The organism is Halosimplex rarum, from assembly GCF_047715405.1.
GTDB classification, from domain to species: domain Archaea; phylum Halobacteriota; class Halobacteria; order Halobacteriales; family Haloarculaceae; genus Halosimplex; species Halosimplex rarum.
Genome location: NZ_CP180412.1, coordinates 3,853,109 through 3,907,027 on the forward strand (window position 1 = coordinate 3,853,109; position 53,919 = coordinate 3,907,027).

The window sequence follows — 53,919 nt, forward strand, 5'->3', positions numbered from 1 at the left end:
TTCTGGTGGTCGAACTCGCGGCGGGCGGGTTCGCGCGGCAACTGGTCCGGCGCGTGGTCGGACTCGCCGTCGAGGTCGGGCGCGGCGAGTCCGATCCGGGGAAGGTCGACCACGTGCTCGGCGACGGAGCGGTCGAGGGTCCCGAGGGTGTCGCGCCCGCAGCCCCGTACCCGCTCGTCCTCTGGGACGTGACCTATCCCGGCGTGTCGATTTCGGTGGACGAGGACGCGGCCGAGAGCGCCCGCGAGGTCTGGCGCCGTCGCCACCGCGACCGGGTCGTCGATGCGCGAGTGGCCGGCGCGATCCGCGACGGCATCGAGTGACCGCGGTCGGTCGCCCGCCGCGATGGCCGGCCGGCGCGAGCGGTCACAGCACTCGCAACCGATAGCCTTCGACTGCGGTTTCGTCGGTCACTCGCCCCGTTTCCACGGCGGCGTCGAGCAGTTCGCCGACGAACGACTTCGGCACCTCGACGCTGATGAAGTCGGCCCCCTCGCGGTTCGTGGTCAGCCGTGCCATGGTCCGGTCCGTGCCGTCGTCGTTGTAGATGCTCCCGACGCGCTCGCCGTCGCGCACGAACCCGAGCGTCACGTCCGTCGGCTCGACGGAGTCGAAGGTCACTTCGAACACCCGGTCCTCGCCCTCGATTCGCGCCAGCATGCGCCCGTCGTGTTCGGTCACTGTCGTCTTCACGTTCGGTTTACGGCTCCCGAAGGCAAACATCCGGCGGTCGGGCCGGTCCGTACACTCTTCGGAACAACCCCGTCGAGCGGCCGTCTCGACACCTTTCGTCGTCGGACGGTAGGCCGTCACGAACGGGGACAAAACCTTTCGTAGCCGGCCGAAACAGACGGGATATGACGGAGAAAGTGAAGGAGTGGTGGGAGCTGACGGCGGGGTGGTTTCAGGACGAGATCGACCTGGACGTGGGAGTCAACTGGACGGGAACGACCGCCGACGACGACCTGACGCTCCTACCCGACGTCGCGGGAACAGACGTGCTGGAGTTGGGTTGTGGCGGCGGCCAGTGCTCGGTCGCGCTGGCCCAGCGCGGCGCGAACGTGACGGGGCTGGACCTCTCCGAGGAACAACTGTCGTTCGCCCGCGAGTTGGCTGCCGAACACGGCGCGGACGTGGCGTTCGTGCAGGGAGACGTGACGGATCTCGGTGCGTTCCCCGACGACAGCTTCGACGTGGCGTTCAACTGAAGGGGTAGCGCGGATTCTCCTTCCTCAAGGAGCGACCGAAACAGAGCGAAGGGAGCGAGTAGGGAGGGAGGAGCGTGTTCGTATACGTTACAAACACCGCTCTATAAGTAGCCACCATGTTACATTGAATCTGTGGCAGACGACTACGTGCATCGGACGGCAATCACTCGTCTCGAAGTCTCGGACGAGCAACGCGACCTGCTCGAAGAGACGATCGCCGAGTGGAAGCGGGGTTGCCAACTCGCCACCGACCTAGCGTGGGGCAAGTGCAACACTAAAAGCGACGTACAGCCCCTCGCCTACGACGACGTGCGCGAACAGACCGACCTCGGGAGTCAGCACGCGATCCTCGCCACACACCAGGCCGCCCAAGCCATTACCGGCTGTCTCGAACGCCGGTCCAGCGGCAAGCCAGTGAGCAAGCCGACGTTCACCGCACCGACGGTGACCTACGATACCCGGACCATGACGCTGTTCGACGACGATACAGTGTCGCTCTCCACTACGGACAGTCGCGTCCGATGTCCACTTGCTCTGCCCGACGCCGATGATGGCTACCAACGGCAGTACCTCGACGCCGACGAGTGGAGCGTCACGGAAAGTACACTCACCGCCCGTGGTGGCGACTACTTCTTGCACATCGGCTTCCGACGACCCAAGACCGATACCGAGCGGAACACCGCCGAGGACGGAACGGTCCTCGGGGTGGATCTCGGTATCGAAAACCTCGCCGTCACAAGCACCGCCTACTTCTTCAGTGGGCGGCAGTTGACCCACGACATCCGCGAGTTCGAGAAGGTACGTGCTGGACTCCAGCAGACCGGGACGCGAAGCGCCCACCGAACGCTGGAACAGGCGAGTGGCCGGGAACTTCGCTACGCCAGAGACGTACTCCACCGAGCGTCGAACGCCATTGTAGACGAAGCACTCCGGTACGAGTGCGACGTGATTGTGTTCGAGGATTTAACTCATATTCGAGAGCGTACGAGTGCATCGTGGGGGCACAAGTGGGCGTTCCGAACGCTGTACGAACAGGTGGAGTACAAAGCCGAATCCGAAGGTATCTCAGTGAAGCAAGTCGGCTCAGCGTACACCTCGAAGCGGTGCGCCGAGTGTGGGTTCACAGCAGACGGGAATCGTCCGACTCGCACCGACTTCCGGTGTCAGAAGTGCGATTCAGAAGCGAACGCGGATTATAACGCGGCGAAGAACATCGGTATGCGGTACGTCCGTCGGGGCCAACAGTCGTCTCGGCGGACGGGTAACAGTCAACTTGCCCTAAAGTCTGGAACGGTGACGCCGAATGGTGGATTTACCACCTACCCTGACGGGTTCGACGCCGAGTTCATGGACAAGCCCCGCCCTCAACGAGCGAACCCGTCAGGGTGAGCGAAGTAGGGTGGCGTAGTTGACCGCTTACGTGTTCCAGTGGGTCGGCGACCTGGCGGCCTGCTTCCATGAGACCCATCGCATCCTGCGGTCGGGCGGCCGGTTCGTCTTCGCGATGCCTCACCCGGTCTACGACCTCGCCGACCCGGAGACCCACCGGGTCGAGGAGAGCTACTTCGACACCGGGCGGCAGGTCACGACGTACGACGACCTCGACGCCGACATGGTGACGTACCGGCATCGGGTCAGCGACGTCCACAACGCGCTCGTGGACGCCGGATTCCGGGTGGAGCGCGTTCGGGAACCCGGCTCCGACGACCCGACCGACTACGAGGAAGGCCCCTGGGGCGAGGAGAAACCGGAGTTGCTGGCGAAACTGCCGTCGACCCTTGTTTTCGAGGCGCGGACGGACTGACCGCTATTCCCACCCGTCGGGCCAGATGTCGGCGGCGCGCATTCCCTCGTCGGCGCCGTACGCTTCCAGTTGCTCGCACACGACCGCGGTGTCGAGCCGCGGCAGGTCCGTCGCGGCGATCTCCCTGACGAGGAGCGCGGCGAGCATCGCGTGCTCGCGCAGGTTCCGCCGGTCGGCCTTGTCGCGGGTGTCCGCGCGGGTGTGGGTCCACCCGCGATCCCACGTCCCCTCGGCGTCGGGCGCCTTGCTGTGGAGTTGCAAGGTCGGCACTCCCTCCCGCAGGAACGGCCAGTGGTCGCTGTAGGGGTGGGGGCGTTCCTGCACGGAGACGGGGTGACCGACCGCGTCGGCGACGTCACTGGCGAGTTCGGCCATCGCATCGGAAGCGTGCACGAGGGCGTTCAGTTCGCGATACCGGCCGGCGCCGTCGACGTTGACGACGGCGTGGACGTCGCCGAGCGCGAGGTCGGCGGCCAGCGCTTCGCTCCCCACCAGTCCCAGTTCCTCACAGCTCACGCCAGCGATCCGGACGCGCCGGTCGAGATCCGTCGCGGCGAGGATCCGGGCCATCCCGACCGCGGTCGCGATGCCGCAGCCGTTGTCGAGGGCGCCCTCGCCCACGTCGTGGGCGTCGAAGTGCGCGAGGACGACGACTTCGCCGGCCTCTCCCTGTGAGCTCGGACCGACCACGCCGACCACGTTCCGGCTCGTCGCGGGCTCGGTCTCGGCGTCGACGCGGACGTGCGTCCGGGCGCCCTCCGCGGCGTACTCGCGCAGCCAGTCGCCCGTCTCTTTGCTCACGCCGAGACCCGGAATGGCGGCTTCCCGGTTGAACCGGAGGGACCCGGTCGGCGGGAGCTGGCCGGGGACGTGGTTGGTGAAGACGAACGCCTCCGCCCCGGCCGCTGCGGCGTGACCGACCTTCTCCGCGCGGTGATAGGGGCGACCGAAATCGGGCGGCGTCGCGGTCCGCGTCACGGCGACCGCGCCGGCCACGTCGGCCTCGTCGAGTTCCTGCGGCGTCCCGTAGCCCACGTCCACGAGCGGCGCTTCGCCCTCGTAAGCGGGCGAGTACGGGAGCGCGACCGCCTCGAACGACCGCTCGACGTCGCGCTCGGGGACGGAGACGGCGAGTTCCGTCCGCCCGCGCGTCCAGCGATTGACGTCGAAGGGCTCCTCGCGGACGTTCCGGACCCCCGCGTCTCCGAGGGCGCCGGCCACGAGTTCCGCGGCGCGGCGGTCGCCGGGGTGGCCGCCCAGTCGGTCGTCGAGTTCGGTCAGGCGCGTGAGCAGGTCCCACGAGTCGTCGGCGAGCCAGGCGCGACCCAGCGCCGCGGCGGCCGCGTCGTCGACGGCGTCGGGCGGGGCGGCGTCAGTGGCGCCGTTGCGACTGTCGTCCATGCCACCCCTCGCGCCGCCGGCGACAAAAACGTGGGCCGCCCTCGGCGCGGCGCGGTGCCGCCGGAGGCGCGAGCCGCACCGGTCGCGTCGCCGTCGCTTCCGGCATTGAAAGGCTTACGGCGAGACGGGTCTAACCCGAAGTCATGAGTTCCGTCCCGGAGCGCAGCGACATCGACGAGGAGTACAAGTGGGAACTGGAGTCCCTGTTCGCCGACGACGACGAGTGGGAGGAGGCCTTCAACGCCGTCGAGGAGCGTCTGGACGACCTGCGATCATTCGAGGGCCGTTCGACCGAGGACCCCGAAACGCTCCAGGCGACCCTGGAGACCTACGAGGAGATCATGCGCGACGTGGCGAACGTCGCCGCCTACGCCCGGATGCGCCGCGACGAGGACACCGCTGCCAGCCACTATCAGGCCCTGACCTCGCGCGCCCAGTCGCTCTCCTCCCGCGCGTCGAGCGCCGCGAGCTTCCTCGAACCCGAGATCCAGAGCCTCGACCGCGAGATCGTCGAGGCGTACGTCGACGAGAACTCCGATCTGGAGGTGTACGAGCACTACTTCGACGACGTGCTGCGGATGAAACCGCACACCCGCTCCGCCGAGATCGAGAATCTGCTCGCCGACCTCGGCGAGGTGCTCGGCTCGACCGGCGAAGTCTACAACATGCTTGCCAACGCCGACATCGAGTTCCCCGCCGTCGACGACCCCGATGGCGAGCCCCGGCGGATCACCCTCAACAACTTCACGACGCTCCAGGAGAACCCCGACCGGGAGTTCCGCCGTGACGTCTACGAGACGTTCTACGACGAGTGGGAGGAGTACAGAAATTCCATCGCTTCGGCCTACAAGAACAGCGTCAAGACCGACGTGAAACTGGCGCGGGCGCGCAACTACGACACCGCCCGCGAGGCCGCCCTCGACGGCCCGAACGTCCCCGTCGAGGTGTACGACACGCTCGTCGACACCGTCGACGAGAACCTCGACGTGCTCCAGCGCCACGCCGACCTCAAGCGCAGGTCCATCGACGCCGACGAACTGAAGATGTGGGACCTCTACGTCCCGATGGTCGAGGGCGAGAGCCCCGACGTCGAGTACGACCAGGCCCGCGAGTGGGTGACCGGCGCCGTCGAACCCCTGGGTGACGAGTACCAGTCGTGGCTCGCCGAGGGGCTGGACTCGCGCTGGGTCGACGTCTACGAGACCGAGAACAAGCAGTCCGGCGCCTACTCCGGCGGAACCTACGACTCCCAGCCGTTCATCCTGATGAACTACCAGGACGACGTGGCCTCGATGTACACGCTCGCCCACGAGCTGGGCCACTCGCTCCACTCGGAGTACACGAGCGAACACCAGCCCTACGTTTACAGCGGCTACGAGATCTTCGTCGCCGAGGTCGCCTCCACCGTCAACGAGACGCTCCTCACGCACCACCTGCTGGACGAGGTCGAGGACGAGACGCTGCGCCGGCACGTCCTCAACCAGTACCTCGAACGCTTTCGGTCGACGCTGTTCCGCCAGACGATGTTCGCGGAGTTCGAGCACCGCACCCACCGCCTCGAAGAGGAGGGGGAGGCGCTCACTGCCGACCGCCTCGACGAGGTGTACCGCGACCTCAAGAGCGACTACTACGCCAACGCGGACGTGGACGACCGCATCGGCCGCGAGTGGATGCGCATCCCGCACTTCTACCGCGCCTTCTACGTCTACCAGTACTCGACCGGCATCTCCGCGGCCGTTGCGCTCGCACAGGGCATCCTCGAAGAGGGCGAACCCGCCGCAGAGCGCTACCGGGAGTTCCTCGCCAGCGGCTCCCGCGAGTACCCGCTCGAACTCCTGGAGACCGCCGGCGTCGACATGACGACGTCCGATCCGATCCAGTCCGCCATCGACACGTACGACGAGTTCCTCGACGAGTTCGAGGACCTGATCTGAGACGCTGCCGCCCCAATCCGAGACGGCACACTCCGATCTGAGACGCCTTCGTTTCCACTCGAACGACTCTCGGCAGAATCCCTTTCCGCGTCACGCCCCAACTCGAACCGATGAACGCACAGAACCAGCACCCGACAGCCGACGCGGCGACGGCCGTCGTGATCTCCTACCCCGCAGACCTGAGCACGTGGGGTCGGGACATCGTCGAGGGTCGGCCGTATCGCGCGTACCTGCAGAAGACCCTCGGCGCGGTCGAGGTCGGGCAGGTCACCGAGGAGTTCACCGGCGTCGGCTGTTGCGGCGACACGCTGGACGTGCCCCTGGCGATCGAAGCCGTCGAGGGCGGCGATCGGGTCGACGAGTCGACCGAGATCGAGTACACGGTCCGCGACACCTGCGAGGTCGAAGGCGGCTGGCGCGTCCAGAGCGCCGGTGGGCCGACGGAGTAGCCGGGGCCCTCAGGGGAGGTAGCGCACGCTGACGACGCCCGGCTCCGACCGGATCTCGACGCGTTCGACGCCGATGCGGGCGGCCCGCTCGACGGTCGCCTCGTCGTCGCGCACGTCCGCGACGGCGCTCTCGGTGTTCTCCTCGGGGACGGTCAGCACGTGGACCTCGCCCGTTCCGGCGCGCTCGCGGGTCGTCACCTCGCCGACGGGCTGGTCGGCGGCCAGGTCGATAGCCTGCTGCGTGGGCGGTTCCGCGCTCTCCTCGACGGAGACAGTGAACCTTCGGGCGATGTCCTCGACGGCCCAGACGACTTCCATCGGCGGTTCGGCGGCGAGCGTCGCCTCGATAGCGTCACCGACCGAGAGGTCGGGATTCGAGCCCAGCGTGTGGATCTGCCCGTCGCTCACGTCGCGCAACACCGCCGACTCCGCGTCGGCCTCCGTCACGACGAACGTCCCGTCTTTCATGGGCGTGCGTAGTGAGTCGACCCATTTGGATGCCGCGGTCCCGGGCGAGTGTGGCCGATGCCCCACCGTTTCGGGTGGGTCCGACCGAGCGCCCGATCACAACCGCTTTGCGAGGACGCGCCGTACCGCCGGCAATCGAACGATGCACGGACACGCGCGGTCCGCCGCCGTCGCCGTCCTCGTCGCCGCGCTCCTCGCGGGCTGTGGCAGCGCGGTCACCCCCCCCGACGGCGTCGCGGTCGACAGCCCCGACGCCTACGCCGTCGAGGAGACGCACGTCTGGACGTCCGGGAGCACGACCGAGTACAAGTCCCAGGTCGTCGTGTCCGGGACGCTCCGGTCGACCGACGACGCGACGGGCAACATCTCTCTCCCCGAGATCACCGTTCGTTTCACACTCACCGGCGGCGAGACGCAGACCGTCGGAGCGATCTACGAACTCGACCGCCGCCAGACCGCGTTCGCGGACCTGGACAACGCGACGCTCGCTCCCGACGAGGGGATTCCGGTCCGAGCCGTCTTCGACCCCGCCGATGGCGCGACCGTGCGGGACGCGACGATCCGCGTCGCGGCGTGACGTCTTCGCCCGCCGACGCTCCGGCCGTCACCCGCTCGCCGCTGCGCCGATGGGCGAGTCGGTTCGGAACCGCCGGTGGACGGTGACCATGACACCGACGACGACCAGCGGCGGGACGACGGCCGCCACCGCCGGCAGGTCGTACAGCAGCGCGACGACGGGCCCGAGCGCCCCGGTCGGCGGGCTCTGTTGCTGCGCGGGCACGCTGATCACGAGCATCACGTACAGCGCGGCGAGGAAGCCGTACCCCGAGAGCGCGAGCGCCCGGTCGTACCGCGCGTCGGATCCCGTTCGCCGGTGGCGGCGGGCGACGAGCAACACCGGCGCGACCAGCGGGGCGACGACCAGCAGCATCAGGAAGAGGAAGAAGGCCCGCGAGAAGGTGAACGACCCACCGGGCGCGCCGGCCGACGCGCCGAGGAGCACCACGATCGCGAACGCGAACAGCAGGACGATGCCGGCCGTACACAGGCCGCTGACTGCCGCGTACGAGCGGAACACGCGCGAGTTACTCGCCCTGAAGGCGTAGGGAAAGGCGGTCAGGATCCCGCTGTAGGCGTCATCGTCTTCGGGCCCGTCGCTCATCTGCCGGGTGATTCGGTCGGGGCGGGAATAAACCACCCGTTCTCTCGCACGGCTCCGGTGTTCAAACCCGAACGAGTGCCGGGACAGCCGAAGACGGAATACCGGGCCCGATTCACCGGATTTCCCAGAACGTCTTGTCCCCGTCGACCCAGAGGGTGAACTCGAAGATCCAGTACAGCGGGCTCGCGCCCTTCGGACCCTCGTACGGAACCTTGCCCCGTCTCGATTCCCCTGATGCGAGCGGCTGGCTCTCGTCGTACGACTGGTCGAGAGCCGATAGGGCCGCCAGACTGAGTTCATACGGAGTTCCGGTCCCGTCCTTCATCTTCATCTGAAGCAGCGTCGAGATCGATAACTCCTCGCCGGTGTTGTTCGTCGTCGAGATGTCGACGATAGCGAACTCGTTGCCGTCGTCCGCCTCGGCGAAACTCCCGATCGACTGCTGATACTCAACGCCGTTCACCGCCACCGAGACGTCTTCGTACGAAACCTCGTCATCGACGCTGTGCGTGTCGACCCGCAACGACTGAGTGAGGTCGGCGATAGATGACGCGGTCTTGCCCAGATTCACGTTCACGCGCTCGAAATCGAGGAAGGAGAAGGTCTGAAAGTCGAACTGAAGTGCCAGCCCGCTCGCATCATCTGGAATCTCGTAAACGAGATCGCCACGAGATACTTCGCCTGGGGCGAGTTGGCCGCCCTCGAACGTTTCGCCCGTCGCAGCGACGGTCCGGTCGTAGGTGTAGTCTTCGGAATCTTTGATCTGTGTCCGTAGAAAACCGCTGAACCCGATGAATTTCGAATCCGTGGTGTTCTTCACCGCCAAGTTGACGATCGCGAACGTGTTGCCTGACCCGGCCTCCTGAAAGTCGCCGATCTCTGCCTGCTCGCTCATCCCTCGGACGACCATGCTCATCTGGTCGCCCTGAACGACCTCTCCGATGGGAACTGTCGTTGTCTGATTTCCCGCCCTCTCACTATCCGTCGGAGAGCCAGTCCCCGTGTCGGCCGACGTCGATTCGTCATCAGGCGTCGACGTTCCGCCGGCTGTCGTAGTGGACGGATCACTTCCGCCACCACTAGCATCGCTGTCACTTCCGCCGCCATCTCCGCCTGTGGCACTGCTGTTCCCGTTACCGGAAGAATTCGGCGTGTCGGAGCAACCGGCCGTTGACGTCGCCGCGAGCGCGCCGGTCGCCACGAGAAACTTCCGTCTATTCATATCTCACGTATCTCCTAGATGGGAAATAAGTATCCCCGCCATACTCGCGTTCTCACCGCTTACATCGGTGAGTAAGCCGCCTGCCTCGTCGAAACTGCTAGTCCCGTTCCGTGGCCCGGTAGGTAATATCCGAAGCTCGGGAGTCGTGACGAAGACTTCGGAAACTCTGTTCGTCCGTCCGTGTAGACAGGCATATCCCCCACCCGTTCGACCACTCGCTCATGCGAGTAGACATCGGGAACGCGCTTGCGAGCGAGGCCGACCCCGGTATCGACCGGGACGCCCTCGACGCCCTCGACGAGCGCGTCGCCGACGCCCACGACCGGATCGCGAGCGGGATGGCCGACGACGACTTCGGCTACGCGTCGCTGAACCTCCCCGAGCGCGTCGATGCGACCGAGATCGAAGACGCCGTCGCCGACTTCGACCCCGAGGCGATCCTCACGGTCGGTATCGGCGGGAGCGCCCTCGGAGCTGTCACCATCACCGAAGCGCTGGCCGGCGATTCCCCGATCGACCACCACGCGCTGGACAACGTGGACCCGGCGCACGTGAACAGACTCCTGGACGACCTGCCGCTGGACGAGACGGTCGTCCACGTCGTCTCCCGCTCTGGGACGACCGCGGAGACGCTGGCGAACTTCCTCGTCGTCCGCGAGGCGATGGAATCGGCGGGCGTCGACTGGGCGGAACAGACCGTCGTCACCACCGGGGAGTCCGGCCCGCTCCGCGACCTCGCCGAGACCGAGGACCTCCCGGCGCTCGACGTCCCCGAGGGCGTCCCCGGTCGGTTCTCCGCGCTCTCGACGGTCGGGCTCGTCCCCGCCGCGATCATGGGCGTCGACCTGGACGCGCTGCTCGACGGCGGTCGTGCGGGCGCCGACGCGCTCGCGGGGTCGCTGTACGACTGCCCGGCCTACGCGTACGGCGCCGTCGCCTACGCGCTCGACCAGCGCGGCGCGAGCGTCAACGCGATGATGCCCTACGCCGAGGGACTGGAGTCGTTCGCCGAGTGGTTCGCCCAGCTGTGGGCCGAGAGCCTCGGCAAGAACGGCGGCGGTCAGACGCCCGCCCGCGCGCTCGGCGCGACCGACCAGCACTCCCAGCTCCAGCTCTACCGCGCCGGCCCGCGGGACAAACTCGTCACAGTCGTCCGTCCCCGAGGACGGCCGGACTGTCCGATCCCCGAGACCGACGTCGAGGACCTGGAATACCTCGGCGGGCAGGATCTCGGGACGCTGCTGGACGCGGAGTTCGAGGCGACCGAGGCGAGCCTCGCGGCCGCCGAGCGCCCCTCGGTCCGGGTCGAGATAGAGGCGATGGACGCCGAGAGCGTCGGGCGGCTGCTGTTCGACATGGAAGCGGCGTGCATCCTCGCGGGCGAACTCTACGGCGTCGAGACGTTCACCCAGCCCGCGGTCGAATGGGGCAAGAAGGCCGCGCGTGGCCTGCTCGGCGGTGGGGAGTTCACGGAGGCCGACGCCGTCCGTGAGAAGACCGAACTGGTCGTCGAGTAGGAGGTGACGGTCGCCGGCGTTCGCTCCCGCTGGCGCCGTCGGACGCCCGGACCGGTGCAGTCAAACGGGTAGGGGACGAACCCGATGCCAATCAGATGGCTTCGGAGTACTACCGCGTCGCCGACCTGGAGACGCGCGTCGAGAGCCTGGTGCACTCGGTGGCGCTCGTCGTCGCCGCGTTCGTGTTCGGAACGCTCGTCTTTCTCAGCGCCGCCTCCGCCCTCCGCGCGGCCGGGTTCGAAGTCGAGACGATGGCTTCCCTGCCGCCCCTGCTGTACACCGCGCTGACGGCCACGCAGTTCGTCGGCTTCTTCGCCGTCATCGGCTTCTACGTCAGATTTCACCGCGGGGGCGACCTGTTCTCGATCGGGGTTCCCTCCCTGCGGAACCTCCTCTGGATCGCCGGCGGGTTCGTCGGGCTGTTCGTCGTCGCGGCCGTCCTCTCGGCGGTCTTCCAGTACGTCGGCGTCGACACAGCGGTCAACCAGGTGACGAGACAGGTCGAGCAGCACCCGGTGCTGGCCTTCTACCTGATCCCCGTCACGTTCCTGTTCGTCGCGCCCGCGGAGGAGCTGCTGTACCGGGGACTCATCCAGGGGTTGTTCCGACGCGCGTACGGCTCGGTCCCCGCCGTCCTGCTGGCGAGCCTGCTGTTCGGGGCGCCGCACTACTTCGCCCTGCTGGGTCCGGGCGACACGAAGCTCCCGTCGATCGTTCTCATCACCGTCCTCGGGCTCGTCCTCGGGGCCCTGTACGAACTGACGGAGAACCTCGCCGTCCCCATCGTCGTCCACGCCTGCTGGAACTCGTTCAGCTTCCTCAGCCAGTACGTCGAGGCGACGGCGGCGCTGTGAGTTCGACTCCTCGCGCGCCGTCGGGCTCTCACGTCTCCCCTGGCGTCGACCCAGAAACCTGTCGGACGGCTGTCTGACGGGTTATTAAGCCTGGTGCCGGGAAACTCGGAGACATGCCGACCCGCTACACGGTCGTCTGCGACGACGACCGCGCCCGGGAAATCAAGGCGATCGCCCGGCAGTACGACCTCACGGAAGAGGAAGTGCTCCGGCAGCTCGTCGAGACCGGGCTCGAACACTTAGAAGAGCACGCACCGTAGCGGGTGGGAGTGGGGACGACACCGGACCGAGAGGGGGTTCCGGTCCGAACTGGCGGAGCGACACCGCGGTTCGCGTCCGGCGGTCCGACAGACGATTCGCCGGACCGGCGCGGCGATGGCGCGGACCAGTCGGTCTCGGCGCTCGCGTGGAATCGGTCGCGAGAGACCCGGCTCTCACCCCGTAAATCAGGCGCTGGAGGGGTTCTTGCGCGAGAGCTCGCTCCCGCAGATCGGGCAGCGGTCGTGGTTCTCGTCGAACTCGCGGCCGCAGCCGGCGCACTGGAACTGCCAGTCGCGCTGTTCGCTGATGCCCTCGCGGGCGATGAGCTCGACGGCGACTTCGAGCTTCTCGGCGACGTTCTGCATCGCGTAGTCGTCGGTGACGAGGTGGCCGTCGAGTTCGAACGCGGCGGCGATCAGCCGGATGTCCGTCTCCGAGAGCGTCTCGAGGTCGCCGGTCTCTCCGGCGGCGCGCTGGATGCGCTCGACGGTCTCCTCCTCGGGAATGTGGATGTGCATGCCCGACCCCTCCATGGCGTCGTAGCGGTAGGCGCTCTCGTCTTCGAGCTCCTCCCGGACCATGGGCACCGTCGCTTGCTGCTCGTCGGTGTGATACTCGTTGATAAAAGCGGACGCGTCGAGGACGTACATTTAGCGCTGGACGATCATGTGGTCTTTGACTGCCTGGACGCGGTCGACGGGGACGAGGAGGTGACCCTGCTCGTCGACCTCGAACTGCGTGTTGTCGAGGTGCTCGTTGGGGTCGATGATCAGGTCCCGGAGCCGCCCCGTCTCGAGGTCCATCGTGATGTTGTACAGCATGCCCATCTCGGCGCCGTCGGTCCCGGTGACGGCCTTGCCGGAGAGGTTCTCGGCGAGTATCTCGGCCATGTACCCGACTACCGAGTCCTGCCCTATAAACGCCACGGGGCTGTCTGACACCCGCGTGACGGCGCCACGTCGGTCCCGGCCGCAGTCCGCGATGCGACCGTCTGGCACCCCCTACGACCCGCTCGGCCACTGTGCGGGCCGCTCCCCCGCGGGATCACCGGGACTATAGTCGTGCTCTCGTAACGGGTCTGTCATGGATCGCCGACGCTTCCTGCAGGTGGGTGCCGCGACGCTCGCGACAGCCGTCGCCGGCTGCGGGTTGAGGACGGGTTCGGAGACGCCGCCGGAGGAGGGCCACTCGTCGCCGACGCAGACGCCGCGGGACACCGCGACGCCGGGGCCGACGGAGTCGGCGACGCCGGAACCGACGCCGACGCCGACTGCGACGCCGGAACCGACGCCGACGCCGACCGCGACGGTGCCCCCGGAGGCCGCGCAGGTTATCGCCGTCGCCGAGGGGGAACGCACTTTCGACCCGCAGGTGTTCGAGATCGACGCGGGCGAGACTGTGGCCTGGGTGTGGCACAACAGCGGCCACAACGTCCGCGCGACGGCGCGGCCCCGCGGCTCCGACTTCACCGGAACTCCCGGCGAGGACGAAGACCTCTACGGCGAGGGCTACACGTTCTCGCACACCTTCGACGTCGCCGGCGAGTACGAGTACTACTGTTATCCGCACCGCAGCATCGACATGGCCGGCTCGTTCACGGTCGTCGAGTAGCGCCCGGCGGCCGGAGGCGTCGGAGCGTCCCCGAGAGTGCGACCGCCGTGGGTTTATCCGCGGTCCGTCCGAAACCGCTCCATGAACCGACGACAGCTCCTCCGGACCGGTGCCGCAGCGCTCGCGACGGCGCTCGCGGGCTGCGGGGAGGGCGACGGGACCGAGACCGACGAACCCCCCGACGGCGCTGACGGCGGGTCGACGCCGACCGCGACGGCCACGCCGACCGACGGCCCGGTGGCCACCGACTCGCCCGCCGAGACCTCCGCGCCGGAACCGATGCCGACCGAGGAGTCGACGACCGCGGGGACGACCACTACTGCCGGAACGCCGACCGCGACGGCCACGGCGACCGCATCGGCCACGCCGACGGCGACGCCCCGGCAGGCCGCGCAGGTCGTCGCCGTCGCCGACGGCGCGCTCGCGTTCGACCCCGACTCCTTCGAGATCGACGTCGGAGAGACCGTGACCTGGGTGTGGCACAGCAACAGCCACAACGTCCGACCGGAGTCGACGCCGAGCGGGTCGGACTTCTCGGGGACGGCCGGCGACGACGGGGACCTCTACGACGAGGGCCACACGCTCTCGCACACCTTCGAGGTCGCCGGCGAGTACGAGTACTACTGCGGTCCGCACCAGGGTGTCGGCATGACCGGATCGTTCACCGTCACCGAGTAGCCGGACCGCCTCTGAAGCGGTCCCGAGACGACCGAATCTCCGTTCCCTCGCGGCCACGCTCGTCGGGCGCGCGCGACGAGATGAATGCACTTATCCGGCACGCAGGGCTGATCCAACACAACCGACCTTTCTCAGGTGATAGGATGGCAGACTCAGAACAGACAGACTCCGACGACGCGTCCGGGGCGACCCTCCGGACGCCGATAGTCGCCGTACTCGGCCACGTCGACCACGGCAAGACCAGCCTGCTCGACGAGATCCGCGGCTCTGCGGTCACCGAGGGCGAGTCCGGCGCGATCACTCAACACATCGGCGCGACGGCCGTCCCGCTCGACGTCATCTCCGAGATCGCGGGCGAACTCGTCGATCCGACCGACTTCGACCTGCCCGGGCTCCTGTTCATCGACACGCCCGGCCATCACTCGTTCTCGACGCTGCGCTCCCGGGGGGGTGCGCTCGCCGACATCGCGATCCTCGTGGTCGACGTCAACGACGGCTTCCAGCCCCAGACGCTCGAAGCGGTGGACATCCTCTCTCGGACGCAGACGCCGTTCATCGTCGCCGCGAACAAGATCGACACCGTCCCCGGGTGGAATCCGAACGCCCACGCGCCCGCCAAGCAGACTATCGACGCCCAGACCGACCGCGTCGAGCGCGACCTCAACGAGAACCTCTACGAACTCATCGGCGACCTCTCGGACAACGGCTTCTCCGCGGACATGTACTGGCGCGTCCAGGACTTCCAGAACAACATCGGGGTCGTCCCCGTCTCCGCCGAGACCGGCGAGGGCATCCCCGACCTGCTCACCGTCATGATGGGCCTCTCCCAGCGCTACATGAAAGAGGAGATGGCCGTCGACGTGGGCGGTCCCGCCGCCGGCACGGTCCTCGAAGTGCAGGACACGCAGGGCTTCGGCAAGACCGTCGACGCCATCATCTACGACGGTACCATCCGTTCGGACGACCGGATCGTCGTCGGCGGCGTCGAGGGCCCGATCGTCACCGAAGTCCGCGCGCTGCTCCGCCCCCGCCCGCTCGAGGAGATCCGCACCGAGGGCCAGTTCGAACAGGTCGACTCGGTCGCGGCCGCGGACGGCATCAAGATCGCCGCGCCCGACCTGGACGACGCGATGGCCGGCGCGCCGATCCGCGTGGTCGGCGACCGCGACGTCGAGGAGGTCGTCGAGGAAGTGCAGTCCGAACTCGCCGACATCGCCGTCGAGACTCAGGAGGAAGGCGTCGTCGTCAAGGCCGACACCCTCGGCAGCCTGGAGGCGCTGGCCTCCACGCTCGAAGAAGAGGAGATCCCGATCGTCCGCGCCGAGGTCGGCGACATCGCGCCCCGCGACGTGCGCGTCGCCGAGACCGCCAACGAGGAGAAACACCGGACCATCCTCGGATTCGGCGTCGAGGTGCTGGACGACGCGGCCGACCTCGCCGAGCAGGAAGGCGTTCGCATCTTCGAGCACGACGTGATCTACCGGTTGGTCGAGGCCTACGAGGAGTTCGTCGAGGAGCGCGAGCGCGCCCAGCAGGACCAGGTGCTCGACAACATCACCCGGCCCTCGCGCTTCCACGTCCTCGACGACCACACGTTCCGCCAGTCCGACCCCGCCGTCGTCGGGGTCGAGATCCGCGGCGGGTCGTTGCGGCGTAACTCCAACATCGTCAAGTTCGAGGGTGACGAGCCCGAGCGCGTGGGGATGCTCAAGTCCATCCAGGACGAGGGCGAGGACGTCGACGAGGCCCGCACCGGCGAGCGCGTCGCTGTCTCCATCGACGGCCCGACGGTCGGCCGCCAGATCGAAGAGGGCGACGATCTCTGGACCGAGATACCCGAGAAACACGCGAAGATCCTCGAACAGGAACTCTCCGAGGACATCCCCGCCGACGAGGTCGAGACGCTGAACATGTACCTGGAGAAACGGCGCAACCGCGACCCCTTCTGGGGGAAGTAACTCTTTCCAGGACCCCCCTCGGCCGCCACGACTCGACGACCGCCACCCCTCGTAATAACATTTAATTACGTCGCGATCGACGGTTGACACGTGTTCCGACGAGAGGAGTCAGACGCGCGCGGGATGCTGTCGGTCCACGACGCGGTCCTGGCGCTGATCCCGGCGATCCTCGTCGCGGCGACGCTCGCTGGCGCGGCGCTGTCGTGGTCGTGGGTGACGACGCTGGCCGTCGGGAGCGTCCCGGCCAGCGGGACGATCGGCTACGCGCTCTTCTACAACCCGCCGGACGTCGCCAGCGGCAGCGGTCGGTGACTCGGCGAAAAAACGGGGACTGCGGGGTCGTTATCTGGCGGTCGGGTTGGTGCTGCCGGAGAGGGCCTGTTTGACCTGCAGCGCCGCGCTCGCCGCGAGGCCCTGGGCGAGGTCGGTGCGTTCGTCCTCGGTGATCGTCGCGTCGGCTTCCTCGGGCGTGTAGCCGGCAGAGACGACGGGGCCGACGGGCGGGCGGACGGCGACCGTCGCCTCGGGGCCGTCTGAGCCGGCGGTCAGGTCGGAACCGACGACGAATTCGGCGGGGAGAAGTTTTCGGGTGTGTTGGGCGACGAGCGAGAGGTCCCGTTCGAGCTGGCGGCGCTGGTCGGCCGTCAGCGTCTCCGGATCCAACCCCTCGTCTCCGAACGACGTGTTTCCGTACATTGAGCTCTTCCCCCCTCGTACTCGTCGGAGGGTCTTAACCCCTGTGTGTCGCGAACCCGGTCGCCGCGCCCGCGGTCGCCCGCGACGACGTACCGGTCAACCGAGTAACGGTTCGCTCTCGCCGTAGGCGGCCACGACGACGGCGGTGGCGTGTTCCTCGTCGGCCGCCGGAATCGACTCGACGACGATCTCCGGTTCCTCGCTGAAGGCCCACTCGCGCAGGTCCATCCCGCGCCGCAATCCCGACTCGACGGCGCGAGCGACGGCGTCGGCGTCGGTCCCGCTGGCCTCGTAGAACAGGCCGCGACCGGACTCGCTGCGGACCCATCCCAGCCCCGCGCAGGCCTCGCCGTCGGCGCCGGGGATCAGCGTCTCGCGGCCGACCACGGCGTAGAGGGCTTCCCCGGTGGGGCCGAGGTCGGGCGCCGTGCCGACGCGTTCGAGGCGGGCGTCGGCGGGGATGACCGAGGAGAGCGTCACGAGGTTGTAGTTGTGGACGCCCGCCTCGGCCAGCGCCGCGTCGAACGACGACATCGCGGTCGGGCCGGTGGCCGACCCCCGCGCGACCCGGATAGTGCTCATACCACCGTCTCGTCGACTCCGGCGCTAAGGGGTTTCGTTTCGGGTCGAACGCAGTCGTGAATGAATGTTCTCCGAGAAGACATTTACTGCAGCGGGTCGCCGTCGCTAGCGATGCCCTCGACGCGACGCTCGCTGCTCCGGGCGCTCGGCGCGGCGCTTCCGGTCACGGTCGCCGGCTGCGGGTCGGACGACGAGGACGGACGAGACGGTAGTTCAGCGCGTGTTCCCACGCCGACATCCACACCCTACGGCGCGACGGCGGTGTCCACACCGGCCCCAGGGACAACTGCCCAGACGACGACGGATCGCTCAGCGACGGCTGTGCTTCCGGACCCCGGCGACGGGTGGACACTCGCAGAGACGCGGAGGATGGCAGCGAGGATGCTCGGCGCCGAAACAGGCGTCGTCGGCGAGTACGAGGCGTCGGACGGCGTCCGCTTTCGCGCCGTCGTTCTGGAGCGGTTCCCCCGTCACGATCCCACGCGCAAGGCCGAACGGTGGGCCTGCATCGGCTGGGATGTCGCGCTCGCGTACGAGGACTTCGCCTTCGCCGCGGGGACCGGCACCGAACAGCGGGACTACACGCCGGAGACGCCGCCGCACATGGACCGCACCGCGATTCCCGGTAGCGTCGACCGCTCCCGGGAACTCCTCGCGCGCTCGCCGTTGCTCTCTGCCGAGCGGGTCGACGCGAACGAGGTCGACTGCGAGTCGTGACTCACAGCCCGTTCGCCATCGCGGCGAGGTGCAGCGGGTGCGAGCCGCCGTCGTCCTCGCCGCGACCGTCGACACCGGGCGTCGGCGGAACGGCGCGCTTGTGGAGCGAGTCGACGTACAGTTCGGCGACCGTCTCGGCGGTCTCGGGGTCGACGTCGAGCGCGTCGACGGCGTCCTCGACGCGTTCGCTCCGGTCGACGACGCGCCGCAGGACCGGGTCGATGTCGGCGTATCGCGCGCCCAGGTCCTCGGCGTCGGTCTGGCCGGCCCACAGGTCCGCGGTCGGCTCCTTGGCGATGATCCGCCGCGGGACGCCGACGTGCTGGGCGAGCGCCTGCACTTCCGTCTTGTAGAGGTCGCCCAGCGGGAACAGGTCGGCGCCGCCGTCACCGTACTTCGTGAAGTACCCCAGCAGGAGTTCCGAGCGGTTGGCCGTCCCGCAGACGAGATACGAGCGCGCGTTCGCCGCGTAGTACAGCGCGCACATCCGCAGCCGCGCGGTGACGTTGCCGATCTCTCGGCGGCCGCCCGACGGTGCGACCGCCGCCGCGACGTGGTCCTCGAACACGTCCAGCAGCGGCCGCAGGTCGACCTCCCGGAACTCGATCCCCAGCCCCTCGGCCATCGTCCGCGCTTCCCGCGCGTTGCTGCCGTCGGTGTGTGCGGGTAGCCCGAGTCCGAGGACGCGCTCGCTCCCGAGCGCTTGCACGGCCAGGTTCGCCGTCAGTGTCGAGTCGATCCCCCCGCTCAGCCCGACGACGACTCCCCGTGCCTCCGCTTTCGTTACGCTGTCTTTGATGAACGCGACGGCCTCCTCGCGTATCGCCTCCAGGTCGTCGCGGTCAGTCAGAAAGCCCGGCCCCTCTGTCCGGACCGACGGTACCCCCTCGCCGGGATCACTCTGTTTCATGTGTTCGGTCACCCTAGTACGATATCTCTGGTCGAACGTCTCGTATTTAGTTTTGATCCTTAAACAACTGCTAAGGTATTGCCTAAATAGTGATCGTCGGGTGCTGTCGAGGAACGGCCCCGGCGGCCGCTGGATATTTCGATCACGCGACACAGCAACGCATGTATGGCGGAGGATCGATGGAACGAGTTCTACGCCACCGGCGAATACGAGCGGTGCGCGTATCTCGCCGGGGAGGAGATGGACGAGTACGTCGATCGGTTCCTCGACGGGTCGGGGGCGGACCCCGAGTCGTTCGCCTCGGTCGGCTGCGGCCCGGCAGTCACCGAGTTCGCCCTCGCCGAGCGCCATCCCGACGTGGAGTTCTACTGCTGTGACCTCTCCGGAGACGTGATCCGGGACGACCGCGAGGTGGCCGACCGACGCGATCTGTCCAATATCTCCTTTCACGTTCGCTCATTGCCGGACCTCGATATGGGTCGGGAGCTCGATATCGTCTACTGCATGGCGACGCTGTACTTCGTCGAAGCGATCGAGGACGCTATCGAAGCGCTCTACGACCACGTGAAGCCCGGCGGATATCTGATCTTCAACTACCCGAACGAGGCGACCCGGGAGTGGCTCCGGGACGAACCCGAAGGGAAGCGGGAGTTTTTCGCGCCCGTCGCATCGGGAACGAATCTGCTCACTCGGGCGGAGATCGAACAGCTACTCGGCACTGATGTCGACGACTACTGGGAGTTCGTCGGTGCGACCGAGCTACAGTCCGGTGATAGTCCCGCCGTTTTTGTGGAACGGTAGCCCACTAGGTCGCACGAGCACCCGCGCCGCAGGCGCGGTTCCCCGGACGCGAGCGAACGGAGTGAGCGAGTCGTCCGGCTTTTTCACCCATGTTTTTGCCGTCCGGGTTCCCCGCAGCGCGCCGCTGGCGCGCGAAGAAACCCGGGCGGGAAAAAGATGGTCTCAGTAGAACGCGACCGGCTGCCCCTCGGTCTGGTCGCCCTCTTCGATCTTTTCGAGGGCCTCCTCGAAGTCCGCGGTACGGACGTCGGTGCGGCCGTCGCGGATGGCGAACATGCCGGCCTCGGTGGCCAGCGAGGCGAGTTCGGCGCCGGAGAAGCCGTCGGTCTCGGCGGCGAGGTGCTCGAAGTCGACCTCGTCGGCGAGGCTCATGTCCTGGGTGTGGATCTCGAGGATGCGGCGGCGGCCCTCGGCGTCGGGTTCGGGGACTTCGATGAGCCGATCGAAGCGGCCGGGGCGGAGGATGGCCCGATCGAGCATGTCGAAGCGGTTGGTGGCGGCGATGATGCGGATCTCGCCGCGGTCCTCGAAGCCGTCCATCTCCGAGAGCAGTTGCATCATCGTCCGCTGGACCTCGGCGTCGCCGGAGGTCTTGGATTCCGTTCGTTTGGCGGCGACGGCGTCGATCTCGTCGATGAAGATGATGGCCGGTTCGCGCTCACTGGCGAGTTCGAACAGGTCGCGGACGAGCCGGGAGCCCTCGCCGATGAACTTGCGGACGAGCTCGGAGCCGGCCATCTTGATGAACGTCGCGTCGGTCTCGTTGGCCACGGCGCGGGCGAGCATGGTCTTGCCGGTGCCGGGCGGGCCGTGGAGCAGGACGCCGCTCGGCGGGTCGATGCCGACCTCGTCGAACTGCTCGGCGTTGATCAGCGGTTCCTCGACGGCTTCGCGGACCTCCTGGATCTGCTCCTTGAGGCCGCCGATGTCGGCGTAGGTCACCTCGGGCGACTCGTCGACTTCCATCGCCTGCGCGCGGGCGTCGGTCTCGGTTTCGAGCTGAGACTGGATAGAGAACGAATCGTTGATAGCGACGCGGTCGCCGGCCTCGAGCGCCTCGCGGAGCTGGGTGGGCAACTCGGTGAGGACCTCCTGGTTGTTGCCGTGCTGCTTGACGACGACGCCGTCGTCGGTGATCTCCTCGGCGGTGGCAACGTACAGCGACGAGGTCTTGAGCGTCTCGTTCTCGCGTTCGAGCTCGTCGACCTCCTCGGTGAGGCCCTCGCGGCGCTCGCGGGCGTCGACCAGCTGGGCTTCGAGTTCGCTGTTCACCTGCACCAGCTGTTCGTAGTGCTCTTTCAGGGCCCCCAGCCGCTCCGACGGAGACATGTCGGGGTCGAGTTCCAGCCGGGGTCGCTCTGGGAGAGAGGGGCTGCGTGACATCGGGTTAGTGGGTGGTAACGAGCGAACGAAAAAGTCTCTTTGGGTGTCGACGGTCGGCCGACCCCGAGACATCCCGCGGTCAGGGGGCCGAGGGCGGTCTGACCGGAGCGGTCGGGGGTTCCCCGGGGTGACCGGGTCCGTTTCGTGGTGGCGCAGCACCGAAGCGGAATGGAGAAGGCTTATCGGCGGGCGTCGCACACCCACCGGCATGGTCGAGTTCGTGGTACCGGAACCGGAGTACGACCGGTACTCAAACCGCCAGCTCGCGGCCGTTCCGCTCGCGCTGCTGGCACTGGCGTTGCTGGTCCTCGCCGGGTGGTACCTGATGACCGGGGCGCCGGTCACACCGGGTATCGAGTTCACCGGGGGGACCGAGATTCAGATAGCGACCGACGCGTCGCAGACGGAGGTCCGACAGTCGCTGGACTTCCAGGACAGCGTCCAGCCGGTCGCGGGGTCGAACGAGTACGTCGTCGCCACGCAGTCGACCGACACGGACGCGATCCGCTCGCAGGCGGAGTCGGCCGGCTACGAGGTCGTCTCGATACAGACGCGGTCGGCGAGCTTCGGGGCCGACGCCCAGGGCCTCGCGCTCAGGGGCATCGCCGTCGCCTTCGTCGGGATGAGCATCCTCATCTTCGTCCTGTTCCGTTCGTTCGTGCCCTCCATCGCGGTCGTCCTCTCGGCGTTCTCCGACATCATCATCCCGCTCGCGCTGATGAACCTCTTCGGGATCAAGCTCTCGCTGGGGTCGGTCGCGGCGCTCCTGATGCTGATCGGGTACTCCGTCGACTCCGACATCCTCTTGAACAATCACATCCTCCGGCGGCGGGGGAGCTTCTACGAGAGCACGTATCGCGCGATGCAGACCGGTGTGACGATGACCGTCACCTCCATCTCGGCGATGACGGTGATGTACATCGTCTCGTCGCTGTTCAAGATCCCGCTGCTGCCGGATCTGGCGATCGTGCTCGTCTTCGGGCTGGTCGTCGACCTGATGAACACCTACATGATGAACCTGAGCCTGCTTCGCTGGTACAAGTTCGAGGGGGTGAACCGATGAACCTGCGCGAGAACTGGCGGATCATCATGCTCGTCGTGTTCATCCTCGCGTCGACCGCGGCGCTGTTCGCACCGGCCGCCGACCCGGCCGCGGGGGCGAACAACAGCTCCTCGGTCGGCGCGTCGACAGACCCGACGAATCTCAAGTACGGCCTCGAACTCGCCGGCGGGTCGCGTATTCGTGCGCCGCTCGTGGGGACGACGGCCGAGAACCTCGACATCGGCCAGGACAACCGCGCGAGCGTCCGCGGGACGGTCGCGACCGAGATGAACGTCACCGGCGGCGACGTGAACGTCCGGCTGAACACGGGCAACGGCGACGCCGTCGAAGTCCTCGAAGAGAACGTCAGCGAGCAGCGGTTCCGTGCAGCCCTGCAGACAGCGGGCCTCGACACCGAGGAGGCCACGTTCCGACAGGGTGTCACCGCCGAGACGCGCGAACAGACAGTCGACACCATCGAGGCGAAGATCAACCGCGGCGGGCTGAGCGGCGGGACCGTGACCGACCAGCGCTCGGCCACCGGCGAGCACTACGTCGTCGTCGACGTGCCCAACGCGAACACGACGGAGGTACTGAATCTCATCGGCGACCAGGGCGAGGTCAGCATCGTCGCCCACTACCCCGTTCAGAGCGACAACGGCACCGAGTACCGCAACGAGACGGTGCTCACGAACCGTCAACTCGAACGCTCGCAGATCGGCGTCGCCGACACCACCGAGAGCGGGAGCCCCCACGTTCCGGCGACGCTGACCGAGGCTGACGGCCAGAACTACTCGCAGTCGCTAGTCGACCTCGGGTTCACGTCGAGTGAGGCGATCAACAGTCAGCGCTGCCGCTATGACTCGCAGCCGTCCGACGCGGGCTACTGCCTCTACACCGTCGTCGACGACGAGGTCGTCTACGCCGCCTCCCTGACGCCGGGGCTCGCCGAGTCCATCGAGTCGGGCGAATTCGAGAAGGCGCCGACGTTCCTCATGCAGACCACGTCGATGGACGAGGCTCAGCGCCTGCAGGTCAACCTGCGCGCCGGCGCGCTGCCGACCGAACTCGCCGTTGACGAGGGGACCGTCCTCTTCCTCCAGCAGAGCCTCGGCGACCGGTTCAAGTCGGACGCGCTGCTGACCGGTCTCATCGCGTGGCTCGCCGTCAGCGGGATGGTGTTCCTGCGCTACAAGAACCCGCGCGTCGCGCTCCCGATGCTCGCGACGGCCGCCGCCGAGGTGTACCTGCTGCTCGGGTTCGCCGCGGCCATCGGCCTCCCGCTGAACCTCTCGTACATCGCCGGGTTCATCGCCGTCATCGGGACCGGTGTGGACGACCTGCTGATCATCGCCGACGAAATCCTCAACGAAGGTGAGATCGCGACCGGCAGGGTGTTCCAGAACCGCTTCCGCAAGGCGTTCTGGGTTATCGGCGCCGCCGCGGTGACGACTATCATCGCCATGAGCCCCCTGGCCTTCCTCTCGCTCGGGGACCTGCAGGGCTTCGCTATCGTCACCATCGTCGGCGTCCTCATCGGCGTGCTCGTCACCCGCCCGGCCTACGGTGACGTGCTGCGGAACCTGATGCTCAGCGAGCAACAGCGAGACTGACCACCCGGTTCCGTTTTCGCCGTCGGTTTCCTTTCTATCCGCACTCCGTCCGGCTCTCCTCGGATGCAGACGAAGTCGCTGTTCGAGTCGGTCGACGAACTGAGCCCGCCGCCATAGTCGATACGGTCGCGTCGAGGAGACGCGTGCCGTCAGGTATTTTCCCCGCAGAGGCGACTGCAGGCCTATGTCGTATCTCGCCGTTCGAATCGGCGTCCCGGACGAGTCGGCCGCGAATGAACTGTCTCGGGCGCTCGTCGAAGAACGGATCGCCGCGGGGACGCGTCTGTCCTCGGGGACGAGCCACTACTGGTGGGACGGCGAGGTGAACGAACGACGGTACTGGACGATCACTGCCTTCACGACGTCCGACCACCTGGAACTGCTGTACGAACTCATCGACGGGGACCACCCCGACGAGTTGCCCGGCGTCACGCACACCGAGATCGACGCGAGAGACGAGTTCCTGGCGTGGATCGACGACCAGACCGCGTGACGGCCGCCTCTGACTCCGGCCTGTCTGTTTGTTCCCCGGCTATTCGGCGGGGTCGAACTCGAAGACGCGCCGCAGTTCGAGTTCGATCCGGTCGACGAACTCCTGGAGAACCGCGTCGAACGTCTCGTCGTCGACGGGGAGGTCCCCTGCCCGCTCTCGCGGGTTCTCGGGGAGTTCGACCCGGAACTCCCCGTCACCCTCGTAGAACGGTTCGCTCCCGTCGAGCACCTGGCGGTCGATCGCCTTGAGCAGCGTCGAGTCGTACCGACCGTGGAAGTGCTGGTAGGCGTTCTTGTACGCCGCCTGGAGCTCGTCCATGTAGTGGACGTACTTGTCTTCGAACTTCTCCGGGTCGAAGGCCGTCATAATCCGAAACACGACTGCGCGCCGGTAAACGACTTCGTTGTCTTGAGTATCCGGGCCGAGCGAAGCGAGGCCCGGTTCTCCGCTCGCGCGAAGCGCGAGCGGCCTTTTTCACCCATGTTTTTGGTCGGGGGGTCGCCTGCGGCGACCTCCCGGCGAAAAAGATGGTCTAGAAATCGTCGAGCGTCGTCCGCTCGTGGCTGCCGCCGTCTGAGCGCACTTCCGTCTCGCCGCCCGCGTCGTCGCCGATGCGGCCACCGTCGGGCTGGAACTCGCCCAGCGAGGACTGCGAGGCGGCCGCGAGCACGTCCTTGCTGGTCTGCCAGGACTCGCGGGCACACGGCGGGAGGCCGTCGTGCTCGGCGACGTAGGATTCGAGGAACTCGCGGGTCGTCCCGTCGCCGGGGTAGCCGCTCCCCACGGCGCCGAACTCGTCGGCCAGGGCGTCGACGTGGGCGTCGCGGGCCACCTTCGCGACGATGCTCGCCGCGCCGACAACGGGGTAGGTCTCGTCGGCGCCGTGTTCGGCACGCAGGTCGACCGCGGCGTCGGCGCCGTCCTCGACTCGGCGCTCGAAGCGGACGGCGTTGGTGTCGCCGGCGTCGACGTAGCCCGAGTGGGGGTCGTCGGGATCGAGCGGCGCGTCGGCCGCGTCGACGAGCGCGTCGACCGCCTCGGCGTGGGCGGCGACGGTCAGTGAGTTCATGTCCGTCTCCTCGTCGTCGATGCGGTCGACGGAGATCTCCGCGACGCCGACGGCGCCGACTTCGCGGATGGTCGCGGCGAGTTCCTCGCGGCGCTGAGGGGCGATCCCCTTCGAGTCGCCGACGTCGTCGGGCAAGTCGGCGGGGTCGACGGTGACCGCCGCCGCGAACATCGAACCCAGCACCGGCCCCTTGCCGGCTTCGTCGACGCCGAACTCGTACATGGCGGCGCCTTGTGCCTGCTGGTATTTAAGCTGTCGCGGTCGAGACGCCGTTCGTCTGACGCGCGTCTGCCGTCTCCGGGCCGCTAGTGGCTGTTTTCGACGATCAGGGCGGCCACGTAGCCCCGGCTGCTGGGTCTTGGAAACGGAGAAACTGGCGACCGCGCCGCTCGCGCGGTCTGATCGGCGCCGCGGTCTGCCGGCGGCATCGTCAGTCGATCCGGTCGTCGAGTTCGCTGGCGAGATTGCGGCCGATCTCTTCCATCCCGGCGTCGCCCGGGTGTAGGATGTCCGCGGAGTACCCCGACACGTCCGTGAGGTCGGTGCCCTCGATCACGAATAGGTCCGGGTGGTCGGTCTCGGCGGCGATCTCCCGGACCGCCGCGCGGAACGCCTCGGCCCGCTCGGCGTCGCCGCCCTCGATCACGTCCGGATAGAACGGGAACAGCGTGATGCAGGCGATCGGTTTGTCCGGGTGGGCGTCGGCGATGGTCTGAACGAACGCCTCGGCGCGCTCCTCGAACTCGGACACGGAAAAGTCCTGGTTGGCCATGTTGATCGACAGCGCGAGCGTGGCCACGTCCCAGTCGTCGCGGCTCGCGATGTAGTCGGCCATCGGCAGGTCGGCGTACGCCGACCCGGAACAGCCGACGTTCAGCGCGTCCCACTCCAGCGCGCGGGCTGCCCGCGAGACGTAGTTCAGGTGCGTCGCCGACGACGCGGCGCCCTCCGTGATCGACGTGCCGTAGGCGAGGTACCGCGTGTCGGGCAGTTCGTCGGGCTCGGGCGGGCGGCAGTCGCCAGTCACGTCGTGGACGGCGACCGCCGGCGTGCGCTCGAAGAGGATGCGACAGACGCGGGGGTCGAACCGCTCGTCGAGGTCGGCGTCGAGTTTCCGGAGTCGCTCGGGGACCGAGAGGGTGAGCGTCGTCGGGTCCGGCCCGATGTCGGTCGGTTGCCACGGCTGGAACCCGCCCCAGAAGACGCGGACCTGTCCCGATTCCGCGGCCGAGAGCGTCACCTCGATCTCGGCGTCGTCGCGCTCGGGAACGAACCGGAGCTCGCTCCCGGTGGCGTGACGGACGCGGTCGTCGGCCATCTCGTTCAGCTGCGAGGCCACGTCGGCGGGGAGTCTGTGCAGTCGGTCGCCGTCGTCGGCCCACTTGGCGGGCACCGTCTCGGCGACGTTATGCAGCGAGACGGACGGGTACTCCTCTAGCTTCATTCGCCTTCACTCTCGGATCCGGTTCACTTGGCGTCGTCGGTGGCGGCATCCTCGTCCGCTTCGGCGCTCTCGCTCGCCTCGCCTTCGTTCTCGCCTGCGTCGCCCTCGCTCTCGCCCGCTTCGCCCCCGTCGCGGAAGAACTCCGGTTTGGCGAACGGTTCGTCCTCACCCTGGACGTCGAGCACGTCGAGTGCCGTCACCTCGGCGTCGACGCCGAGCAGACCGGCCAGACTCGGCTCCGTGCGCCCGTCGTCGCTGGAGACGAGTTCCTTGACGTAGAGGCCGCCCTCGCCGTGGAGTTCCACGGTCGCGTGGCGCTCGTCGGCCAGTTCGCCCTCGATCTCGTACACGTCGCGAGTCCGTTCGATGTCGGCGCGGCGGTGGTCGACGCGCTGAGGGGTGCGCTGTTCGACCGTGGTCCCCTCCAGTTCGTCCAGCGCCTCCCCGAAGGCCGCGGCGTCCACGTCGCCCTCGAACTCGACGTCCATCCGGTAGGTCTTGCTGGCGTCGAGTTCCTTGACGCGCTCGACCATCTCGTAGGTCGCCTGCCGGAGGTCGAGCACCTCGACCTTGCCGTCGGCGAAGTCGTTGATCTCCGGCTGGAGCGCCGCGGCGTCGACGGTCCGCTCGCGGGGCTCCTCGATCTCGATGACGAACGGGCGGCCACCTTCCAGCATCAGCGCGTCGACGTCCTCGCGGCCGGCGCCGTGGAAGGTCGCCGACTCGCCGTCCATCGCTTCCTCGACGACGGGCGCGGTTAGCTGCTCGACGCTCTCGTCGTAGCGGTAGCCCGACCCGTCGCAGCCCTCGCAGATCTCGCCTCGATTCAGGCCGGTGCCGTTGCAGTCGGAGCAGGGCCACTTCGTCTGCGGGATGTCCCGTTCGAGCTTGCGGTAGCGGCCGTAGACGAACGCGGAGTTGACCTGCGCGTCGACGGTGTCGTCGCCGAGGTTCAGCGTGACCTGCACGTCGGGGCGCTGGAACTCCACCTCGGTGTCGGTCTCGCGGCCGAACCGTTTCCCCACCTCGCGGTTGAGTTCGGTCTTGAGCGCCTCGCCGGCGTCGCCGTCCAGCCCGAGGTCCTCGCGCAACAGTGCGTCGTTCTCCTCGAACAGCGGCGGGACGCGCGTCCCGACCTGAAAGGTCTCGAAGCCGTAGTCGCGGACGGCGTAGGCGGCGCGCTCGGCCCACTCCTGGGCGCGCTGTTCGGTCGACTCGCCCTCACAGACCCAGCACGGCTCGTCGGGTTCGAGGTCGGCGACTGGGCGGTCGTCGGCGAGCGCGACGGCGACCCGGAGGCTCCGGCCGCGCTCGCGATTCGTGAGGCCGAAGCTCCGCTCGGCGACGAGCCGGCCGAGACAGGGGTCACAGAGCGGCCCCGTCTCGACGGCGCGGCGGGCCAGATCGAGGACGTCGTCAGTCATTGGCAGTCAGTGGGTGACGGGGTCGTAATTCCCTTTCGAAGCGTCGGCCGTGGTCAGACTTCCCGAAGCCCGAGGCTGTATTCGAGCGCGGTGTCGACCTCGTCGACCTGCTCGTCCGGTATTGAACCGATCACCTCGGCGATCCGCTCTTCGATGGAGACAGTTCGAAGTTGGCTGCAAAGAACGACCGAGTCTTCGCGGAGTGCGCACTCGTCTGCGGACACGAGTACTTCGAACGGGTAGCGCTGGTTACCATATGACGTGGTGAACGGAGCGACGATCGTCGTCGGCGCGTTCTCGTTCCCCACGTCGTTCTGAACCACGAGGCACGGACGGGTCCCCCGCTGTTCGGATCCTCGCGTCGGGTCGAGTTCGACAATTACGATGTCACCACGACGAACGTGTAGTCCCGACATTTACCAGTCGGGTGCGTCACCGAGGTAGTCGTCGGCCTCCCGGGAGATGTCTGCCATCTCATTGGCAACCTCGCGGGCGCGTTCTGCACTCGCCCGATATCCCTCCGCGAATTCTTCACGGGTAACCGGCTTCTCGATGACAACGCGGCCGTCATCTTCTTCCACGATCACTTTGTCGCCGCCCTCGATGCCTAGCCGTTCCCTGATATCCTTCGGAAGGGTGACCTGACCGCGCTCACCGACTGTCCGGTGTTCATCACTCGACATGCGTATTCATATCGTATTCATACTCATAGGGATTCCGGTCCGTTTTAACCGAGTTTACGCGATTCACGTCCGCCGTGAACGGCGGGACTCTCTCACTGTTGAAGGGTAGCTCCCGACGAGGACGACCGTGACGTACACCGCGGGGTGGACGCTGCGGAAGATCACGGCGTCGACGTCGCCGGGGATCCGGCGGGTGATCCGCTTGATCGCGACGTCACCGCCGACCCGGATGAGCCACGCCGAGAGCAGGGAGGTACTGACCACGACGACCACGCCCTGCCAGCGCGGGAGGGCGAGCATCGTGGCCCAGAGCTCGGCGGGGAGGTCCGTTTGCATCACGAGTAGTAGGCGGGTAGCAGCGATAAACGTGCCGTCTACTGGCGAAGCGCTGTCGGAGTACCGGCTCGCACGGAGCCGTGACGCCGCTCGCTCCGATCCGAATATCCTTTACCCCACAACACCGCCCTCACTTCCATGGATACGCAGGCGACGCTGCTGGCGCTGCTTGTCGGTCTCGTGCAGGGCGTGCTGGAGTGGTTGCCGGTGTCGAGCGAGGGCGGCGTCGCGCTTGTCGTCGCACTCACGACCGGCGAGTCGGCGTTCGACGCCACGCAGTTCGCGCTCTTCCTCCACGTCGGAACGTCCGTCGCCGCGCTCGCGTTCTACCGCGACGACGTGTTCGGACTCGTCGGCGATGTCCCCGCCTGGCGACCCCGCGACGCGTTCGGCGCCGACCGGGCCGATCTGACGTTCTACGGCATCGCGACGCTCGTCTCGGGCGTCGTCGGCCTCTCTATCTACGCCGCGCTCTCGGAGGTCGGGTCGGAACTCGCCGGCGGCGCGTTCGTCGCCGCCATCGGCGTGCTCCTGGTCGGGACGGGACTCGTCCAGCGGGCGGCCGACCGCTGGGGCCTCGGCGAGCGCGACACGCCAGACGCCGTCGACGCCGTCGTCGTCGGTCTCTGTCAGGGCCTCGCCCTGCTCCCCGGCGTCTCCCGGTCGGGAACGACGGTCAGCGCGCTCCTGCTGCGCGGCCACGAGGGCGAGCGGGCGTTGCAACTCTCCTTCCTCCTCTCCATCCCCGCCTCGCTGGGCGCGGGCCTGCTCGTCGTCCTCGACGACGGCGTGCCGACCATCCCCGTCCCGCAGGCGGTGCTCGCGCTCTGCATCAGCGCGGTCGTGGGCTACGTCACCGTGGGCGCGCTCGTCGCGCTCGTCCGCCGCGTCGCCTTCTGGGGCGTCTGCGTCGGGTTCGGCGCGCTCGCGATATTCGGTGGCGGACTGCTCGTCGCCGTCGAAAACGGATGGCTCGCGTTCGCGTAGGTCGGGCGACGCCGTCCGCGTCGGGCGCCGCCGTCGGGGGCGTGTGGAGGGCCGAAAGGGAAGTCAGAGGGCCGTCAGTTCGTCCGCGTCAGTTTGTGGGCGTTGGTTCGTTCGCTCGATTCGCTCGCGTCACTTCGCCGACGGTCGGTGCTCGACGGCCAGTCGCTCGTGGGCCCGCCGCGAGAGCGGGACCGTGACGACCCGTCGCGCTCGGACGACGAGTGCGACCACCGCAAGGCCGACGACGAGTGCGGGCTGTGCGACGAGCGCGACCAGCGCGACCGTCGCCAGCACCGCGACCAGACTCGTCGCGAGCACCCGACCGAGGCCGTGGGACGCGAGGGGAGCCGATACCGCAGCCGAACCGCGTGATAGCTGTCTCATCTCTATCTAGTCGTAGGGCCCGTCTCCCCATAAGCATAATCTGAAATACATTTCTGTAGGCAGAGATACTGAAACGCAGTCCGGTAAGCGAGGTGATATAATGTGTACGGTGGACCGTCGACAGTCGGTCTCGAACCGCTCACCGCGCGTCGTCCCCGGGCTCGCCCAGACGAATTTATATGCATCGCGCCGTCAACTTCCGATAGTCACGGAATGAGCGGGGACGAGACCAAACTCGTGGACACGTCGGGGGACTACGCGTTCGTGGTCCGGGACGGCCAGCCGGTCGACGAGCCGCGCTGGCGCTCCTCGCGGCTGGTTCTCACCAGCAAGCGCCTCGTCCTCGCGGGCACCGACGGCAACAAGTCGTTCCCGCACAGCGCGCTCGCACTCGTCGACGATATCGACGGCGTCGTCCCCGAGGGCTTCCCGGCCGAGGGTGCGACCGCCATCCGCGCCGGCGAGCACGTCCTCCTGGTCGACGCCCCGGACGTAGAAGCGTTCGACCGCGAGTACTGCCGCGCCGCATTGGACGCCGAGGTCATCCTCGTCAAACACCCCGCCATTGTGGGCGGCGTCGTCCAGGACACCGAGTGGTCGAAGGCCCGCTTCCGATTCGCCGACGACCGGGTCAAACTCGCGCTCCCCGGCGGGCAGACGACCTCGTTCGCGGTCGACGACGTCGGGACCGTGGAGACGGGGAGTCAGGGAGTCATGGGGGCCCAGCGTCAGGTCGTCCAACTCGAACACACCGACGAGGAAGGTCGCAGCGTCGAGACGCATTTCTCCGGCACCGAGGCTCACTGCCGCGCGCTCGTCCACCTCTTCGAGGCCGTCGTCTCCGACCGCCAGAGCGAGGAGTACGAACTCACCGACGTCGAGAACCAGGTCCTGATGGCGCTGTACTCGGGCGTCTCCCCGTTCGAGATGGCCGACTTCGTCGGCATCAGCGTCGACGAAGTCGAGGAGATTTACCAGAAGCTCCTGGAGATGGACGCCGTCGACGAGGTCCGCGTCCGGACCGAGGTGTCGCTGAACGCCCACGGCCGCAACCTGGCGAGCGAAGCGATGAGCGAGCAGTGACATCCTCCCCGCCCTAAAGGACGGGGCTTCCCACAAGGACAGTCCCTGCTGAGTTGGGACTCTCGGGTTTACATCCCGTCGTGATACAGGGAGTGCCACGCCCCCGTTATCCCTATCCTCGGGGGATTCGGGAGTACCTTGCTTGTTTTCTGACGGTATCCACAGCGGTCACCTCGACGGGATACCGTCGAACGACCGAATGGACCTCCCGATACTGTCTCATTCCATCGGGTGGGTAGACCGCCTCGGTTGGTATCACAGACGGTCTGTGCCCGTGTAAATCTAGCGATGACGGCGCTGTATCCCCGCCCTGAAGGGCGAGGTTGTAGCGACTGTTCCGCAACATAAGACAGCCGGTAGTCCACGTTACACTTCTACGATATCGACATCCAATAGTTCGCGAATCGGCTGTTTGTCGAAATCGTTTTTATTCGCTGTCACCAGCGTCGCGCCATATTCTCTCGCAGTCGCAGCGATGAGCAAGTCGGCGAGATCCAAACTGGTGTCTGCCATTGCGAGCCTCGCTTGGAGGTTCGCCGCTTCCATCGCAACGTCAGTGTTCAGATCTGCAATACCGTCCACTGATTGTTCTGCGTTGAGCCGATGTGTTTGGATCGTACTGTGGGAGTCATATCGTTTGAGATATTCGAATAGAACCATCGCTGGGAGAATCCACGCGTCGCCAGCGTGGTCTGCGAGGTATTGATCGACGGAGGGGTACGACCTTTCGGATGCATAGCGGCTAAAAATATCGTTATCCAGGCAGATCATTGCTGCCGATCCGAACGGTCCTTCAGCGATTCGTTCAGATCTTCACGAGCGTGGGCCATGTCCTCGACGACGCTGTCGTCAGCGAATCCACCCCGTTCGTCGATGTCTTTCTCTGTCGTTGCCAGCCGGGCGAGCAACTCGTCATATGTCTCGTCTTCTCGTTTCACCAGTTCGAGCTTCCGTTTCGTCTCGTTGGAGATTCGAATTGACGAACTCATGGTGTATTCGGTGTATTCGAGATGGGAACTCGTATGTGTTTCGCCGCGTTCAACGCTACAGCACACTCACTCATCGTCGACGCTAACACACGTTCCCGCCTCGGCCGATCGGTAGATCCCGTCCATGACGCGCTGGACGGTCAGCGCGCGCTCGACCGTGTTTCCTTCGGGCGGCTCGCCGCTGGCGACCGCGTCGAAGAAGCGCTCGTCGCTGCCTTTCCACCCGGTGTTGTCGAGCGATCCGTGGGTCAGTTCGGACTCCACGACGTGGTCGGTGCCCTGGCGGCCGGCCTCGATCAGCGACAGCTCCTCGCCGCCCAGGTCGAGGCGCGCGCCGGCGTCGGTCCCGCGGACGACGAACTCCTGGGTCTCGGTCTGGTTGGCCGCCCAGGCGACTTCCAGGGAGATCGTCCGGTCGCCCGCACAGCGGATCATCGCCGTCGCGGAGTCCTCGACGTCGAAGACGGCCTCCTCGGTGGCGTCGTACCAGTCGCCGGGGTCGGCGTAGTCGTCGCGCTCGCCGAACTCGGTCCGGGTGACGGCGAACACTTCCTCGACGGGTGGGAAGTCCATCAAATAGAGCGCGAAGTCGATGGCGTGGACGCCGATGTCGACGACCGCGCCGCCGCCCGACAGCTCCTCGTTCGTGAACCACGACCCCACGCCGGGGATGCCCCGCGAGCGGACGTAGTTAGCCTGGACGTGCGTGATGTCGCCGAAGCGACCCTCCTCGCGGTACCCACGGAACACCTCCGCGGCGGTCGCGATCCGGTTGTGGAAGTTCACGGCGCAGAACCCGTCTGACTCGCGGGCGGCCGCGGCGATGCGTTCGGCGGCCGCCAGGTCGTCGGCGAGCGGTTTCTCGCAGAGCACGTCGTAGCCGCGTTCGAGCGCGCCGACGACGGCCTCCTCGTGGAACGCGTTCGGCGTCGAGACGACGACCGCGTCGAGGGACTCCGAATCGTACATCTCCGCGGCGTCCGCGTAGGTCGTCGCGTCGTACGACCGGGCGAACTCGTCGCGGCTGTCGGCGACGACGTCGGTGCCGGCGACCACCTCGTGGCCGAGATCCACCGCGTTTGTCGCGTGGGTCTGCCCCATGAAGCCGAGTCCGACGACGCCGAGACGCACCGGGTCGAGTCCGTCGCTCATACGCGTTCACTCGCCCTCGCGGGAAATGAGTGCTTTGGAGCCGGAAGTGGTCGATCGGGTCGCGCGGCGGTCCGGTCGCGAGCGCGCGGCCGATTTCGGCGACCGATAATCGGCCCGCAACTCCTATTGCGGGCGCCGGGGTAGCTCCGACAGCGCGATCGATCCCGAGAATGAGCAACTCAGAGAAGAAGGTGACCGACGTGCAGGGCCGGTACATGCGGGCCGTCGCGAGCGGTCACCAGCGCGACGACGCGACCTGGGAGTCGTGTCGGATCGTCCTGACGACGGAGCGGCTGGTCCTCGTCTCCGAGGGCAAACTCACGATCCCGCTCGCCGACGTCGACGAGATCGGCGTCCGCGCCGACGTCAACCAGCGCGCCGCCGGCGTCGCCAGCTACCTCGGCCTCTCCGTCGGCGACGACGTCGTCCTCGTCTCCGCGGCCGAACACGACGAGTTCGAGACCGACTTCTACCACGCCTGTCTCGACGGCGAGATCCTCTACGTCGACCACCCGGCCGTCGAGGGCGGGGTCGTTCAGGGCACCGACTGGACGAAAGCCCGCATCCGAATCACCGACGAGGACGTCCGGCTGGCGCTCGCGAACGGCGACCGGGTCGTCATCGAGCGAAACGACATCGGCGAGGTCGAGCACGACGAGCGACAGGCGGCCGGCGAGGAGCGCCCCGTCATCGAGGTCGAACACAGCGAGGGCGAGATCAGCGTCGAGACCCACGTCACCGGCGACGAATACGACCTCTCGGTCCTCCGGCAGGTGCTCGAAGAGGGCGTCGAGCGCAACCGCGCGGACATCGACCTGGGACCGGTCGAGGAGCAGGTCGTCATGGCACTCCACTCCGGCGTTTCGCCGTTCGAGATCCCCGAGTTCGTCGGGAGCGAGGTCGAAGACATCGAGGAGATATTCGACCGACTCATCGAACTCGACGTCATCGAGGTCGTCCGCGATCGCACCGAGGTCGAGATGACCGCTCGGGGGCGGTCCGTGGCCGGCGACACGATGGGCGAGCAGTGACCGCGGGGTCAACCGGGCAGTAGCGTTTTTGTGTGTGCGTTCCCGACGTACGTGTGTATGTCGAAAACGGGTTCGGACGATAGTGACCCCGAGATCGACCGGATCAACCTCCGGATCGCTCGGTCGTTTCTCGACGTGGTCGACGAGACGTGGCGCGAACGCGGATTCAATAGCCGGAGCGAGTTCATCCGCTACGCGCTTCGCGATTCCGTGAACCATCCCGAAGGCGCCGGCGTGTGGAAGGACCTCGCAATCAGTGAGGCGCAGTTCGACGAGGGGGAGGGAGTTTCGAGCGACGAGATGCGGGAAAAGTATGGGACAGACGCCGAGTGACGACACGTGGGACTGGAAGTTCTCCCCGCGCGGAGAGTCGCAGTTCGCACAGCTAGACGCGGGCACCCAGGAGCGGATTATGGACAAACTCGACGAGGTGGTCGCGTCCGAGTGGCGCCAGCCGGGTGAGTTTCTCGAACCGTTGACGGGCTCACCGTATCAGAAACTTCGTGTCGGCGGCTATCGGCTGGGCTGTCGCCTGCACCACGAGACAATGACGCTTCGCGTCGAGAGCGTCCGAAAGCGAGAGGGTGCGTACAAAGGCGACGACTAACAGTGCAGACCTGACTGATCGAGTTCTCACGCTGCGGCGGGACCGGGTGGTTCGTCGACGAGTGTGCTTGCGATTCACCCGCGACGGGAATTCCCCGCGGGACTATCCTCGTCGCACACCAAGAGACGTGCATGGAGACACCACTCCGCGGTCACCGGGCGGAAAGCACCGCTACCGAGGTCCCGCGAGCGCTCGCGCTGTACGTGTTCGGGTGCGTCGCGCTGGGCGTCAGCGCCGTCGTGGGCGGCATCGCGCTGCTGCGGCGTCCCCGGAGCGACCCGCTCGGCCTTCCGAACGAGTGGCTCGACGGGACGCCGTTCCCGGACTACTTCGTGCCGGGGCTCACCCTGTTCGGCGTCTTCGGGCTCGGTTCGGTGGCCGTCCTCTACGGGATCGTCCGCCGGCGCACCTGGGCGTGGGTCGCCGCTGTGGGACTCGGGGTCGCGCAGGTGGGCTGGATACTTGCCGAAGTGGCGTTCCTGCGCCGGCTCCATCCGCTCCACGCGATCTACGGCGGCCTCGGTGCCGCGCTGGTCGCGCTCGCCACGCGACCGTCGGTCCGCGAGTACCTGCGCCCGGTCGGGGAGCGCGATGCTTAGACTGGCCGCCGCGGTGTTCCTCGTCCTCCACGGCGTGGTCCACGGCTGGTACGTCGTGCTGAGCCAGGGGTGGGTCGAGGTCGAGGAACAGATGGGCTGGACCGGCCACTCGTGGCTGCTATCGTCGGTCCTGCCCCGAGAGACGGTCCTGGCACTCGGGAGCGTCTCGTACGTGCTCGTCGCGCTGGGCTTCGTCGCGGCCGGCGTCGGCGTCGCGCTCGACCGACCGTGGTGGCGACCGGTTCTCGTCGGGTCGGCGTTGGTCTCGACGGCGGTCATCGTCGCGCTCTGGGACGGGGAGTTCGACCTGCTCGTCGAGAAGGGCGCCGTCGGCGTGCTCATCAACCTCGCCCTCGTCGCGTACGTACTCGCGGTCGGGTGAACGACCAGAGGCGGCGGTGCCGCCGATCGAACTGCGGACGCGGACGGTGCCACGAGCCGGTTCCGACCGCTATCGGCGCTCGCACGGCGGCTGTGGTCGTCGAAGCACTCAACCGCCGCTCGACCGTTCCTCCGTCGGCGGCCCATCGCTCTTGGGGGAATGGTCGACCGTTCGAGACCGCTCGATGGACAGGAGCAGTCGCGCCATCAGGCCGACGCTCAGGAGCGTTAGCAATCCGAATATCACGACCTGCGGGAGTACCACCGGCTGCCCGTCGGCGGCCATGAACCAGATCATCGAGAGCACCGCGCCGCCGAGCGTCGCCGCTTTCACGAGGAGCACGGCCGTGAACGCGTACCCCCACGGTCGTCGTTGCCGGAGCAGATAGGCTGAGAGCGCGAAGGCGGGGAGGACGACCCCCAGATCGAGCGAGTAGATGACCGAGGTGGGCAGTCCGGCGTCGGCGACGCTCTCGGGAACGGTCCCGGCGACGCTGGCGGGGACGATCTCGGACAACCAGAGGACCCCGACGAGGGCGACGAGCAGCGCTTGGAACGCGACGTACGACCGGACCGGTCCGTCCCCGACGGCGCGTTTCAGTGCCACGGCGTCGAGGCGGACCATCCCGCCGACGAAGGTGAACAGCGTCAGCCACAGCAGGGCGACGTAGACCAGGTAGAGCTCGTTGAACGCGGTCATGAACGCGTACGACGCGTAGGTGTACAGCAGGTAGCCGGTGACGCCGAGCCACATCACGTACCCGCGGAGCGACCCGCGGGTCGCGTAGAACAGCGAGACGACGAACGCGGGCACCGCGACGGCGAGGGTCAGCAGGTCTTGCCCGTAGACCTGTGGGAGCAACACCGGTGCGTCGCGGTAGAACCCGGGGACGAACAGCCCGACGGCCGTCGCGATGACCGTCAGCACTCCGGTAGCGACCGACGTGGCGACGTAGGGCCGCGGGACCGGTCGGTCCTCGGCGTTCATCGACGCTCCGTCTCGTCGCTCGCCGGTGCGGGGACGCCGAGGCGCCCCTCGACGAACGCGGCGACGTCGTTGGCGAAGTTCTCGACCGCGTCCCAGTCGGTGAACTCGGTGTCCCGCGACGTATCGACATCCGACATCGTCCGTTTGACGATCTGTTTCATCATGAACCGCATGAGGAAGCCGTACTCCGAGAACCGCAGCGCGCCGCCGAACTGCGCGATCCGGTCGGGGTTCCACTCCGTCTCCGAGAGAAACGACTCGACGTAGTCCGCGGCCTGATCCACACCCTCCTCGGTCGCCGAGGACAGCGAGACTTGGAAGAACGCCGTCGGTCGCGCCGAGAGCGCCTCGCGGTTGTCGCTCACGAAGTCCACGACCGCCTCCTGGTGTTTCCCGGCGTGGACTGAGGCCCCGACGAGCACGGCGTCGTAGTCCTCGACGGCGACGTCGCTTCCGTCCTCGGAGACGTTCACCGACGTCGCGTCGTGACCGCGGTCCGCGAGCGCGGCGACGATCCGGTCCGCCACCTTGGCTGTCTGGCCCTCACCGGTTCCGTATGCGACGATGAACGAACTCATCGGGATCAATTGGCCCGCCAACAGGATAAATGCCGGCGGCGCGACTCCCCGGCGTCAGTGCCGAATCCCACCGTCAGCCCCGCGTTCCGGCGTCGGTCCGTTTCGAGCGCCGGCGCTCGGTCGTCCCTCTGGAGCGTGGCCGGCCCATTCGGATACCGCACAGCGGGGACCGCGGACACCGCGGGCGTCGCTCGGGTCACGCCTGGTACCACAGCAGGTTCCAGTACGCGAGCACGAGGGTCGTGACTGCGGCGGCGAGCGCGACGAGCGAGTAGTGGACCCGGTGCCAGCGGCTCCAGTACCCGTCGCGCCACGCCAGCGTGGTGAACGCGGCGGTCGCGAGCGTGGCGAGGGCGCCGACGGCCGCCACGGCCAGGAGCGCTCGCGGCAGGAGCGGGTCGCCGCCGAAGAGCGCCAACGGGTTCGACACCAGGAGCGTCAGGAAGACGGCGAGGAACGCCGTGAAGCCGCCGGCTGCCAGCCCGGCGACCAAGCGGGCGGCCCGCGAGCCGCGCGGATGCGCGGTGACGGGACCAGCGCGGCCGCGTATCTGACGCCAGACTGCCGCGGCCGGCCAGCCGAAAAGCGCCGTCAGGAAGACGAGAATCGAGACGGCGAGCGCGGCCACGTGAGCCAGCGTCCGTTCCCGCGGCGGGATGCGACCGTACGCGGTCGGCGGCCTGCTGTCGAAGAACAGGTGGCTAATCTCGCCGTCGGTCTCGCCGAAGGCGATCGCGTCGGGACCACCGACTTCCTCGAAGTACAGGGGGTCTCGTTCCACCCAGCGCGTCGTTTCGCCGCCGAGCGGGGACGTGACGAGTCGCCCCTCGTCGTCGACGGAGACGTCTACGGTGTCAGTGGCGCCGACGATCTTCTCGGAGGTCGTGTACGGCATCCTGAGCGAGCGGTAGGTCCCGGTCACGTCAGCCGCTCGGGTCGGCCGGCCGTCCGATCTCATCGAGGTCGTCTCCGCAGCCGACTCGGTCGTGGTCGTTTCGTCGGCCGATTCGGTAGGGGGCGTCTCGTCGACAGGCTCGGTGGGGGCCGTCCCGTCGGCGGGGTAGAACTGGTCGAAGAACGCGTCGAGGAACTCGCGCCGCGCCGTCAGCCCACCGGGGCTGTTGTACGAGACGAAGGCGCCCACGTCGCGCTCGGGGAGCAAGAAGAGGAGGCTGTGGAACAGCGCCGTGTCGCCGCCGTGACCGACCGCGCGGACGCCATTTCGGCTCACCTCGTAGAACCCGAAGCACATCCCGTTCAGCCGGTCGTCGTGCGTGAACCGCTGGCGGTGCATCGCCGACGTCGACGCCGGTTCCAGGATCCGCCCGTCGCTCGTCGCGCCGTCCCCGAGGTGCGCGCGCACGAACGTCGCCATGTCCGTGGCGGTCGCGCTCATCGCACCGGTCGGCGGGATGCCCACGTACTCGAACTCGCGGCTTTCGAACCCGCCGCCGGCGGGAGCGTACCCCTTCGAGAGGTCGTCTCGGAGGCCCTCGGGAACGGGCTGGGCGAACGTGCTCCGGTCCATCCCCAGCGGGTCGAAGATCGACTCCCGAACGTGCGTCTCGAACGGCTCGCCGGCCGTCTCGGCCGCGAGGTGGCCCGCGATCGCCGTCCCGTAGTTCGAGTACGCGGCGTGCTCCCCGGGCGGACGCACACGAGCAGGTTGTTCCTCCCGGAGGACGGTCTCGAGCGGTCGCACGTCGTCGCGGCCGGGGACGAACGTCCCGCGGAAGCGGTCTTCGAACCCCGGCGTGTGCGTCGCGAGGTGACCGAGCGTGATCGGCTCCGGGTACGTGTCGGGGATCTCGACGGCGTCGAGGTACTGATTCACGTCGGTGTCGACCGCGAGGTCCCCGCGCTCGACGGCTTGCATCGCGGCCGTCCACGCGAACAGCTTCGAGACTGAGCCGACGCGAAAGAGGGTTTCGTCGGCGCGAACCGCCTCCCGGTTCTCCACGTCGGCGTAACCGTATCCCTTCGCGAACGTCTCGTCGCCGTCGACGACGGACACGGTCGCCCCGGCGATGGAGTGGGCCTCCAGCTGCGACTCCATCACGCCGTCGAGAAACGACTCGAACGCGCCGGTGTCCGCGAGTGGGCCGTCGGCCTCTTGCGGGCTCTCTCGCCGCTCTGCGTTGGGTTCCCCTCGTCCCCTCGGCGTCGCGGCCGTGGCGCCGGCAGCCGCGAGGCCGCCGAGGACCGCTCGACGGCTCCAGGTGGACGCGCTCGACACGGGCGCGCGTCCGTTGGGACGCAAGGACGGAGTCGTCACGTCCAACGGACACGCCCGTTGCAGCCAAATATCTATCACGTGCGCACGAAAGCCCGGACCGCCTGTCCAGTGCGAGGACGGTGATCGAGGGCGCGCCTCAATTCAGCGAACTCCGCTAGTGGGCCCGTTGAACTCGTCGCAGGCTCCGTCGTTCGCTCGCCGGCTGTCCCGCGTCAGAAGCGCTGGACCGACTCGTCTTTGCTATTTTCACAGCGTCCCGGACAGCGTTCAACGCGTGTCAGAACTCGCCCCCAGAAAGTTGAAAGTGGCTGGCGACGACGAACACGTATGAGCATCGACACTGCGGTGGTCCTCGCGGCCGGTGAGGGCACGCGCTTGCGTCCGCTGACCCGCAACCGGCCCAAGCCGATGTTGCCGGCGGCTAACCGGCCCATCCTGGAGTACGTCTTCGACGCGCTGGTCGCGGCCGACGTGCGCCAGATCGTCGTCGTCGTGGGGTACAAACGCGACCGCGTCCGCGACCACTTCGGCCCGACGTACAAGGGCGTCGACCTGACGTACGTCACCCAGCACAAGCAACTCGGTAGCGGGCACGCCCTCCTGCAGGCCCGCGAGGCCGTCGACGGCCCGACCCTCGCGGTCAACGGCGACCGCGTCATCGACGCCAACATCGTCCGCGACGTGGCCCGCGAGTTCGAACGGAGCGGCGAGCCGTCGATGGCCGTCCTCGAACGGCCGGAGACGAGCCAGTACGGCGCGGTCGTCCTCCACGAGGGCGACGTGGCCGAACTCGTCGAGAAACCGGACACCGACGAGTACCGGCTCATCAACGCCGGCGTCTACGCCTTCGAGCAGTCGGTGTTCGAGGCCATCGACGAGACCGACCGCTCGGACGGCGAACTCGCCCTGACCGACACCATCGGGCGGCTGATGGACGACGGCCGAGTCCGCGGTGTGCGCACCGAGGGGATGTGGGTCGACGCGACCTACCCCTGGGACCTCCTCACCGTGGCCGACGAGGTGCTCGCGCGCGGCCACGTCGACGAGCCCGCCCGCGGTGACGGCGTCTGGGTCGACCCCGCCGCGAACGTCCACGACGCGGCGATTATCGAGGGGCCCGTCGTCATCGGTCCCGACTGTGAGATCGGGCCCGGCACCGTTGTCGGACCGAACGCGGCGCTCGGGCAGAACGTCACCGTCGGCTCGAACGCGACGGTCCGCAACTCGGTCCTGGACACCGACACTCGCGTCGAGTCCGGATCGACGCTCATCGACGCGGTGACCGGACAGGACGTGACGCTCGGCGCCGGGACGGTCGTTCCCGGTGGACCGGCCGACGTGCGCGTCGACCGCACGGTGTTCGAGGACCAGCGCCTGGGCGCCGTCATCGCCGACCGCGTGACCGCCGAGGGCGACGCGAGCTTCGCCCCGGGCACGCTGGTCGGTCCGCGCGCCCACATCGGGACGAGCGTCCGCGCGAGCGGCACCGTTGTCGAGGGCGCGGAGGTGGTGCGATGAGCGGATCGCGAACCGACTGTCTCAGGGAGGAGCTACGATAATGTGTGGAATCATCGGCTGCGTAGGCCGTGAAGACGAGACGCTCGACGTGCTCGTCCACGGCCTCTCGAAACTGGAGTATCGGGGCTACGACTCGGCGGGCGTCGCTCTCTCGGGCGAACGCGTCGACGTCTGCAAGAAATCCGGGAAGATCGAGGACCTGCGCGCGGCCCTCGAATCCCGGACCTTGGGCGGCGCGGCCGGCATCGGCCATACCCGATGGAGCACTCACGGGCCGCCGACTGACGAGAACGCCCATCCGCACCTGGACTGCTCGGGCGACGTCGCGGTCGTCCACAACGGCATCATCGAGAACTACCAGGAACTGCGCGACGAACTCGCCACCGCGGGCCACACCTTCAAGAGCGACACCGACACCGAGGTCGTCCCCCACCTGGTCGAGGACGCGCTCGCCGACGGGCTGGACAACGAGGCCGCCGTCCGCCGAGCCATCGCACGGCTGGAGGGGAGCTACGCGGTCGCCGTCGTCGTCTCGGGCGACGACACCATCTACGCGGCGCGCAACGACTCGCCGCTCGTGCTTGGAATCGACGACGACGCGTACTATCTGGCCAGCGACGTGCCCGCGTTCCGCGATTTCACCGACCGGGTGATCTACCTCGCGGACGGCGAGTTCGCGACGCTCAGCGCGGACGGCTGGCGCGTCTCCGACGTCGACGGCAACGAAGTCGACAAGGACGTCGACACCGTCGACTGGGACCCCGAGGAGACCGGCAAGAGCGGCTACGACCACTTCATGCTCAAGGAGATCCACGAGCAGCCGCGCGCCATCCGGCAGTGTCTCCGCGGCCGCGTCGACGAGCTCTCCGGCGAGGTCGATATCAGCGACCTGGGCGACCTCTCACCGACGGGCGTCCAGTTCGTCGCCTGCGGGACGAGCTATCACGCGGCGCTGTACGGCGCGCAACTGCTGCGCGACGCCGGCATCCCCGCCCAGACGTTCCTCGCCAGCGAGTACGCGACCGCGCCGCCGCCCATCGGCGACGCGCTCGTCGTCGGTGTCACCCAGAGCGGGGAGACCGCCGACACGCTCTCAGCGCTCCGCGAGGCTCGCAAGCGCGGCGCCCGGACGATGGCGGTGACCAACACGGTCGGCTCGACGGCCGCCCGCGAGTGCGACCACGCGCTGTATATTCGAGCGGGCCCGGAGATCGGCGTGGCCGCCTCCAAGACCTTCGCCTCCCAGCTGGCCGCGCTGAACCTCTTCTCGCTCGGCACCACCCGCATAGACGGTGCCCGCGAGATCATCGGCGCGCTCCGGGACCTGCCCAGCAACATCCAGGCGATCCTCGACGACTCGAACGCCGAGTCCGTCGCCGAGACCTACGTCGACAGTGGTGCGTACTTCTTCATCGGTCGTGGCCACCAGTACCCAGTCGCGCTGGAAGGCGCGCTGAAGATGAAGGAGATCACCTACAAGCACGCCGAAGGGTTCGCCGCCGGTGAGTTGAAGCACGGACCGCTCGCGCTCGTGACCGAGGATACGCCAGTGTTCGCGGTTGTGACGGGCGACGGCGAGATGGCGCGCAAGACCATCGGGAACGTCAAGGAAGTCGAGGCCCGCGACGCGCCCGTCGTCGCGGTGACCGACGGGCAGTCGGACGTGGAGCGCTACGCGGACGAGGTGCTGGAGGTGCCCGAGACGCACCCGCAGGCCGCGGCGGTGCTCGCGAACGTCCAGTTACAGCTGGTGTCGTACTACGTCGCCGATAAACTGGGTCGGTCGATCGACAAACCGCGGAATCTGGCGAAGAGCGTCACGGTGGAGTAGACGGCCTACGCGGAACGGCCCAGTCGGTCTCCTTCTCTCCTCGATACGCGTTCGACCGTTTGACTACCGGTCTTCGGGTGGTTCCGGTGGCTCTGGCGGTTCTAACAGCGCCACGAGCAGTTCGTACGTGTGCGAGTCGGTCACCTCGTCCCACGATACCCGTATTCGCGTCCCGGCGAGCGCGGCGGCCGCCGGGAGGAGCATGAATCCGACGGTCTGTCCGGTCGCCGATCCGATTGCGACGATCACAGCGAGACTGACGGCAACCACCGCGAGCGCGGCGCCACTGACGACTTGGATCGGCCGGTCGACGAATTCCTGCTGGAGGCCTTCGAGTAACTGGCCCGACCGGGCCCGTCCCCAACCACGTGAGAGGACATCGAACATGTAGTCGAGTATTCGGATGACTGGGCCGACGACGTACGTCTCCCGCAGGTCGATCACGACGACGTCAGGGTTCGGCTCGGCCGTCAGCCAATTGTATAGCCAGGACGTGCGGGCCGCGTGTGCGCTCCACGCGACGCCGTCGGCGAGTCGGCTGCTCGCAGCGACTGTTCGCAAGCGGTCGAGCGTGTCCCGGGCCTCTCGAGTTGTCGTCGCGGCGTCGAAGGCGGTGTGGAGTCGCAACAGTACCGTTGTGAGGGCCTGGACGACGTGGGAGTTCCGGACGTTCATTCGGCGTCGAGGTCGACGACCTCGGCGCGGACGGTCGTCGTCCCGAGGTCGAGGACGAGCGTATTCCCTTCCTGTACGGTCTGGCCCTTGAAGCGGACGCCGTCGTCGAGTTCGCGGACTTGCAATTGGCCGGTCAGCGTGACGTCCTTGTTGACGGGATGCTCGCGCTCGTAGATGTCGCCGCTCTCACTCTCGAGGACGACGACCGCGGGTTCCACGGTGACGTCGGTCACCCGGGCGACGGTCCGTCCAGCGGCCGTCTCAGTCATGCCTGCCGAGAGACTGTTCGCCCGCTCCGGGGGAACGTTCTGCAGTTCGAACTCGACGGTCCGCTCGGCCGACTCCCCGGGCTGGGTCGCAGTTCCGGTTCGGACGATCCGACCGCCGAACTCGTAGTTGTCCGTCCGGAACGGGAGCCAGGTGTCTTCCCGGAGCGTCCGGTTTGCACCGAACTGCGGCCGGTCGCCGATCGTGAGCGCTTGGACCGAGAGTCCGACGTACACCCGATTGCGATCGGGGTCGTTCGTCCCGTATGCGGCGACGTTTTCGACGGTGGCTACCGACTCGCCGGCCACGCGGTACTCGTCGCCTGCCTCTATCTGACGTGCCACGCTCTCGTCGACGACGTTAGTGACGAGCACCTCCTCGTTCGACCGAGTGAGGTTCCCGCCGGTCCGCTCTATCTCGCCGGTGAACTGGTACCCGGCGACGGGGAGGACGAGTTTCTGGCCGGATTCGATGCGGGTGTCGGCGAACTCGGCTGAGTCACCAGTGCCGTATGTCCGGAGGTCGACGGCCATGAAGAGAGTTCGGTGTCCGGACCGGTTGCTGTCGTACACCGCCACATCGGAGATCGAAGCGACCGTCTGGTTCGCGATCCGCGTTTCAGTTCCGGCTTCGGCGTCACGGGCGACGTCGTTCGGCACCGTGCCGCGGAGAGTGACCGTCCGCTCTTGGGTCGGGAGGTCGGTCCCGTTCCCGACGTTTTGTATCGTCCCGTTGACGACGTACTCGTCGGTCTCGAATCGGAGCGTGCGGCCGAGTCGCAAGGTCCGACCGCCGTACGTGAACGTATCCTCGGTCTCGGTCCCGGTGACCTCGATTCGGGCGAGTGCCTGCGGATCGGTCTCCCCGGGGGTGAAGTGAGTGTCAGTGATCGTCATGTTCCCCGGCTCGTTTTCCAGGCTCGCCGTGTCTCCGGCGTCTATCTGTTCGAGCACGTACTCCGGCTGTGGCCCGAGATCCATGGTGACGTGTCGGGTCTCTTCTTCGCCGGGTTCGCTCCCGGTGACCAGTGCGATTCCGGCGGCGGCGACCGCGAGGACCAGGAGGACGGCGAGGGCGTCGACGACGTTGATCGTCCCGAATATCCGACCGTCCTCGTCGATGATCGCCATTGCTTGCTACAGGCCAGCGTCAGTACGGATAAAGTGGTTTCGTTTGTGCCTCCGCCCGTGCTTTGTATCTCCGTTTGACTCCGAGGTCTCGGTTGGCCGGCAGACGACAAGATATTTAAGCGAGCATAGTTACTCACTATTTGAGTAACTCATGACGATCCTCGTCACCGGCGCCGATGGGTACATCGGCTGGCCGACCGCTCTGCGAATCGCGAACCGAACGGACGACCGCGTGCTGCTCGTCGACAACTTCGCCCGCCGCGAGTGGGTCGAAGAGGTCGGCTCCAAGAGCGCGACGCCCGTCGCGGGCATCGACCAGCGCATCGAGGCCGCCGAGGACGTGTTCGGCCTCGGCAACCTCTCGTTCGTCGAGGGCGACCTCGTGGAGAAGTCGTTCGTCGACGAACTGTTGGCCGTCCACGAGCCCGACGTAGTGGTCCACGCGGCCGCTCAGCCCTCCGCGCCGTACTCGCAGATCAACGGCGAGCGGGCCAACTACACCCAGCACAACAACATGCAGGCGACGCGGAACCTGCTGTGGGGTCTGGACGAACACGACCTGAACGACACGCACTTCATCGAGACCACCACCACCGGCGTCTACGGTGCCCCCGAGTTCCCTATCCCCGAGGGCGGCGCGGTCATGGAGAACCAGGGCGAGCGCGACGAAGTCCCCTTCCCGGCGATGGCGGGCTCGTGGTACCACCTCACCAAGAGCCACGACGCCGCGAACATGCGCCTGGCTCACCAGCAGTTCGACATCCCCATCTCGGACGTGCGCACGGCCATCACGTACGGTACCGAAACCGCGGAGACCCGTGAGGACGACCGTCTGAAGACTCGCTTCGACTTCGACTACTACTTCGGGACGGTCGCCCACCGCTTCGCCGCGCAGGCTGTCGCGGGCTACCCCGTCACCGTCTACGGCAAGGGCGAACAGCGCAAGCCGTTCATCTCCCTCGAAGACGCCGTCGAGGGGCTCGCCAACCTCGCGCTGCAGGACCACGAGGAGCGCCCGGACGACCTCACCGTCTACAATCAGGTCACCCGCGCAATCTCCATCGTCGAGATCGCGGAGACCATCGCCGACGTGGGGAGCGACTTCGACCTCGACGTGGCCGTCGAGCACTTCGAGAACCCGCGAGACGAGGACGAGACCCACAAGATGGAGATCGAGAACGACAACTACGCCGCGCTCATCGGGGAGCAGGCTCAGGACTTCGAAGACGGCGTCGCCGACATCTACGAGACGCTGACGCGCCACGCCGACACCATTGAGGCCCACGAGGACCGGTTCCTCCCGGGCGTCCTCGACGACTGGGACGACGAGGAGTAAGCCGTGGACGTCCTCGTTACGGGTGGATGTGGCTACATCGGCAGCCACCTCGTCCCGCAACTGCAGGCCGACGACGACGTCGACCGCGTTGTCGTCCTCGACAGCCTCGTCTCCGGGTCACCGCGCGCACTGTTCGGTTGTTTCGACGACGAACTCGACTTCCGCCGTGGTGACGTCCGCGAGTACGGTGATGTCGAGAGCGCGATGCGCGGGGTCGACCGCGTCGTCCACCTCGCCGCGATCACGGGCGCCGCAAGCACCCACGACCGCCGCGACGAGACCTTCGACGTCAACTACGACGGCACGGAGAACGTTCTCACGGCCGCGGGCAAGCTCGACGTTGACCACGTCGTCTTCGCTTCCTCGTGTAACATCTACGGCCGGGCGACGAGCACGGACATCGACGAGTCGACCGACCCGGACCCGATCAACCCCTACGCCGAGACGAAGTACCAGTCCGAGGGGATGCTCGCGGACTATTGCGAGGAGTACGACATGACCGGGACGGCCCTGCGAATGGCCACCAACTTCGGCTACTCGCCGGCGGTCCGGTTCAACCTCGTCGTCAATCACTTCGTCTTCCGCGCGGTGACGGGACGGCCGCTGACGGTGTACGGCGACGGGTCGAACTGGCGTCCGTTCGTCCACGTCGACGACGCCGCCCGCGCTTACAAGCAGGCCGTCTGCGAGCCCGACGCGTGGGACGAACTCGTCTACAACGTCGGCTCGAACGACGGCAACTACCGCATCGAGGAGATCGCCGAGGTCGTCCGCGATGAAGTGGGCCCCGTCGACATCACCTACCTCGAGGACGAACACCCCGGCCCGTCGTATCACGTCAACTTCGATCGCCTCTCGGAGACGGGCTTCGAGACAGAACACACGCTCCGCGAGGGCGTTCGCGACCTCGCACAGAAATTCACCAATGAGTGAGACTGCCTCCGACTTCGACCCCGACTCGCCCACCGTCGCCGTCACCGGCGCGGCGGGCTTCATCGGTAGCCGCGTCGTCTACGAACTGCAGGAAGCGTATCCCGACTGGGAGATCACCGCACTCGACAACTTCTACCTCGGTGACGTCCGCGAGATCGGCGACGTCACCGTCGAGCATGTCGATATCCGCAACCGGGACAGGCTGGAAGACGCTCTCTCTGGAGCGGACATCGTGATGCACCTTGCGGCGATCTCCGGCGTCGACGACTGTGAGGAGAATCAGGATCTCGCCTACGAGGTGAACGTCCAGGGGACGAACAACGTTGCATGGTTCTGCCGGAAGACCGGGGCTGCGCTCATCTTCCCGTTCAGCATGGCGACACTCGGTGACCCCGTTGAGTTCCCGATAACTGTCGATCACCCACGCGATCCGATGAACTGGTATGGTCGGACGAAATTGATCAGCGAACGAGCGATCGAAGACTTCGCTGACGGCGCATTCCCGGCTCACCTGTTCATGATCTCGAATCTCTACGGGGAACACGAGGTCGACGGCCAGACCGTCTCGAAGGGAACAGTGATAAACTTCTTCGTCGGCCGAGCGCTCGCCGGCGAGAACTTGACGGTGTACGAACCGGGCGACCAAGCACGTAACTACATACACGTGAAGGACGTCGCTCGGGCATACACCGGGAGCGCAGAGCGACTGGTCAACCAGCTTAGAATGGGTGAAACTGGCGTCGAGAAGTACGAAATCGCCAGCGACGAGGATCCCGAAATCACGACAGTCGCCGAGCTGGTTCGGGATATCGCAGCCGAGGAGATTGACTTCGAGCCCGGTATCGAACTGCTGGAGAACCCGCGCGACGAGACACTCGTCAGCGAGTTCGAAGTCGACATGACGCATGCCCGCGAAGAGTTAGGTTGGTCCGTCGAGTGTTCGGTTGAAGATAGCATCCGCGAGTTGCTACAGACGTGAATTGCCTTAGGGCTTGACTCGAGACACTCGGCCCATGCGCCTTCAGACTCACTTGGCGAATGTGCTACTTTCTTACATGCACTACAATCCGTGTCAATGAGAAGATCAATACCCGGTTGGTTGTGGTATCCATATTGATGTAGTGAGGGCAACTGACTCGACTGGCGACGACTTGGACGGCGTGGGTCAGGGGGCGAAGTGTGTCTGTGGGGTTGCTGTCTGCGTCTTCTGTGTGTGGGTAGATTTGTAGCAAACGCATGTTGGTGGGAACACGAAGTTCATTACGCCTCGGCGGACCCCACCACCCAGATACTCGCCGATGACACGATAATTCGCACGAGGAACATATCCGGCTAGCCCGGCTAGACATCGTCTCTTCGGTGAGGCCATGATCAACACTCCGACTCAGACGCCCACCAGACACCGAGGGACTGAGCCGATTCCACGTCCTGTTTCCCTTTGTGTTGCGTGATCGATATTATGTTGCGGCGATCGTAGCTACGGTTGTATACGGCTGCTCACAGATGAAAGCGAGACGACGTTATCGGATGGGTAGTCTCATTTATAGCCTCGTCTAGATTTCGCCCCCAGCGCTTTCCATCTCACTTGATGATGCCCTCAGTCTGTGCTGGAAAATGACCACGGAGTGCGGAGTCTGATATTGACGCCGAACACACGACATTTCTGGATGTCTCTGCCCCTGTTCCAGGGCCACGGCGTTGCAGAATAACTCTGGCAGCTATCGGATCTGTTTTGTTGCCCCGGCGGCGATTTCAGGGCACCTGATTGAATGACTGACTCCGACATCTCATCGCGCGAGCGGGTCGATGCCCTCCTCCGCGCCGCGAAATACCGGCCGAAACTCGTGGCCGGCGCGATCCTTCTGAGTGTTGTCGCGGCTTTCCTCGAGGGGATTGGACTCAGTTTCATCTGGCCGATCGTTGAACTCGCCCGCGGCGAAGTCGATCCACAGGCTGCCGGCGGTATCCTCGGCACGTTTGCCGATATTTACCTGTTCCTTGGTATCCCATTCTCGCTAGGGTTTCTCGTTGTCGGTGTCTCGATCGTGCTGACCGTCCGATTCACTCTCAGCTTCGTCGTGGGATGGTTCCGGGGTGCTATCGAGACGTACTACCTGCGTCACCTGCAAAAGCGGGCGTTCGAAAACGCAGTCGTCGCCGAAGTGGCATACTTCGATACCGAAGGATCCGACGACATCCTGAACGCGATCGTCACGCAGGCGGAGTACGCCGCACGCGTCCTCCGGCACATAATCAGAACTGCCGAACTCGTCTTTCTCACGCTCATTTATCTGGGACTGGCCCTGTATCTCGCTCCGGTGTTGACACTCTTCGCTGGAGCCGCCTTTGGCGTCCTCTCGTACCTGTTCACGTCAGTCCTTGGTTCGGGGTACGATCTTGGGGATCTAGTAGCAGATGCCAACGAACGCATCCAACAACACGCCCAGGCGGGTACACAGGGGATCCGCGACATCAAGTTGTTCGGTCTCCAAGACGAAATCGTTGCCGGGTTCGGCGAAGCGGTTGACGATTTCGCGAACACCCGGGTGAGGTACTACCGCAACCAGATGGCGATTCAAAACTTCTACCAGCTCCTCACTGCGGTCATGATGTTCGTTCTGATCTACGTCGCGCTGTCGTTTTCGGCACTAGGGCTCGGCGAACTCGGTGTGTTCCTCTTCGCCATGTTCCGGCTCGGACCCCGCGTGAGCAATCTGAACGGGCTCATCTATAATTTGAATGCCGATCTTCCCCACCTCGTCCGGACACAGGAGTTCATCGACCGACTCGAGGCCCGTGCCGAACCTACCGATGGATCGCAATCTCCCCCGGAGACGCTGGAAGAGGTCGCCTTCGACGGCGTGACGTTCACCTATGAGAGCGAGAGCGATACCGTCCTGCAGGATATCTCGTTCGCCGTTGAGCGTGGGGAGTTCATCGCGTTCGTGGGCCCGTCCGGCGCCGGCAAGTCGACCATCGTCTCATTGCTGGCCCGCATGTACGAGCCAGGCGACGGACACATCTTGGCCAACAACGAATCGATCGCGGACTTCGACATCGACGAGTGGCGCGAGGATCTCTCGGTCGTCCGCCAGAACCCCTTTATCTTCAACGACACCCTTCGGGCAAACATCACGGTGGGTAACCGCAGCGCAACCCAGGCCGATCTCGACAGGGTCTGTGAGGTGGCCCACGTCACGGAGTTCATGGACGACTTGGACGACGGTTACGAGACGCAACTGGGCGACGACGGCGTTCGTCTCTCCGGCGGTCAACGCCAGCGCGTCGCCCTCGCGCGGGCGCTCCTGGAAGAATCAGAGTTGCTCGTGCTTGACGAGGCGACGAGCGACTTGGATACCGGGATCGAAAACGACGTACAAGAGAACATCGAAGCCATGGACAGAGACTACGCAATGATCGCCATCGCTCACCGTCTCTCGACGGTACGAAACGCCGACCGAATCTACACCGTCGAGGACGGACGGATCGACGAGGTTGGGTCCCACGAGGATCTTCTCAAGAATGACGGCACCTACGCCGAACTGTACACAGCCCAACGGGAGGGTGTCTGATGGGGGACTTCAATGCGTTCATCGACGGCAAGAAGTTTCTCATCACCGGCGGTGCCGGATCCGTCGGCCGGACTCTCGTCGACCGCCTCATCGCGGGCAACGCCGACGTGATCCGACTCCTCGATAACAACGAACCCAGTCTCGCACGGCTAAAATCACTATACGAAGACGACCGGTGCCGGTTCCTACTCGGGGATGTCCGCGACAAAGATCGCCTCGACCGCGCGATGCAGGACATCGATGTTGTCGTCCACACGGCGGCGATGAAGCACGTCGACATCTCGGAGTACAACCCCTTCGAGGCCGTCAAAACGAACGTCGTCGGTCTCCAGAACGTCGTCGACGCGGCCATCGACTCCTCGGCGACACAACTCGTGTTCACCAGCAGCGACAAGTCGGTCCATCCAGCCAACACCATGGGGACGACGAAACTGCTGGGCGAGAAACTCGTCGCCGCCGGCAACAAGTACAGCGGCCGCAACGACCTGAGTCTCGCGTCGGTGCGTTTCGGGAACGTGCTGGGTTCCTCGGAGTCGGTGGTACCGCTGTTCCAAGAACAGATCCGCGACGGCGGCCCCGTGACTCTCACCGACGAGCGGATGACCCGATTTTTCATCACCGAAGAGGGGATATCGGACCTCGTTCTCGAGGCCGCCACTAGTATGCAGGGCGGCGAGGTGTTCCTCCACGAGATGTCCGCCGCCCGCATCGAGTGCCTCGCCGAAGCGATGATCGAGACCCTCGCCCCCAAACACGGCTACGACTCCGAGGACATCGAAATCGAGGTCGTCGGTCGCCGCGTCGGCGAGACTCTTCACGAGAAAGTGATGACCAAACGGGAGGCCGCGAGGGCAGTCAAAAATGGCCCTATCTACGCGATCCCGCCCGAAACGGGTTCGGACGGCTATCTCAGCCACGATGGACTGGAGGGCTACGAACCGCCCGGCGAGATCGTCCGTTCGTCCGACCAAGCCGAAAAACTCTCATGCGAGGAGGTCGCCGGGCTGCTTGAACGGGCGGGGGTGTACTGAGATGGCCGAGACAGCCCTCGTGACCGGTGCGGCCGGGTTCATCGGCCGGTGGGTCACGAAAGAGTTACTCGACCGCGGCTATCGCGTGCACGGCTACGATGACTTCTCTGGCGGCAGTCGCGAGAACGTTGCTGCGTTCGCGGACGACCCCGATTTCACGATTGTCGAGGGCGATATCCGCGATGCCGACCGCGTCGCCGCCCAGTTCGATGACGTCGATATATGTCTGCACCTCGCCGCCGAGATCGACGTCCACGAGAGCCTCAACGACCCCGGATCGCACTTCGAGACGAACGTCGTCGGGACCCAGCACGTCCTTGAGGCCTGTCGCCAGACGGACACTCGCCTCACGCTCGTCGGTACCTGTATGGTCTACGATGTCGCCGACGCCGATGGGGGCATCGACGAGGGCCACCCAGTGGACCCCGCCTCACCGTACGCCGGGACGAAACTTGCGGGAGAGGACATCGCCATGTCCTACTACCACGGTTACGATCTGCCTGTCACCGTGTTGCGGCCGTTCAACACCTACGGCCCCTTCCAGAAGGCAAGCAATGCCGGCGGTGTTGTTTCCATCTTCACGAAGCGCGATCTGGCCGGTGAGACCCTGAAGATATACGGTGACGGGACCCAAACCCGCGATCTAATGTACGCCACTGACTGCGCACGCTTTATTGTCGAAGCTAGCACCAGCGACGACGCCGTCGGTGAGGTAATCAACGCCGGCACCGGAGAAGATGTCAGTATAAACAAACTCGCCGAACTGATCGCGACTGGCGATACCGGGATCGAACACGTCGAGCACCACCATCCCCAGAGCGAGATCGACCGGTTGCGTTGTGACCCCACCAAGGCCCATGAGTTATTGGGGTGGGAGCCGACCGTCTCACT

Annotated in this window: 61 protein-coding genes (2 of these 61 only partly in view); 34 read left to right on the forward strand and 27 right to left on the reverse strand. The window is 66.6% G+C overall.

Annotated elements, in window-relative coordinates:
• Window positions 1-323, forward strand: partial view of a tRNA pseudouridine(38-40) synthase TruA gene (truA, locus tag ACMGFH_RS18485; RefSeq protein WP_415379959.1) — the 3' portion only. Its footprint begins 508 nt before the window's first position; only the last 323 of its 831 coding nucleotides appear in the window; its start codon lies off the left edge, out of view; the stop codon is at window positions 321-323.
• A 43-nt stretch (window positions 324-366) separates the two neighbouring features.
• On the opposite strand, the gene ACMGFH_RS18490 is transcribed toward truA, so the two are convergent.
• On the reverse strand, window positions 367-693 hold the full coding sequence (locus tag ACMGFH_RS18490) for a hypothetical protein (protein ID WP_415379960.1): 327 nt from the start codon (window positions 691-693) through the stop codon (window positions 367-369).
• A gap of 164 nt (window positions 694-857) precedes the next feature.
• Between ACMGFH_RS18490 and ACMGFH_RS18495 the strand changes: the two genes are divergently transcribed.
• The 3 genes from ACMGFH_RS18495 to ACMGFH_RS18505 all read left to right on the forward strand — a co-directional run bounded on the left by ACMGFH_RS18495 (window position 858) and on the right by ACMGFH_RS18505 (window position 3,012).
• Complete coding sequence (locus ACMGFH_RS18495) at window positions 858-1,208, forward strand: class I SAM-dependent methyltransferase (protein ID WP_415379961.1); 351 nt, start codon at window positions 858-860, stop codon at window positions 1,206-1,208.
• Between the two features lie 132 nt (window positions 1,209-1,340).
• Window positions 1,341-2,597, forward strand: coding sequence for an RNA-guided endonuclease InsQ/TnpB family protein (locus ACMGFH_RS18500; RefSeq protein WP_415379963.1), 1,257 nt, complete (start codon window positions 1,341-1,343; stop codon window positions 2,595-2,597).
• A gap of 19 nt (window positions 2,598-2,616) precedes the next feature.
• A complete protein-coding gene (locus ACMGFH_RS18505) occupies window positions 2,617-3,012 on the forward strand; it encodes a hypothetical protein (RefSeq protein WP_415379965.1) in 396 nt (131 codons plus the stop codon).
• Window positions 3,013-3,015: 3 nt separating this feature from the next.
• Here the strand turns inward: ACMGFH_RS18505 and ACMGFH_RS18510 are convergent, their stop codons facing one another.
• Entirely contained in the window at window positions 3,016-4,413 is a 1,398-nt protein-coding gene (locus tag ACMGFH_RS18510) for a M28 family peptidase (protein ID WP_415379967.1), read from the reverse strand.
• Window positions 4,414-4,556: 143 nt separating this feature from the next.
• Between ACMGFH_RS18510 and pepF the strand changes: the two genes are divergently transcribed.
• Both pepF and ACMGFH_RS18520 read left to right on the forward strand, forming a co-directional pair.
• Window positions 4,557-6,347: an oligoendopeptidase F gene (gene pepF / locus ACMGFH_RS18515; RefSeq protein ID WP_415379969.1), complete on the forward strand. Its 1,791-nt coding sequence runs from the start codon at window positions 4,557-4,559 to the stop codon at window positions 6,345-6,347.
• Between the two features lie 110 nt (window positions 6,348-6,457).
• Complete coding sequence (locus tag ACMGFH_RS18520) at window positions 6,458-6,796, forward strand: hypothetical protein (protein WP_415379970.1); 339 nt, start codon at window positions 6,458-6,460, stop codon at window positions 6,794-6,796.
• A gap of 9 nt (window positions 6,797-6,805) precedes the next feature.
• On the opposite strand, the gene ACMGFH_RS18525 is transcribed toward ACMGFH_RS18520, so the two are convergent.
• Window positions 6,806-7,264 carry a DUF5812 family protein gene (locus ACMGFH_RS18525; RefSeq protein WP_415379972.1) on the reverse strand — a complete coding sequence of 153 codons (459 nt, stop codon included), beginning with the start codon at window positions 7,262-7,264 and terminating at the stop codon, window positions 6,806-6,808.
• Between the two features lie 142 nt (window positions 7,265-7,406).
• Between ACMGFH_RS18525 and ACMGFH_RS18530 the strand changes: the two genes are divergently transcribed.
• The gene (locus ACMGFH_RS18530; protein WP_415379974.1) at window positions 7,407-7,841 is read left to right on the forward strand and encodes a hypothetical protein; all 435 of its coding nucleotides are present in this window, start codon (window positions 7,407-7,409) and stop codon (window positions 7,839-7,841) included.
• 27 nt (window positions 7,842-7,868) lie between these two features.
• On the opposite strand, the gene ACMGFH_RS18535 is transcribed toward ACMGFH_RS18530, so the two are convergent.
• The gene (locus ACMGFH_RS18535; RefSeq protein WP_415379976.1) at window positions 7,869-8,426 is read right to left on the reverse strand and encodes a hypothetical protein; all 558 of its coding nucleotides are present in this window, start codon (window positions 8,424-8,426) and stop codon (window positions 7,869-7,871) included.
• Window positions 8,427-8,538: 112 nt separating this feature from the next.
• The gene (locus tag ACMGFH_RS18540) at window positions 8,539-9,648 is read right to left on the reverse strand and encodes a DUF4352 domain-containing protein (protein WP_415379978.1); all 1,110 of its coding nucleotides are present in this window, start codon (window positions 9,646-9,648) and stop codon (window positions 8,539-8,541) included.
• A gap of 221 nt (window positions 9,649-9,869) precedes the next feature.
• Between ACMGFH_RS18540 and ACMGFH_RS18545 the strand changes: the two genes are divergently transcribed.
• The 3 genes from ACMGFH_RS18545 (at window position 9,870) to ACMGFH_RS18555 (ending at window position 12,279) form a co-directional block, all read left to right on the forward strand.
• Window positions 9,870-11,165, forward strand: a complete 1,296-nt coding sequence (locus ACMGFH_RS18545; protein ID WP_415379979.1) for a glucose-6-phosphate isomerase — start codon at window positions 9,870-9,872, stop codon at window positions 11,163-11,165.
• A gap of 95 nt (window positions 11,166-11,260) precedes the next feature.
• Window positions 11,261-12,019, forward strand: a complete 759-nt coding sequence (locus ACMGFH_RS18550; protein ID WP_415379980.1) for a lysostaphin resistance A-like protein — start codon at window positions 11,261-11,263, stop codon at window positions 12,017-12,019.
• Window positions 12,020-12,132: 113 nt separating this feature from the next.
• Complete coding sequence (locus ACMGFH_RS18555; RefSeq protein ID WP_274325930.1) at window positions 12,133-12,279, forward strand: CopG family transcriptional regulator; 147 nt, start codon at window positions 12,133-12,135, stop codon at window positions 12,277-12,279.
• Between the two features lie 186 nt (window positions 12,280-12,465).
• Here the strand turns inward: ACMGFH_RS18555 and ACMGFH_RS18560 are convergent, their stop codons facing one another.
• A complete protein-coding gene (locus tag ACMGFH_RS18560) occupies window positions 12,466-12,930 on the reverse strand; it encodes an NOB1 family endonuclease (RefSeq protein WP_415379982.1) in 465 nt (154 codons plus the stop codon).
• Complete coding sequence (locus ACMGFH_RS18565; protein WP_415379984.1) at window positions 12,931-13,170, reverse strand: PRC-barrel domain-containing protein; 240 nt, start codon at window positions 13,168-13,170, stop codon at window positions 12,931-12,933. It abuts the gene before it with no gap.
• A 193-nt stretch (window positions 13,171-13,363) separates the two neighbouring features.
• On the opposite strand from ACMGFH_RS18565, the gene ACMGFH_RS18570 reads away from it, so the two are divergent.
• From ACMGFH_RS18570 to ACMGFH_RS18585, 4 genes are all read left to right on the forward strand, one after another.
• Window positions 13,364-13,891, forward strand: a complete 528-nt coding sequence (locus ACMGFH_RS18570; RefSeq protein ID WP_415379986.1) for a plastocyanin/azurin family copper-binding protein — start codon at window positions 13,364-13,366, stop codon at window positions 13,889-13,891.
• An 81-nt stretch (window positions 13,892-13,972) separates the two neighbouring features.
• Window positions 13,973-14,569, forward strand: a complete 597-nt coding sequence (locus ACMGFH_RS18575) for a plastocyanin/azurin family copper-binding protein (RefSeq protein WP_415379988.1) — start codon at window positions 13,973-13,975, stop codon at window positions 14,567-14,569.
• A gap of 143 nt (window positions 14,570-14,712) precedes the next feature.
• Window positions 14,713-16,527, forward strand: coding sequence for a translation initiation factor IF-2 (infB, locus tag ACMGFH_RS18580; protein WP_415379990.1), 1,815 nt, complete (start codon window positions 14,713-14,715; stop codon window positions 16,525-16,527).
• 90 nt (window positions 16,528-16,617) lie between these two features.
• Entirely contained in the window at window positions 16,618-16,839 is a 222-nt protein-coding gene (locus tag ACMGFH_RS18585) for a hypothetical protein (RefSeq protein ID WP_415379992.1), read from the forward strand.
• A gap of 30 nt (window positions 16,840-16,869) precedes the next feature.
• On the opposite strand, the gene ACMGFH_RS18590 is transcribed toward ACMGFH_RS18585, so the two are convergent.
• Together ACMGFH_RS18590 and ACMGFH_RS18595 are read right to left on the reverse strand one after the other, a co-directional pair.
• On the reverse strand, window positions 16,870-17,223 hold the full coding sequence (locus ACMGFH_RS18590) for a DUF5811 family protein (RefSeq protein ID WP_415379994.1): 354 nt from the start codon (window positions 17,221-17,223) through the stop codon (window positions 16,870-16,872).
• A 96-nt stretch (window positions 17,224-17,319) separates the two neighbouring features.
• Window positions 17,320-17,805, reverse strand: a complete 486-nt coding sequence (locus ACMGFH_RS18595) for a pyruvoyl-dependent arginine decarboxylase (protein ID WP_415379996.1) — start codon at window positions 17,803-17,805, stop codon at window positions 17,320-17,322.
• A gap of 381 nt (window positions 17,806-18,186) precedes the next feature.
• Between ACMGFH_RS18595 and ACMGFH_RS18600 the strand changes: the two genes are divergently transcribed.
• Window positions 18,187-18,522 carry a hypothetical protein gene (locus ACMGFH_RS18600; RefSeq protein WP_415379998.1) on the forward strand — a complete coding sequence of 112 codons (336 nt, stop codon included), beginning with the start codon at window positions 18,187-18,189 and terminating at the stop codon, window positions 18,520-18,522.
• A 1-nt stretch (window position 18,523) separates the two neighbouring features.
• Here the strand turns inward: ACMGFH_RS18600 and ACMGFH_RS18605 are convergent, their stop codons facing one another.
• On the reverse strand, window positions 18,524-19,432 hold the full coding sequence (locus ACMGFH_RS18605; RefSeq protein WP_415380000.1) for an NAD+ synthase: 909 nt from the start codon (window positions 19,430-19,432) through the stop codon (window positions 18,524-18,526).
• Between the two features lie 165 nt (window positions 19,433-19,597).
• On the opposite strand from ACMGFH_RS18605, the gene ACMGFH_RS18610 reads away from it, so the two are divergent.
• Window positions 19,598-20,233: a class I SAM-dependent methyltransferase gene (locus tag ACMGFH_RS18610; protein WP_415380002.1), complete on the forward strand. Its 636-nt coding sequence runs from the start codon at window positions 19,598-19,600 to the stop codon at window positions 20,231-20,233.
• Between the two features lie 162 nt (window positions 20,234-20,395).
• On the opposite strand, the gene pan2 is transcribed toward ACMGFH_RS18610, so the two are convergent.
• Complete coding sequence (gene pan2 / locus ACMGFH_RS18615; protein ID WP_415380004.1) at window positions 20,396-21,616, reverse strand: proteasome-activating nucleotidase Pan2; 1,221 nt, start codon at window positions 21,614-21,616, stop codon at window positions 20,396-20,398.
• Window positions 21,617-21,824: 208 nt separating this feature from the next.
• Here pan2 and secF point away from each other — a divergent pair, with 208 nt between their 5' ends.
• From secF to cutA, 3 genes are all read left to right on the forward strand, one after another.
• Window positions 21,825-22,679, forward strand: a complete 855-nt coding sequence (gene secF, locus ACMGFH_RS18620; protein ID WP_415380006.1) for a protein translocase subunit SecF — start codon at window positions 21,825-21,827, stop codon at window positions 22,677-22,679.
• On the forward strand, window positions 22,676-24,271 hold the full coding sequence (locus ACMGFH_RS18625; protein ID WP_415380008.1) for an MMPL family transporter: 1,596 nt from the start codon (window positions 22,676-22,678) through the stop codon (window positions 24,269-24,271). The genes secF and ACMGFH_RS18625 overlap by 4 nt, the downstream gene beginning before the upstream one ends.
• Before the next feature lie 184 nt (window positions 24,272-24,455).
• Entirely contained in the window at window positions 24,456-24,764 is a 309-nt protein-coding gene (gene cutA, locus ACMGFH_RS18630; RefSeq protein ID WP_415380010.1) for a divalent-cation tolerance protein CutA, read from the forward strand.
• Between the two features lie 39 nt (window positions 24,765-24,803).
• On the opposite strand, the gene ACMGFH_RS18635 is transcribed toward cutA, so the two are convergent.
• The 7 genes from ACMGFH_RS18635 to ACMGFH_RS18665 all read right to left on the reverse strand — a co-directional run bounded on the left by ACMGFH_RS18635 (window position 24,804) and on the right by ACMGFH_RS18665 (window position 29,720).
• Window positions 24,804-25,130: a DUF5783 family protein gene (locus tag ACMGFH_RS18635; protein ID WP_415380011.1), complete on the reverse strand. Its 327-nt coding sequence runs from the start codon at window positions 25,128-25,130 to the stop codon at window positions 24,804-24,806.
• Between the two features lie 166 nt (window positions 25,131-25,296).
• Window positions 25,297-26,055 carry a ribonuclease HII gene (rnhB, locus tag ACMGFH_RS18640; RefSeq protein ID WP_415380013.1) on the reverse strand — a complete coding sequence of 253 codons (759 nt, stop codon included), beginning with the start codon at window positions 26,053-26,055 and terminating at the stop codon, window positions 25,297-25,299.
• Between the two features lie 208 nt (window positions 26,056-26,263).
• Window positions 26,264-27,277 (reverse strand): GDSL-type esterase/lipase family protein, encoded by a 1,014-nt coding sequence (locus ACMGFH_RS18645; RefSeq protein WP_415380015.1) that lies wholly within the window; start codon window positions 27,275-27,277, stop codon window positions 26,264-26,266.
• Between the two features lie 23 nt (window positions 27,278-27,300).
• Window positions 27,301-28,701: a tRNA pseudouridine(54/55) synthase Pus10 gene (locus tag ACMGFH_RS18650; protein WP_415380017.1), complete on the reverse strand. Its 1,401-nt coding sequence runs from the start codon at window positions 28,699-28,701 to the stop codon at window positions 27,301-27,303.
• Window positions 28,702-28,754: 53 nt separating this feature from the next.
• Window positions 28,755-29,117: a type II toxin-antitoxin system PemK/MazF family toxin gene (locus ACMGFH_RS18655; protein WP_415380019.1), complete on the reverse strand. Its 363-nt coding sequence runs from the start codon at window positions 29,115-29,117 to the stop codon at window positions 28,755-28,757.
• Window positions 29,118-29,384, reverse strand: coding sequence for an AbrB/MazE/SpoVT family DNA-binding domain-containing protein (locus tag ACMGFH_RS18660; protein ID WP_415380021.1), 267 nt, complete (start codon window positions 29,382-29,384; stop codon window positions 29,118-29,120).
• A 63-nt stretch (window positions 29,385-29,447) separates the two neighbouring features.
• Window positions 29,448-29,720 carry a hypothetical protein gene (locus ACMGFH_RS18665; RefSeq protein WP_415380023.1) on the reverse strand — a complete coding sequence of 91 codons (273 nt, stop codon included), beginning with the start codon at window positions 29,718-29,720 and terminating at the stop codon, window positions 29,448-29,450.
• A 138-nt stretch (window positions 29,721-29,858) separates the two neighbouring features.
• Here ACMGFH_RS18665 and ACMGFH_RS18670 point away from each other — a divergent pair, with 138 nt between their 5' ends.
• Window positions 29,859-30,707, forward strand: a complete 849-nt coding sequence (locus ACMGFH_RS18670; RefSeq protein WP_415380025.1) for an undecaprenyl-diphosphate phosphatase — start codon at window positions 29,859-29,861, stop codon at window positions 30,705-30,707.
• A gap of 129 nt (window positions 30,708-30,836) precedes the next feature.
• Here ACMGFH_RS18670 and ACMGFH_RS18675 read toward each other — a convergent pair whose 3' ends face one another.
• Window positions 30,837-31,091, reverse strand: coding sequence for a hypothetical protein (locus ACMGFH_RS18675; protein WP_415380027.1), 255 nt, complete (start codon window positions 31,089-31,091; stop codon window positions 30,837-30,839).
• Window positions 31,092-31,304: 213 nt separating this feature from the next.
• Here ACMGFH_RS18675 and ACMGFH_RS18680 point away from each other — a divergent pair, with 213 nt between their 5' ends.
• Window positions 31,305-32,174, forward strand: coding sequence for a CheF family chemotaxis protein (locus ACMGFH_RS18680; protein WP_415380029.1), 870 nt, complete (start codon window positions 31,305-31,307; stop codon window positions 32,172-32,174).
• 366 nt (window positions 32,175-32,540) lie between these two features.
• On the opposite strand, the gene ACMGFH_RS18685 is transcribed toward ACMGFH_RS18680, so the two are convergent.
• From ACMGFH_RS18685 to ACMGFH_RS18695, 3 genes are all read right to left on the reverse strand, one after another.
• Window positions 32,541-32,945: a type II toxin-antitoxin system VapC family toxin gene (locus ACMGFH_RS18685; protein ID WP_415380031.1), complete on the reverse strand. Its 405-nt coding sequence runs from the start codon at window positions 32,943-32,945 to the stop codon at window positions 32,541-32,543.
• On the reverse strand, window positions 32,942-33,163 hold the full coding sequence (locus tag ACMGFH_RS18690) for a hypothetical protein (protein ID WP_415380033.1): 222 nt from the start codon (window positions 33,161-33,163) through the stop codon (window positions 32,942-32,944). The genes ACMGFH_RS18685 and ACMGFH_RS18690 overlap by 4 nt, the downstream gene beginning before the upstream one ends.
• Window positions 33,164-33,229: 66 nt before the next feature.
• Window positions 33,230-34,315 (reverse strand): Gfo/Idh/MocA family protein, encoded by a 1,086-nt coding sequence (locus ACMGFH_RS18695; RefSeq protein WP_415380035.1) that lies wholly within the window; start codon window positions 34,313-34,315, stop codon window positions 33,230-33,232.
• A 170-nt stretch (window positions 34,316-34,485) separates the two neighbouring features.
• On the opposite strand from ACMGFH_RS18695, the gene ACMGFH_RS18700 reads away from it, so the two are divergent.
• The 5 genes from ACMGFH_RS18700 to ACMGFH_RS18720 all read left to right on the forward strand — a co-directional run bounded on the left by ACMGFH_RS18700 (window position 34,486) and on the right by ACMGFH_RS18720 (window position 36,934).
• Window positions 34,486-35,346 (forward strand): CheF family chemotaxis protein, encoded by an 861-nt coding sequence (locus tag ACMGFH_RS18700; protein ID WP_415380037.1) that lies wholly within the window; start codon window positions 34,486-34,488, stop codon window positions 35,344-35,346.
• A 57-nt stretch (window positions 35,347-35,403) separates the two neighbouring features.
• Window positions 35,404-35,679, forward strand: coding sequence for a ribbon-helix-helix domain-containing protein (locus ACMGFH_RS18705; RefSeq protein ID WP_415380039.1), 276 nt, complete (start codon window positions 35,404-35,406; stop codon window positions 35,677-35,679).
• On the forward strand, window positions 35,660-35,953 hold the full coding sequence (locus ACMGFH_RS18710; RefSeq protein ID WP_415380041.1) for a type II toxin-antitoxin system RelE family toxin: 294 nt from the start codon (window positions 35,660-35,662) through the stop codon (window positions 35,951-35,953). The genes ACMGFH_RS18705 and ACMGFH_RS18710 overlap by 20 nt, the downstream gene beginning before the upstream one ends.
• 131 nt (window positions 35,954-36,084) lie before the next feature.
• On the forward strand, window positions 36,085-36,552 hold the full coding sequence (locus tag ACMGFH_RS18715; RefSeq protein ID WP_415380043.1) for a hypothetical protein: 468 nt from the start codon (window positions 36,085-36,087) through the stop codon (window positions 36,550-36,552).
• Window positions 36,545-36,934, forward strand: a complete 390-nt coding sequence (locus tag ACMGFH_RS18720) for a hypothetical protein (RefSeq protein ID WP_415380045.1) — start codon at window positions 36,545-36,547, stop codon at window positions 36,932-36,934. The genes ACMGFH_RS18715 and ACMGFH_RS18720 overlap by 8 nt, the downstream gene beginning before the upstream one ends.
• 108 nt (window positions 36,935-37,042) lie before the next feature.
• Here the strand turns inward: ACMGFH_RS18720 and ACMGFH_RS18725 are convergent, their stop codons facing one another.
• From ACMGFH_RS18725 to ACMGFH_RS18735, 3 genes are all read right to left on the reverse strand, one after another.
• Window positions 37,043-37,921 (reverse strand): hypothetical protein, encoded by an 879-nt coding sequence (locus tag ACMGFH_RS18725; protein WP_415380047.1) that lies wholly within the window; start codon window positions 37,919-37,921, stop codon window positions 37,043-37,045.
• Entirely contained in the window at window positions 37,918-38,499 is a 582-nt protein-coding gene (locus ACMGFH_RS18730; protein ID WP_415380048.1) for a flavodoxin domain-containing protein, read from the reverse strand. Before ACMGFH_RS18730 ends, ACMGFH_RS18725 begins: the two co-directional genes overlap by 4 nt.
• Window positions 38,500-38,695: 196 nt before the next feature.
• Complete coding sequence (locus ACMGFH_RS18735) at window positions 38,696-40,735, reverse strand: serine hydrolase domain-containing protein (RefSeq protein ID WP_415380050.1); 2,040 nt, start codon at window positions 40,733-40,735, stop codon at window positions 38,696-38,698.
• Window positions 40,736-41,062: 327 nt separating this feature from the next.
• On the opposite strand from ACMGFH_RS18735, the gene glmU reads away from it, so the two are divergent.
• The gene (glmU, locus tag ACMGFH_RS18740) at window positions 41,063-42,253 is read left to right on the forward strand and encodes a bifunctional sugar-1-phosphate nucleotidylyltransferase/acetyltransferase (RefSeq protein WP_415380051.1); all 1,191 of its coding nucleotides are present in this window, start codon (window positions 41,063-41,065) and stop codon (window positions 42,251-42,253) included.
• A gap of 40 nt (window positions 42,254-42,293) precedes the next feature.
• A complete protein-coding gene (glmS, locus tag ACMGFH_RS18745; RefSeq protein ID WP_415380052.1) occupies window positions 42,294-44,084 on the forward strand; it encodes a glutamine--fructose-6-phosphate transaminase (isomerizing) in 1,791 nt (596 codons plus the stop codon).
• A 63-nt stretch (window positions 44,085-44,147) separates the two neighbouring features.
• Here the strand turns inward: glmS and ACMGFH_RS18750 are convergent, their stop codons facing one another.
• On the reverse strand, window positions 44,148-44,759 hold the full coding sequence (locus ACMGFH_RS18750; protein WP_415380053.1) for a hypothetical protein: 612 nt from the start codon (window positions 44,757-44,759) through the stop codon (window positions 44,148-44,150).
• Complete coding sequence (locus ACMGFH_RS18755; RefSeq protein ID WP_415380054.1) at window positions 44,756-46,156, reverse strand: DUF4330 family protein; 1,401 nt, start codon at window positions 46,154-46,156, stop codon at window positions 44,756-44,758. Before ACMGFH_RS18755 ends, ACMGFH_RS18750 begins: the two co-directional genes overlap by 4 nt.
• 151 nt (window positions 46,157-46,307) lie before the next feature.
• Here ACMGFH_RS18755 and ACMGFH_RS18760 point away from each other — a divergent pair, with 151 nt between their 5' ends.
• The 6 genes from ACMGFH_RS18760 to ACMGFH_RS18785 all read left to right on the forward strand — a co-directional run.
• Complete coding sequence (locus tag ACMGFH_RS18760) at window positions 46,308-47,492, forward strand: NAD-dependent epimerase/dehydratase family protein (protein WP_415380055.1); 1,185 nt, start codon at window positions 46,308-46,310, stop codon at window positions 47,490-47,492.
• A gap of 3 nt (window positions 47,493-47,495) precedes the next feature.
• On the forward strand, window positions 47,496-48,425 hold the full coding sequence (locus ACMGFH_RS18765) for an NAD-dependent epimerase/dehydratase family protein (protein WP_415380056.1): 930 nt from the start codon (window positions 47,496-47,498) through the stop codon (window positions 48,423-48,425).
• The gene (locus ACMGFH_RS18770; RefSeq protein ID WP_415380057.1) at window positions 48,418-49,404 is read left to right on the forward strand and encodes an NAD-dependent epimerase/dehydratase family protein; all 987 of its coding nucleotides are present in this window, start codon (window positions 48,418-48,420) and stop codon (window positions 49,402-49,404) included. The genes ACMGFH_RS18765 and ACMGFH_RS18770 overlap by 8 nt, the downstream gene beginning before the upstream one ends.
• 790 nt (window positions 49,405-50,194) lie before the next feature.
• Window positions 50,195-51,997, forward strand: a complete 1,803-nt coding sequence (locus tag ACMGFH_RS18775; RefSeq protein ID WP_415380058.1) for an ABC transporter ATP-binding protein — start codon at window positions 50,195-50,197, stop codon at window positions 51,995-51,997.
• Window positions 51,997-53,028: an SDR family NAD(P)-dependent oxidoreductase gene (locus ACMGFH_RS18780; protein WP_415380059.1), complete on the forward strand. Its 1,032-nt coding sequence runs from the start codon at window positions 51,997-51,999 to the stop codon at window positions 53,026-53,028. The genes ACMGFH_RS18775 and ACMGFH_RS18780 overlap by 1 nt, the downstream gene beginning before the upstream one ends.
• A 1-nt stretch (window position 53,029) precedes the next feature.
• Window positions 53,030-53,919, forward strand: the 5' portion of a protein-coding gene (locus tag ACMGFH_RS18785; RefSeq protein WP_415380061.1) for an NAD-dependent epimerase/dehydratase family protein. It continues 52 nt past the right edge of the window; the window shows 890 of its 942 coding nt (coding positions 1-890); its start codon is at window positions 53,030-53,032; the stop codon falls past the right edge of the window.

Coding starts and splice junctions, on each gene's coding strand:
- ACMGFH_RS18495 (WP_415379961.1), top strand. CDS start 858: ATGACGGAGAAAGTGAAGGAGTGGTGGGAGCTGACGGCGGGGTGGTTT.
- ACMGFH_RS18510 (WP_415379967.1), bottom strand. CDS start 4,413: ATGGACGACAGTCGCAACGGCGCCACTGACGCCGCCCCGCCCGACGCC.
- pepF (WP_415379969.1), top strand. CDS start 4,557: ATGAGTTCCGTCCCGGAGCGCAGCGACATCGACGAGGAGTACAAGTGG.
- ACMGFH_RS18520 (WP_415379970.1), top strand. CDS start 6,458: ATGAACGCACAGAACCAGCACCCGACAGCCGACGCGGCGACGGCCGTC.
- ACMGFH_RS18525 (WP_415379972.1), bottom strand. CDS start 7,264: ATGAAAGACGGGACGTTCGTCGTGACGGAGGCCGACGCGGAGTCGGCG.
- ACMGFH_RS18530 (WP_415379974.1), top strand. CDS start 7,407: ATGCACGGACACGCGCGGTCCGCCGCCGTCGCCGTCCTCGTCGCCGCG.
- ACMGFH_RS18535 (WP_415379976.1), bottom strand. CDS start 8,426: ATGAGCGACGGGCCCGAAGACGATGACGCCTACAGCGGGATCCTGACC.
- ACMGFH_RS18540 (WP_415379978.1), bottom strand. CDS start 9,648: ATGAATAGACGGAAGTTTCTCGTGGCGACCGGCGCGCTCGCGGCGACG.
- ACMGFH_RS18545 (WP_415379979.1), top strand. CDS start 9,870: ATGCGAGTAGACATCGGGAACGCGCTTGCGAGCGAGGCCGACCCCGGT.
- ACMGFH_RS18550 (WP_415379980.1), top strand. CDS start 11,261: ATGGCTTCGGAGTACTACCGCGTCGCCGACCTGGAGACGCGCGTCGAG.
- ACMGFH_RS18555 (WP_274325930.1), top strand. CDS start 12,133: ATGCCGACCCGCTACACGGTCGTCTGCGACGACGACCGCGCCCGGGAA.
- ACMGFH_RS18560 (WP_415379982.1), bottom strand. CDS start 12,930: ATGTACGTCCTCGACGCGTCCGCTTTTATCAACGAGTATCACACCGAC.
- ACMGFH_RS18565 (WP_415379984.1), bottom strand. CDS start 13,170: ATGGCCGAGATACTCGCCGAGAACCTCTCCGGCAAGGCCGTCACCGGG.
- ACMGFH_RS18570 (WP_415379986.1), top strand. CDS start 13,364: ATGGATCGCCGACGCTTCCTGCAGGTGGGTGCCGCGACGCTCGCGACA.
- ACMGFH_RS18575 (WP_415379988.1), top strand. CDS start 13,973: ATGAACCGACGACAGCTCCTCCGGACCGGTGCCGCAGCGCTCGCGACG.
- infB (WP_415379990.1), top strand. CDS start 14,713: ATGGCAGACTCAGAACAGACAGACTCCGACGACGCGTCCGGGGCGACC.
- ACMGFH_RS18590 (WP_415379994.1), bottom strand. CDS start 17,223: ATGTACGGAAACACGTCGTTCGGAGACGAGGGGTTGGATCCGGAGACG.
- ACMGFH_RS18595 (WP_415379996.1), bottom strand. CDS start 17,805: ATGAGCACTATCCGGGTCGCGCGGGGGTCGGCCACCGGCCCGACCGCG.
- ACMGFH_RS18600 (WP_415379998.1), top strand. CDS start 18,187: ATGCTCGGCGCCGAAACAGGCGTCGTCGGCGAGTACGAGGCGTCGGAC.
- ACMGFH_RS18605 (WP_415380000.1), bottom strand. CDS start 19,432: ATGAAACAGAGTGATCCCGGCGAGGGGGTACCGTCGGTCCGGACAGAG.
- ACMGFH_RS18610 (WP_415380002.1), top strand. CDS start 19,598: ATGGCGGAGGATCGATGGAACGAGTTCTACGCCACCGGCGAATACGAG.
- pan2 (WP_415380004.1), bottom strand. CDS start 21,616: ATGTCACGCAGCCCCTCTCTCCCAGAGCGACCCCGGCTGGAACTCGAC.
- secF (WP_415380006.1), top strand. CDS start 21,825: ATGGTCGAGTTCGTGGTACCGGAACCGGAGTACGACCGGTACTCAAAC.
- ACMGFH_RS18625 (WP_415380008.1), top strand. CDS start 22,676: ATGAACCTGCGCGAGAACTGGCGGATCATCATGCTCGTCGTGTTCATC.
- cutA (WP_415380010.1), top strand. CDS start 24,456: ATGTCGTATCTCGCCGTTCGAATCGGCGTCCCGGACGAGTCGGCCGCG.
- ACMGFH_RS18635 (WP_415380011.1), bottom strand. CDS start 25,130: ATGACGGCCTTCGACCCGGAGAAGTTCGAAGACAAGTACGTCCACTAC.
- rnhB (WP_415380013.1), bottom strand. CDS start 26,055: ATGTACGAGTTCGGCGTCGACGAAGCCGGCAAGGGGCCGGTGCTGGGT.
- ACMGFH_RS18645 (WP_415380015.1), bottom strand. CDS start 27,277: ATGAAGCTAGAGGAGTACCCGTCCGTCTCGCTGCATAACGTCGCCGAG.
- ACMGFH_RS18650 (WP_415380017.1), bottom strand. CDS start 28,701: ATGACTGACGACGTCCTCGATCTGGCCCGCCGCGCCGTCGAGACGGGG.
- ACMGFH_RS18655 (WP_415380019.1), bottom strand. CDS start 29,117: ATGTCGGGACTACACGTTCGTCGTGGTGACATCGTAATTGTCGAACTC.
- ACMGFH_RS18660 (WP_415380021.1), bottom strand. CDS start 29,384: ATGTCGAGTGATGAACACCGGACAGTCGGTGAGCGCGGTCAGGTCACC.
- ACMGFH_RS18665 (WP_415380023.1), bottom strand. CDS start 29,720: ATGCAAACGGACCTCCCCGCCGAGCTCTGGGCCACGATGCTCGCCCTC.
- ACMGFH_RS18670 (WP_415380025.1), top strand. CDS start 29,859: ATGGATACGCAGGCGACGCTGCTGGCGCTGCTTGTCGGTCTCGTGCAG.
- ACMGFH_RS18675 (WP_415380027.1), bottom strand. CDS start 31,091: ATGAGACAGCTATCACGCGGTTCGGCTGCGGTATCGGCTCCCCTCGCG.
- ACMGFH_RS18680 (WP_415380029.1), top strand. CDS start 31,305: ATGAGCGGGGACGAGACCAAACTCGTGGACACGTCGGGGGACTACGCG.
- ACMGFH_RS18685 (WP_415380031.1), bottom strand. CDS start 32,945: ATGATCTGCCTGGATAACGATATTTTTAGCCGCTATGCATCCGAAAGG.
- ACMGFH_RS18690 (WP_415380033.1), bottom strand. CDS start 33,163: ATGAGTTCGTCAATTCGAATCTCCAACGAGACGAAACGGAAGCTCGAA.
- ACMGFH_RS18695 (WP_415380035.1), bottom strand. CDS start 34,315: ATGAGCGACGGACTCGACCCGGTGCGTCTCGGCGTCGTCGGACTCGGC.
- ACMGFH_RS18700 (WP_415380037.1), top strand. CDS start 34,486: ATGAGCAACTCAGAGAAGAAGGTGACCGACGTGCAGGGCCGGTACATG.
- ACMGFH_RS18705 (WP_415380039.1), top strand. CDS start 35,404: ATGTCGAAAACGGGTTCGGACGATAGTGACCCCGAGATCGACCGGATC.
- ACMGFH_RS18710 (WP_415380041.1), top strand. CDS start 35,660: ATGGGACAGACGCCGAGTGACGACACGTGGGACTGGAAGTTCTCCCCG.
- ACMGFH_RS18715 (WP_415380043.1), top strand. CDS start 36,085: ATGGAGACACCACTCCGCGGTCACCGGGCGGAAAGCACCGCTACCGAG.
- ACMGFH_RS18720 (WP_415380045.1), top strand. CDS start 36,545: ATGCTTAGACTGGCCGCCGCGGTGTTCCTCGTCCTCCACGGCGTGGTC.
- ACMGFH_RS18725 (WP_415380047.1), bottom strand. CDS start 37,921: ATGAACGCCGAGGACCGACCGGTCCCGCGGCCCTACGTCGCCACGTCG.
- ACMGFH_RS18730 (WP_415380048.1), bottom strand. CDS start 38,499: ATGAGTTCGTTCATCGTCGCATACGGAACCGGTGAGGGCCAGACAGCC.
- glmU (WP_415380051.1), top strand. CDS start 41,063: ATGAGCATCGACACTGCGGTGGTCCTCGCGGCCGGTGAGGGCACGCGC.
- glmS (WP_415380052.1), top strand. CDS start 42,294: ATGTGTGGAATCATCGGCTGCGTAGGCCGTGAAGACGAGACGCTCGAC.
- ACMGFH_RS18750 (WP_415380053.1), bottom strand. CDS start 44,759: ATGAACGTCCGGAACTCCCACGTCGTCCAGGCCCTCACAACGGTACTG.
- ACMGFH_RS18755 (WP_415380054.1), bottom strand. CDS start 46,156: ATGGCGATCATCGACGAGGACGGTCGGATATTCGGGACGATCAACGTC.
- ACMGFH_RS18760 (WP_415380055.1), top strand. CDS start 46,308: ATGACGATCCTCGTCACCGGCGCCGATGGGTACATCGGCTGGCCGACC.
- ACMGFH_RS18770 (WP_415380057.1), top strand. CDS start 48,418: ATGAGTGAGACTGCCTCCGACTTCGACCCCGACTCGCCCACCGTCGCC.
- ACMGFH_RS18775 (WP_415380058.1), top strand. CDS start 50,195: ATGACTGACTCCGACATCTCATCGCGCGAGCGGGTCGATGCCCTCCTC.
- ACMGFH_RS18780 (WP_415380059.1), top strand. CDS start 51,997: ATGGGGGACTTCAATGCGTTCATCGACGGCAAGAAGTTTCTCATCACC.